General features: G+C 60.8%; 57 protein-coding genes, 1 tRNA gene and 1 riboswitch (2 of these 59 only partly in view). Of the genes, 33 read left to right on the top strand and 25 right to left on the bottom strand.

Going from position 1 to position 56,179, the window contains the following annotated elements:
• From sufD to sufA, 4 genes are all read left to right on the top strand, one after another.
• On the top strand, positions 1-656 hold the 3' portion of the coding sequence (gene sufD / locus AMC88_RS11560; RefSeq protein ID WP_004675590.1) for a Fe-S cluster assembly protein SufD. The gene continues 619 nt to the left of window position 1, outside the view; only the last 656 of its 1,275 coding nucleotides appear in the window; its start codon lies beyond the left edge, outside the window; it ends in the stop codon at positions 654-656.
• Positions 657-668: 12 nt separating this feature from the next.
• The gene (locus tag AMC88_RS11555) at positions 669-1,910 is read left to right on the top strand and encodes a cysteine desulfurase (RefSeq protein WP_004675588.1); all 1,242 of its coding nucleotides are present in this window, start codon (positions 669-671) and stop codon (positions 1,908-1,910) included.
• Between the two features lie 12 nt (positions 1,911-1,922).
• Positions 1,923-2,303: an SUF system Fe-S cluster assembly protein gene (locus AMC88_RS11550; protein ID WP_064825314.1), complete on the top strand. Its 381-nt coding sequence runs from the start codon at positions 1,923-1,925 to the stop codon at positions 2,301-2,303.
• Between the two features lie 93 nt (positions 2,304-2,396).
• Positions 2,397-2,789, top strand: coding sequence for a Fe-S cluster assembly scaffold SufA (sufA, locus tag AMC88_RS11545; RefSeq protein ID WP_004675584.1), 393 nt, complete (start codon positions 2,397-2,399; stop codon positions 2,787-2,789).
• A 76-nt stretch (positions 2,790-2,865) separates the two neighbouring features.
• Here the strand turns inward: sufA and AMC88_RS31980 are convergent, their stop codons facing one another.
• The 6 genes from AMC88_RS31980 to gcvT all read right to left on the bottom strand — a co-directional run bounded on the left by AMC88_RS31980 (position 2,866) and on the right by gcvT (position 9,686).
• Positions 2,866-3,489, bottom strand: coding sequence for a hypothetical protein (locus AMC88_RS31980; RefSeq protein WP_080574753.1), 624 nt, complete (start codon positions 3,487-3,489; stop codon positions 2,866-2,868).
• A 115-nt stretch (positions 3,490-3,604) separates the two neighbouring features.
• On the bottom strand, positions 3,605-3,907 hold the full coding sequence (locus AMC88_RS11540) for a flagellar basal body rod C-terminal domain-containing protein (protein WP_004675582.1): 303 nt from the start codon (positions 3,905-3,907) through the stop codon (positions 3,605-3,607).
• A 139-nt stretch (positions 3,908-4,046) separates the two neighbouring features.
• A complete protein-coding gene (locus AMC88_RS11535) occupies positions 4,047-5,087 on the bottom strand; it encodes a glycoside hydrolase family 25 protein (protein WP_064825313.1) in 1,041 nt (346 codons plus the stop codon).
• A 209-nt stretch (positions 5,088-5,296) separates the two neighbouring features.
• Entirely contained in the window at positions 5,297-8,161 is a 2,865-nt protein-coding gene (gene gcvP / locus AMC88_RS11530; RefSeq protein ID WP_064825312.1) for an aminomethyl-transferring glycine dehydrogenase, read from the bottom strand.
• A complete protein-coding gene (gene gcvH, locus AMC88_RS11525) occupies positions 8,161-8,523 on the bottom strand; it encodes a glycine cleavage system protein GcvH (protein WP_010017992.1) in 363 nt (120 codons plus the stop codon). Before gcvH ends, gcvP begins: the two co-directional genes overlap by 1 nt.
• Positions 8,524-8,549: 26 nt before the next feature.
• Positions 8,550-9,686 (bottom strand): glycine cleavage system aminomethyltransferase GcvT, encoded by a 1,137-nt coding sequence (gene gcvT, locus AMC88_RS11520; protein WP_064825311.1) that lies wholly within the window; start codon positions 9,684-9,686, stop codon positions 8,550-8,552.
• 157 nt (positions 9,687-9,843) lie between these two features.
• Positions 9,844-9,936, bottom strand: a riboswitch (glycine riboswitch).
• Between the two features lie 158 nt (positions 9,937-10,094).
• Here gcvT and AMC88_RS11515 point away from each other — a divergent pair.
• Entirely contained in the window at positions 10,095-10,475 is a 381-nt protein-coding gene (locus AMC88_RS11515; RefSeq protein WP_010018907.1) for a hypothetical protein, read from the top strand.
• A gap of 73 nt (positions 10,476-10,548) precedes the next feature.
• Complete coding sequence (locus tag AMC88_RS11510) at positions 10,549-11,601, top strand: DUF1775 domain-containing protein (protein ID WP_064825310.1); 1,053 nt, start codon at positions 10,549-10,551, stop codon at positions 11,599-11,601.
• 75 nt (positions 11,602-11,676) lie between these two features.
• On the opposite strand, the gene AMC88_RS11505 is transcribed toward AMC88_RS11510, so the two are convergent.
• On the bottom strand, positions 11,677-11,943 hold the full coding sequence (locus AMC88_RS11505; protein WP_010002004.1) for a hypothetical protein: 267 nt from the start codon (positions 11,941-11,943) through the stop codon (positions 11,677-11,679).
• 120 nt (positions 11,944-12,063) lie between these two features.
• Between AMC88_RS11505 and crcB the strand changes: the two genes are divergently transcribed.
• The 7 genes from crcB (at position 12,064) to AMC88_RS11470 (ending at position 17,590) form a co-directional block, all read left to right on the top strand.
• Positions 12,064-12,441, top strand: coding sequence for a fluoride efflux transporter CrcB (gene crcB / locus AMC88_RS11500; RefSeq protein ID WP_004675568.1), 378 nt, complete (start codon positions 12,064-12,066; stop codon positions 12,439-12,441).
• 94 nt (positions 12,442-12,535) lie between these two features.
• Entirely contained in the window at positions 12,536-13,528 is a 993-nt protein-coding gene (locus AMC88_RS11495) for an RluA family pseudouridine synthase (protein ID WP_012483948.1), read from the top strand.
• Positions 13,525-14,178, top strand: coding sequence for an HAD-IA family hydrolase (locus tag AMC88_RS11490; protein WP_004675562.1), 654 nt, complete (start codon positions 13,525-13,527; stop codon positions 14,176-14,178). The genes AMC88_RS11495 and AMC88_RS11490 overlap by 4 nt, the downstream gene beginning before the upstream one ends.
• 9 nt (positions 14,179-14,187) lie before the next feature.
• Positions 14,188-14,973, top strand: coding sequence for an ATP12 family chaperone protein (locus tag AMC88_RS11485; protein ID WP_004675560.1), 786 nt, complete (start codon positions 14,188-14,190; stop codon positions 14,971-14,973).
• Positions 14,974-15,040: 67 nt separating this feature from the next.
• The gene (locus AMC88_RS11480; RefSeq protein ID WP_064825309.1) at positions 15,041-15,499 is read left to right on the top strand and encodes a calponin homology domain-containing protein; all 459 of its coding nucleotides are present in this window, start codon (positions 15,041-15,043) and stop codon (positions 15,497-15,499) included.
• Positions 15,500-15,524: 25 nt separating this feature from the next.
• Positions 15,525-17,057: an acyl-CoA carboxylase subunit beta gene (locus tag AMC88_RS11475; RefSeq protein ID WP_004675556.1), complete on the top strand. Its 1,533-nt coding sequence runs from the start codon at positions 15,525-15,527 to the stop codon at positions 17,055-17,057.
• 140 nt (positions 17,058-17,197) lie between these two features.
• Entirely contained in the window at positions 17,198-17,590 is a 393-nt protein-coding gene (locus tag AMC88_RS11470; protein WP_004675554.1) for a DoxX family protein, read from the top strand.
• A 47-nt stretch (positions 17,591-17,637) separates the two neighbouring features.
• Here AMC88_RS11470 and AMC88_RS11465 read toward each other — a convergent pair whose 3' ends face one another.
• From AMC88_RS11465 to lipB, 8 genes are all read right to left on the bottom strand, one after another.
• Positions 17,638-17,952, bottom strand: a complete 315-nt coding sequence (locus tag AMC88_RS11465) for a DMT family transporter (protein WP_064825308.1) — start codon at positions 17,950-17,952, stop codon at positions 17,638-17,640.
• Positions 17,953-18,107: 155 nt separating this feature from the next.
• A complete protein-coding gene (locus tag AMC88_RS11460) occupies positions 18,108-18,575 on the bottom strand; it encodes a YaiI/YqxD family protein (RefSeq protein WP_004675551.1) in 468 nt (155 codons plus the stop codon).
• Positions 18,572-19,057: a GNAT family N-acetyltransferase gene (locus tag AMC88_RS11455; protein WP_004675550.1), complete on the bottom strand. Its 486-nt coding sequence runs from the start codon at positions 19,055-19,057 to the stop codon at positions 18,572-18,574. The genes AMC88_RS11460 and AMC88_RS11455 overlap by 4 nt, the downstream gene beginning before the upstream one ends.
• On the bottom strand, positions 19,057-20,184 hold the full coding sequence (locus tag AMC88_RS11450; protein ID WP_064825307.1) for an S-(hydroxymethyl)glutathione dehydrogenase/class III alcohol dehydrogenase: 1,128 nt from the start codon (positions 20,182-20,184) through the stop codon (positions 19,057-19,059). Before AMC88_RS11450 ends, AMC88_RS11455 begins: the two co-directional genes overlap by 1 nt.
• Positions 20,185-20,262: 78 nt before the next feature.
• Entirely contained in the window at positions 20,263-22,272 is a 2,010-nt protein-coding gene (locus tag AMC88_RS11445; protein ID WP_064825306.1) for an acetyl-CoA carboxylase biotin carboxylase subunit, read from the bottom strand.
• A 75-nt stretch (positions 22,273-22,347) separates the two neighbouring features.
• Positions 22,348-23,052 carry a hypothetical protein gene (locus AMC88_RS11440; protein WP_064825305.1) on the bottom strand — a complete coding sequence of 235 codons (705 nt, stop codon included), beginning with the start codon at positions 23,050-23,052 and terminating at the stop codon, positions 22,348-22,350.
• A gap of 108 nt (positions 23,053-23,160) precedes the next feature.
• Positions 23,161-24,069 (bottom strand): DMT family transporter, encoded by a 909-nt coding sequence (locus tag AMC88_RS11435; RefSeq protein ID WP_037112970.1) that lies wholly within the window; start codon positions 24,067-24,069, stop codon positions 23,161-23,163.
• Between the two features lie 183 nt (positions 24,070-24,252).
• Positions 24,253-24,972, bottom strand: a complete 720-nt coding sequence (gene lipB / locus AMC88_RS11430; RefSeq protein ID WP_037139526.1) for a lipoyl(octanoyl) transferase LipB — start codon at positions 24,970-24,972, stop codon at positions 24,253-24,255.
• Positions 24,973-25,154: 182 nt separating this feature from the next.
• Between lipB and AMC88_RS11425 the strand changes: the two genes are divergently transcribed.
• Positions 25,155-25,239, top strand: a tRNA-Leu gene (locus AMC88_RS11425).
• Between the two features lie 288 nt (positions 25,240-25,527).
• Positions 25,528-26,169 (top strand): methyltransferase family protein, encoded by a 642-nt coding sequence (locus tag AMC88_RS11420; protein WP_064825304.1) that lies wholly within the window; start codon positions 25,528-25,530, stop codon positions 26,167-26,169.
• 58 nt (positions 26,170-26,227) lie between these two features.
• Here the strand turns inward: AMC88_RS11420 and AMC88_RS11415 are convergent, their stop codons facing one another.
• The 3 genes from AMC88_RS11415 to AMC88_RS11405 all read right to left on the bottom strand — a co-directional run bounded on the left by AMC88_RS11415 (position 26,228) and on the right by AMC88_RS11405 (position 27,977).
• A complete protein-coding gene (locus tag AMC88_RS11415; RefSeq protein ID WP_004668707.1) occupies positions 26,228-26,593 on the bottom strand; it encodes a hypothetical protein in 366 nt (121 codons plus the stop codon).
• Positions 26,594-26,898: 305 nt separating this feature from the next.
• On the bottom strand, positions 26,899-27,411 hold the full coding sequence (locus AMC88_RS11410) for a BON domain-containing protein (RefSeq protein ID WP_037139307.1): 513 nt from the start codon (positions 27,409-27,411) through the stop codon (positions 26,899-26,901).
• A 71-nt stretch (positions 27,412-27,482) separates the two neighbouring features.
• On the bottom strand, positions 27,483-27,977 hold the full coding sequence (locus tag AMC88_RS11405) for a peptide deformylase (protein WP_064825303.1): 495 nt from the start codon (positions 27,975-27,977) through the stop codon (positions 27,483-27,485).
• Positions 27,978-28,217: 240 nt separating this feature from the next.
• Between AMC88_RS11405 and mgtE the strand changes: the two genes are divergently transcribed.
• Both mgtE and AMC88_RS11395 read left to right on the top strand, forming a co-directional pair.
• Positions 28,218-29,630 (top strand): magnesium transporter, encoded by a 1,413-nt coding sequence (gene mgtE / locus AMC88_RS11400; RefSeq protein WP_064825302.1) that lies wholly within the window; start codon positions 28,218-28,220, stop codon positions 29,628-29,630.
• A gap of 65 nt (positions 29,631-29,695) precedes the next feature.
• Positions 29,696-30,088, top strand: coding sequence for a MerR family transcriptional regulator (locus AMC88_RS11395; protein ID WP_011425479.1), 393 nt, complete (start codon positions 29,696-29,698; stop codon positions 30,086-30,088).
• A 26-nt stretch (positions 30,089-30,114) separates the two neighbouring features.
• On the opposite strand, the gene AMC88_RS11390 is transcribed toward AMC88_RS11395, so the two are convergent.
• Together AMC88_RS11390 and AMC88_RS11385 are read right to left on the bottom strand one after the other, a co-directional pair.
• Complete coding sequence (locus tag AMC88_RS11390) at positions 30,115-31,104, bottom strand: heparan-alpha-glucosaminide N-acetyltransferase (RefSeq protein ID WP_064825301.1); 990 nt, start codon at positions 31,102-31,104, stop codon at positions 30,115-30,117.
• Positions 31,104-31,868 (bottom strand): DUF599 domain-containing protein, encoded by a 765-nt coding sequence (locus tag AMC88_RS11385; RefSeq protein ID WP_004668701.1) that lies wholly within the window; start codon positions 31,866-31,868, stop codon positions 31,104-31,106. The genes AMC88_RS11390 and AMC88_RS11385 overlap by 1 nt, the downstream gene beginning before the upstream one ends.
• A 210-nt stretch (positions 31,869-32,078) precedes the next feature.
• On the opposite strand from AMC88_RS11385, the gene AMC88_RS11380 reads away from it, so the two are divergent.
• Positions 32,079-32,852: a fumarylacetoacetate hydrolase family protein gene (locus AMC88_RS11380; protein WP_010021275.1), complete on the top strand. Its 774-nt coding sequence runs from the start codon at positions 32,079-32,081 to the stop codon at positions 32,850-32,852.
• Positions 32,853-33,008: 156 nt separating this feature from the next.
• The gene (locus AMC88_RS11375; protein WP_010021277.1) at positions 33,009-33,542 is read left to right on the top strand and encodes a carboxymuconolactone decarboxylase family protein; all 534 of its coding nucleotides are present in this window, start codon (positions 33,009-33,011) and stop codon (positions 33,540-33,542) included.
• A gap of 195 nt (positions 33,543-33,737) precedes the next feature.
• On the opposite strand, the gene AMC88_RS11370 is transcribed toward AMC88_RS11375, so the two are convergent.
• Positions 33,738-34,739, bottom strand: coding sequence for a LacI family DNA-binding transcriptional regulator (locus AMC88_RS11370; RefSeq protein WP_064825844.1), 1,002 nt, complete (start codon positions 34,737-34,739; stop codon positions 33,738-33,740).
• Positions 34,740-35,106: 367 nt separating this feature from the next.
• Between AMC88_RS11370 and AMC88_RS11365 the strand changes: the two genes are divergently transcribed.
• The 9 genes from AMC88_RS11365 to AMC88_RS11325 all read left to right on the top strand — a co-directional run bounded on the left by AMC88_RS11365 (position 35,107) and on the right by AMC88_RS11325 (position 44,564).
• The gene (locus tag AMC88_RS11365) at positions 35,107-35,952 is read left to right on the top strand and encodes a branched-chain amino acid ABC transporter permease (RefSeq protein WP_012483927.1); all 846 of its coding nucleotides are present in this window, start codon (positions 35,107-35,109) and stop codon (positions 35,950-35,952) included.
• Between the two features lie 2 nt (positions 35,953-35,954).
• A complete protein-coding gene (locus AMC88_RS11360; protein ID WP_012483926.1) occupies positions 35,955-37,697 on the top strand; it encodes a branched-chain amino acid ABC transporter ATP-binding protein/permease in 1,743 nt (580 codons plus the stop codon).
• Positions 37,687-38,394 carry an ABC transporter ATP-binding protein gene (locus AMC88_RS11355; RefSeq protein WP_064825300.1) on the top strand — a complete coding sequence of 236 codons (708 nt, stop codon included), beginning with the start codon at positions 37,687-37,689 and terminating at the stop codon, positions 38,392-38,394. The genes AMC88_RS11360 and AMC88_RS11355 overlap by 11 nt, the downstream gene beginning before the upstream one ends.
• A gap of 22 nt (positions 38,395-38,416) precedes the next feature.
• Positions 38,417-38,977: a cupin domain-containing protein gene (locus tag AMC88_RS11350; protein ID WP_198157442.1), complete on the top strand. Its 561-nt coding sequence runs from the start codon at positions 38,417-38,419 to the stop codon at positions 38,975-38,977.
• A 46-nt stretch (positions 38,978-39,023) separates the two neighbouring features.
• Positions 39,024-40,340: a phosphopyruvate hydratase gene (gene eno, locus AMC88_RS11345; RefSeq protein ID WP_012483923.1), complete on the top strand. Its 1,317-nt coding sequence runs from the start codon at positions 39,024-39,026 to the stop codon at positions 40,338-40,340.
• A gap of 16 nt (positions 40,341-40,356) precedes the next feature.
• Entirely contained in the window at positions 40,357-41,439 is a 1,083-nt protein-coding gene (locus AMC88_RS11340) for a VOC family protein (protein ID WP_225880774.1), read from the top strand.
• A 138-nt stretch (positions 41,440-41,577) separates the two neighbouring features.
• Positions 41,578-42,735: an amino acid ABC transporter substrate-binding protein gene (locus AMC88_RS11335; protein WP_237353142.1), complete on the top strand. Its 1,158-nt coding sequence runs from the start codon at positions 41,578-41,580 to the stop codon at positions 42,733-42,735.
• Positions 42,736-42,840: 105 nt separating this feature from the next.
• A complete protein-coding gene (locus AMC88_RS11330; protein WP_170960087.1) occupies positions 42,841-43,959 on the top strand; it encodes an alcohol dehydrogenase catalytic domain-containing protein in 1,119 nt (372 codons plus the stop codon).
• Between the two features lie 53 nt (positions 43,960-44,012).
• Positions 44,013-44,564 carry an NADPH-dependent FMN reductase gene (locus tag AMC88_RS11325; protein WP_012483919.1) on the top strand — a complete coding sequence of 184 codons (552 nt, stop codon included), beginning with the start codon at positions 44,013-44,015 and terminating at the stop codon, positions 44,562-44,564.
• Between the two features lie 105 nt (positions 44,565-44,669).
• Here the strand turns inward: AMC88_RS11325 and AMC88_RS11320 are convergent, their stop codons facing one another.
• The 4 genes from AMC88_RS11320 to AMC88_RS11305 all read right to left on the bottom strand — a co-directional run bounded on the left by AMC88_RS11320 (position 44,670) and on the right by AMC88_RS11305 (position 50,562).
• Positions 44,670-45,665, bottom strand: a complete 996-nt coding sequence (locus AMC88_RS11320) for a phosphotransferase family protein (protein WP_064825299.1) — start codon at positions 45,663-45,665, stop codon at positions 44,670-44,672.
• 21 nt (positions 45,666-45,686) lie between these two features.
• Positions 45,687-46,649, bottom strand: coding sequence for a C-terminal binding protein (locus AMC88_RS11315; protein WP_012483917.1), 963 nt, complete (start codon positions 46,647-46,649; stop codon positions 45,687-45,689).
• An 88-nt stretch (positions 46,650-46,737) separates the two neighbouring features.
• A complete protein-coding gene (gene ppc, locus AMC88_RS11310) occupies positions 46,738-49,518 on the bottom strand; it encodes a phosphoenolpyruvate carboxylase (protein ID WP_208613667.1) in 2,781 nt (926 codons plus the stop codon).
• Positions 49,519-49,647: 129 nt separating this feature from the next.
• The gene (locus AMC88_RS11305) at positions 49,648-50,562 is read right to left on the bottom strand and encodes a LysR family transcriptional regulator (RefSeq protein WP_012483915.1); all 915 of its coding nucleotides are present in this window, start codon (positions 50,560-50,562) and stop codon (positions 49,648-49,650) included.
• Positions 50,563-50,667: 105 nt separating this feature from the next.
• Here AMC88_RS11305 and AMC88_RS11300 point away from each other — a divergent pair, with 105 nt between their 5' ends.
• From AMC88_RS11300 to AMC88_RS11280, 5 genes are all read left to right on the top strand, one after another.
• Positions 50,668-51,852 carry an acyl-CoA dehydrogenase gene (locus AMC88_RS11300; protein ID WP_064825297.1) on the top strand — a complete coding sequence of 395 codons (1,185 nt, stop codon included), beginning with the start codon at positions 50,668-50,670 and terminating at the stop codon, positions 51,850-51,852.
• A gap of 58 nt (positions 51,853-51,910) precedes the next feature.
• Complete coding sequence (locus AMC88_RS11295) at positions 51,911-52,798, top strand: 3-hydroxybutyryl-CoA dehydrogenase (protein WP_012483913.1); 888 nt, start codon at positions 51,911-51,913, stop codon at positions 52,796-52,798.
• A gap of 40 nt (positions 52,799-52,838) precedes the next feature.
• Positions 52,839-54,503 carry an electron transfer flavoprotein-ubiquinone oxidoreductase gene (locus AMC88_RS11290; RefSeq protein WP_012483912.1) on the top strand — a complete coding sequence of 555 codons (1,665 nt, stop codon included), beginning with the start codon at positions 52,839-52,841 and terminating at the stop codon, positions 54,501-54,503.
• 44 nt (positions 54,504-54,547) lie between these two features.
• Positions 54,548-55,693: a CaiB/BaiF CoA transferase family protein gene (locus AMC88_RS11285; RefSeq protein WP_041683881.1), complete on the top strand. Its 1,146-nt coding sequence runs from the start codon at positions 54,548-54,550 to the stop codon at positions 55,691-55,693.
• A gap of 358 nt (positions 55,694-56,051) precedes the next feature.
• Positions 56,052-56,179, top strand: partial view of an L-serine ammonia-lyase gene (locus AMC88_RS11280; RefSeq protein WP_012483911.1) — the 5' end (the start) only. It continues 1,276 nt past the right edge of the window; 128 of the gene's 1,404 nt are visible here — the first part of the coding sequence; its start codon is at positions 56,052-56,054; its stop codon lies beyond the right edge, outside the window.

Genomic DNA, 56,179 nt, shown 5'->3' with positions numbered 1-56,179 from the left:
TTACCGTCGGCAAAGGCACGGAGCTGACCTGGATCATCCTGCAGCAGCAGGGCGCTGACGATGCGCATCTCGGCCAGATCCGCATCGATCTCGGCGCCGATGCCAAGCTTCGCCTGTTCGTCATCAATGCCGGCGGCAAGCTGGTGCGCCAGGAACTGCACATCAAGGTGACGGGCGAGGGCGCCGATCTGACGCTGCGCGGCATCAACCTGCTCGGGGCAGACAGCCATACCGACGTGACGATGGTGCTCGGCCACGACGTGCCGCATACCGGCTCGACCGAGGTGATCCGCAACGTCGTCTTCGACCGTGCCAAGGGTGTCTTCCAGGGCATGATCCGGGTGGCGCCCGATGCGCAGAAGACCGACGCCAAGATGGCTTGCAATACGCTGCTGATGTCCGACGATGCCGAGTTCTCGGTCAAGCCCGAGCTCGAGATCTTCGCCGACGACGTCCAGTGCGGCCATGGCGCGACCGTGACCGATATCGACGCCAACCATCTCTATTACATGATGGCGCGCGGCATTCCGGAGAACAAGGCGCGGGCGATGCTCGTCAATGCCTTCGTCGCCGAGATTGTCGAGGAACTGGAAGATGAAGCCCTGGTCGAGGCGCTGGAAGGCGTAATCTCGGCCTGGCTCGAGAAGCACGCCTGATCGGATATAATAATGGACAAGATCGTGCCGGCCACGCCATACGATGTCGAAGCCATCCGCCGGGATTTTCCGATCCTGGCGGAGAAGGTGCATGGCAAGCCGCTGGTCTATCTCGACAACGGCGCCTCGGCCCAGAAGCCGCAGGTGGTGATCGACGCCATCTCGCATGCCTACGCCCGCGAATATGCCAATGTGCATCGCGGCCTGCATTATCTCTCCAATGTCGCGACGGATGCCTACGAGGCGGCGCGCGAGAAGGTGCGCCGCTTCCTCAACGCTCCTTCTGTCAACGACATCGTCTTCACCAAGAATTCGACCGAAGCGATCAATACGGTCGCCTACGGCTGGGGCATGCCTCAGATCGGGGAGGGTGACGAGATCGTCCTGACGATCATGGAGCACCACTCCAACATCGTGCCCTGGCACTTCATCCGCGAGCGGCAGGGCGCGAAACTGGTCTGGGTGCCTGTTGACGACGAGGGCGCCTTCCATATCGAGGATTTCGAGAAGAGCCTGACGGAGCGCACCAAGCTCGTCGCCATCACCCATATGTCGAATGCGCTCGGCACGATCGTTCCCGTCAAGGAGGTCTGCCGCATCGCCCATGAGCGCGGCATTCCGGTCTTGATCGACGGCAGCCAGGGCGCCGTGCATCTGCCGGTCGACGTGCAGGATATCGATTGCGACTGGTATGTCATGACCGGCCACAAGCTCTACGGCCCGTCGGGCATCGGCGTGCTCTACGGCAAGAAGGAACGGCTTGCCCAGATGCGCCCATTCCAGGGCGGCGGCGAGATGATCTTCGAGGTGGCCGAGGACGCGGTCACCTATAACGATCCGCCGCATCGCTTCGAAGCCGGCACGCCGCCGATCGTCCAGGCGATCGGGCTCGGTTATGCGCTCGACTATATGGAGAAGGTCGGCCGCGAGGCGATCGCCCGGCACGAGGCCGATCTTGCCGCTTACGCGGTCGAACGGCTGAAATCGGTCAATTCGCTGCGCGTTTTCGGCACGGCGCCCGACAAGGGCAGCATCTTTTCCTTCGAGCTTGCCGGCATCCACGCCCACGACGTCTCGATGGTGATCGACCGGCAGGGCGTTGCGGTGCGGGCCGGCACCCATTGCGCCATGCCGCTCTTGAAACGCTTCGGCGTCACCTCCACATGCCGTGCATCCTTCGGCATGTACAATACCCGCGCCGAGGTCGATGCCCTGGCCGATGCGCTTGAATATGCGCGCAAGTTCTTTGCTTGAGGAGTGTCCGTGATGAGCCTGGACAAAAGCGAACAGAAGATCGATGTGCGCGAAGGCATCGTGCATTCCAGCATCCCGGCCGATGAGTTGGCACGGTTGAGCGACGACGTCATCGGCGCGCTGAAGACGGTGTACGACCCGGAAATTCCCGCCGACATCTTCGAACTCGGTCTGATCTACAAGATCGACATCGAGGACGACAGGATGGTGAAGATCATGATGACGCTCACCGCGCCCGGCTGCCCGGTCGCCGGCGAGATGCCGGGCTGGGTGGAAAACGCCGTCGGCGCCGTCGAAGGCGTGTCCGGCGTCGAGGTCGAAATGACCTTCGATCCGCCATGGACGCCGGATCGTATGTCGGAAGAGGCGCAGGTCGCTGTCGGCTGGTATTAAGCCGGCCGGTATTGATCCGTTTACCCCGGACGACTACATTTTGAATCACGAAGCACCGGATCTTGACCCCGGTTGCGGAAGGAGATGAAGCCGATGGGCTTTGCAGTGATGAGCATGACGGAAGGGGCCGCGGCCCGCGTCAAAGCGATCGTCGAAAATTCCGGTCCGGAAGCCAAGGGCGTTCGCGTCGGCATCAAGAAGGGCGGCTGCGCCGGGATGGAATATACCATCGATCTGGTGACCGAGCCCAATGCCAAGGACGACCTGATCGAGCGCGATGGCGCCAGGGTCTGGGTCGAGCCGTCAGCCGTGCTCTATCTGCTCGGCACCGAAATGGGCTTCGAGCAGACGACGCTACGCTCCGGCTTCACCTTCACCAACCCGAACCAGACATCGGCCTGCGGCTGCGGCGAATCCGTCGAATTGAAGCCCGCCGATCTCGCGGCCCTTGCCGCGCAGCGCCAGAGCGAGCCGGCGCATTCCTAACCCGGCAGGCTGGCTAGAAATTTCCGCCGATCATTCCGGATGAATCCGGTTCGATTCCACTCAAGTCGTTTCATTTTTATGGATGAGTGAAACGAGGTGCCGCACCGCATGCTGCGTCCTGCTCAGCGGAACCTGTCTGAAAAAACGACTGTGAATGGGATCGTGTGTCGATGTCCAGGAAAGAGACCACGCGGCAGCCGTAGGGATTGTTCCCTGCCAGTCGAATACCAAGATTGGTGGAAAATAACGGATCCGGGTTCCAATATTCGTGGCGTCCGGTGCTGAGGAGGTCATTCCGTTCGACGAAGAATGTCGCTCTCAGTAGCTTTTCCTCCTCCGTGGAAATTGGTTCCGCTCCCTGAGCGAGTTCGAGTTTGCACGAACGTCTTGATTTGCCACCATCTGGTGGGTACTCGGCTTCCACGACAACGAAACGAGATCCTGGAACCTCCCAGCGTTGTTCTGCCATTTTGTATCCATGTAGAAGTGGAAAGGGTACCCCCGGAGCAGTTATGGGGGGCACCGTTCTCACGCTACGCCCAAGGTCGCGTAATCCTGTCGCGTCAAAGTCTTTGCCGGTCTCCACGGCGATCCGACAGCGTGTGAACAGATCACGCCAAACACCGGAAAGGTCTTCGTTAGCGCCAGCGCTGGTTATCAGGGCTAAATTCAGAAGGATTGATAGGGTAATGCGGCGCAAGCGGAATTCTTTCCTGAGATGGTGCAGGGCGGCTGATTTCGTGATGGCCGAGTCAGTAGGCAAATGGACAGAGGACCGATCCGAAAATTTATAACAATAACTTCGAGAATCGCGCTCAGTCGCGTTTAATGCTCATCAGCATTTCCCACATGTCGGCGCCGGTCTCGAAGACAGCGGCGTTTGCCTTGTAGGCCTGTTCGGCTTCGATCATCTCGGTCAGTTCGGTGGCCGGATCGACGTCCGACGTCGTCGGTTCGACGATGGCCTGCACGCCCGGTTCAGTGGAGGTGAGGCTGGTGTTCAGCCTGGCGTAACCCGGCGTGCTGCTGTTGGCGACATTGTTGGCGATCGCGCCGATCCGGGTCATCTGCGCCCGCATTCCCGAAAGAGCAATGTTGGTAATGCCCGATATGCTCATCAGCCGTTTCCCCAGAACTGGATGATCGTCTTTTACCTGCAAGGATTTAGGGAATGCTGAAGGCGTTGCGTTAGCGAAGAGCTATAGCCGGCGCGGCCTGCCGCTCCAGCTGTTCCGGATTGGCACGGATCCGGTTTCGCTATCGCGACGCCACCCAATCGTGCCAGTCGCTTTCGCTGCCGTTGAAGACGTTTAGGTCGATCTTGCCGTCGACGCCGTCGGAGAGGCCGGAGCCGGAATATTGCCAGAACAGCCACTTGCGGCCCGGATAGACCTTCGACGGGTGGGCGGCGACCGAGCGCAGCCAGAAGGGATAGTCGAGCATCTGGCCCTTCAAATTGTCGCGGTAGAAATCCGGTGCCGTGTAGATGATCGGGCGCTGGCCATAATAGCGCTCCAGCTTGTCCATGAAGACCTGCATCTTCTCCCGGACGCGGGCCGGGGAAATGCGCCGCTTGCAGCTCGATTCGCCGTTCCATTCGACGTCAATCACCGGCGGAAGCGCGTTTGCTTCTCTCGGCACGTTGCGGATGAACCAGTCGGCCTGTTCACCGGCCGTGCGACACCAGTAGAAGAAATGGTAGGCGCCGTGTTTCAGGCCGGCTTCCTTGGCCCGGCGCCAGTTCTTCCTGAACATCGGATCGAGATGATCGCCGCCGTCGGTCGCCTTGATGTAGACGAAGTTCGCCCCCTGCTGCCGCAGAGTGTCCCAATCGATCTCGCCTTGCCAGCGCGAGACGTCGACGCCATGCACGGCAAGCTTTCGGGGTGAGGTCGAGCCGAAGTTGATCGGCTTGGCGTCGCGGAAACGGTGGCTATAAATTCGCGAGCGTGTCGGTGATTTCGGACCTGCCTCCGGGTCGATCCCCGGATTGGCAGGCATCAACATCGCAACCGGCCTTTCCGTCGGCATCGGCATGCCAACCGGTCTTTCCGCCGGTACCAGCGCTTGAGGTTCCGGAACCGGTCCCGTCCAGCTCAATGCTTCCTGCGGCGGGCTTGCCTGCGGGGCGGCGTCGCCAACGGCGGCGGTCGGTATCGGACCGGTCGGCTTCGCGATGGCATTGGTGGTTTCCTTCGACGGCACAGGGGTGAGCACGTCTTCGGCGCCCGAGCTCGTGGAGCATCCCGACAGGATCACGGCGGCGAGGAGAATTGCTGATACAGCCGATGAGCGCATAAGAACCTGCACGCAAAACCAAGATCGACGGCGACGTTTCCGGTAGGGAAAACTGCCCATTTTGAATTGCTAACAGAGACTTGCTAAGAAAGGTTAAATTTGAATCCAATGCCGTGAAAGGGGGCCGAGTTCATTCCGCCGCTCGCCGCCTATGCAAGGCCCCGCGTGCAAGCCCTCCAGAACGGTGCCGGAGGGCTTGCAGATTGCTGTTACTCCGCTGCCTCGGCGTAGCTTTCGACCGGCGGGCAGGTGCAGATCAGGTTGCGGTCGCCATAGACGTTGTCGACGCGGTTGACCGGCGACCAGTATTTGTCGACCCGGAAGGCGCCGGGCGGGAAGCAGGCCTGTTCCCGGCTGTAGGGCCGATCCCATTCGCCGACAAGATCTTCCACCGTGTGCGGGGCGTTCTTCAGCGGGTTGTTGACCTTGTCCATCCGGCCGTCCTCGATGGCGCGGGCTTCCTCGCGGATCGCCAGCATCGCCTCGCAGAAGCGGTCGAGCTCGGCCTTGGTCTCGCTTTCCGTCGGCTCGATCATCAGCGTGCCTGATACCGGCCAGCTCATGGTCGGCGCATGGAAGCCGCAGTCGATCAGCCGCTTGGCGACGTCGTCGACTGTGACGCCTGAACTGTCGACCAGCGGCCGCGTGTCGATGATGCATTCATGCGCCACACGGCCGGTCTTCGACTTGTAGAGCACGTCATAGGCGCCCTTCAGCCGGGCGGCGATATAGTTGGCGTTGAGGATCGCCACCTTGGTCGACTGCGTCAGGCCTTCGCCGCCCATCATCAGGCAATAGCTCCAGGAGATCGGCAGGATCGAAGCCGAGCCGAAGGCAGCGGCCGACACCGCGCCCGGACGGCCGTCGGTCTCGGGATGGCCGGGCAGGTGGGGCGCCAGATGCGCCTTGACGCCGATCGGACCCATGCCGGGACCGCCGCCGCCGTGCGGGATGCAGAAGGTCTTGTGCAGGTTGAGATGGGACACGTCGGAGCCGATGTCACCAGGGCGGGACAGGCCGACCATGGCGTTCATGTTGGCGCCGTCAAGATAGACCTGGCCGCCGTGCTTGTGCACCAGCTCGCAGATCTCCTTGACCGTCTCCTCGAACACACCGTGCGTCGAAGGGTAGGTGATCATGCAACAGGAAAGATTTGCCGCATGCTCCTCGGCCTTGGCGCGGAAATCCTCCATGTCGATGTCGCCATTCTCGCGCACCTTGACGACGACCACCTTCATGCCGACCATCTGGGCCGAGGCCGGGTTGGTGCCGTGCGCGGAGGTCGGGATCAGGCAGACGTCACGATGGCCCTCGCCATTGGCGATGTGGTAGTTGCGGATCGTCAGCAGGCCGGCATATTCGCCTTGCGCGCCGGAATTCGGCTGCATCGAGAAGGCGTCGTAGCCGGTGACGGCGCAGAGCTTTTCCGTCAGGTCGTCGAGCATCTCGCGATAGCCGAGCGCCTGGTCGGCCGGCACGAAGGGATGGATGTCGGAAAATTCCGGCCAGGTGATCGGCAGCATTTCCGCCGTCGCATTGAGCTTCATCGTGCAGGAGCCGAGCGGGATCATGGCGCGGTCGAGCGCCAGATCCCGGTCGGAGAGCCGCCGGATATAGCGGGTCATCTCGCTCTCGGCCCGATTCATGTGGAAGATCGGATGGGCGAGATAATCGGTCGTCCGGAGCAGGCCCTTCGGCAGCCGATAAGACGGCTCGAAATCGGCGATCGTGAAATTGCCGCCGAAGGCACGCCAGACGGCTTCGAGGGTCGCGGGTCGGGTGCGCTCGTCGAGGCTCATGCCGATCTTCGTCTCGCCGACCTTGCGCAGATTGACGCCCTCGGCGACGGCGGCGCGCAGGATGAGGCCCTGCATGTGGCCGACATCGACGGTGATCGTGTCGAAGAAGCTTTCGGGCTCCACCTTGTAGCCGAGCTTTTCCAGGCCCTTGGCCATCAGCACGGCCTTCTGGTGCACCTGCTGGGCGATCGCCTTGATGCCATCGGGCCCGTGGAAGACCGCATACATCGAGGCCATGACGGCGAGCAGCACCTGGGCGGTGCAGATGTTCGACGTCGCCTTCTCGCGGCGGATATGCTGTTCGCGGGTCTGCAGCGACAGGCGGTAGGCGCGGTTGCCGCGGGCATCGACGGAAACGCCGACAAGGCGACCGGGCATGGAGCGCTTGATGGCATCCTTGACCGCCATGTAGGCCGCATGCGGACCGCCGTAGCCGACTGGAACGCCGAAGCGCTGCGAGGAGCCGACGGCGATGTCGGCGCCCATTTCGCCGGGCGATTTCAGCAGCGTCAGCGCCAGGATATCGGCTGCGACCACTGATATGGCGCCGGCCTGGTGCAGGCGGGCGATCAGGCCGGTGAAATCATGCACGTGGCCATGGGTGCCGGGATACTGGAAGATCGCGCCGAAGACGTCGACGGGATCGAGATCGGTGAACGGATTGCCGACGATGACGCTCCAGCCGAGCGGTTCGGCACGGGTGCGGATCAGGGCAATGGTCTGCGGATGGCAGTCGGCATCGACGAAGAAGGCCTTGGCCTTCGACTTGGAGACCCGCTCGGCCATCGCCATGCCTTCGGCAGCGGCGGTCGCCTCGTCGAGCAGCGAGGCGTTGGCGACATCGAGACCGGTCAAGTCGCAGACCATCGTCTGGTAATTCAGGAGCGCTTCCAGACGGCCCTGGCTGATCTCCGGCTGGTAAGGCGTGTAAGCCGTGTACCAGGCGGGATTCTCCAGGATATTGCGCTGGATGACCGGCGGCGTGATCGTGCCGTAGTAGCCCTGGCCGATCAGCGAGACCAGCACCTTGTTCTTGTTGGCGGTCTCGCGCAGCTTGTCGAGCGCCTCGCGCTCGGTCATCGGCGCGCCCCAGACGAGCGGCGCTTTCTGGCGGATGGTGGGCGGCAGCGTTGCGTCGATCAACCCGTCGAGGCTGTTAAAACCGATCACCTTCAGCATGTCGGTCATCTCGGCCGGCGACGGGCCGATATGGCGGCGATTGGCGAAATCGTAGGGCTGGTAATCGGTGAACTGGAATTCGGTCGGCGTCGTCATTACGCGGTGAGCTCCTTGTAGGCGGCCTCATCGAGCAGGCCGTCGGCATCGGCGCGATTCTTGAGCTTCAGCTTGAAGAACCAGCCGGCGCCTTGCGGATCGGAATTGATGAGCGAGGGATCGGCGACGATCGCGTCGTTGACAGCGGTGATCTCGCCGTCAAGTGGACAATAGACTTCGGAGGCTGCCTTGACGGATTCGACGGTCGCCGCATCGTCGTTCTTCGAAAAGCTCTTGCCGACTTCCGGCAGTTCGACGAAGACGAGATCGCCCAGCTGTTCGACGGCGTAGGTGGTGATGCCGACGGTTGCGACATCGCCGTCGAGTTCAAGCCATTCATGTTCAGCGGTAAATTTCAGCATGGAAAAATCCTTTCGGAAACAGAGTTTCAGCGTTTGTAGGTCGGCGCAACGAAGGGCAGGGCGGAGACGGTGACCGGCAGGAACTTGCCGCGCACCTCGGCATAAACCTGCGTGCCGGCCACGGCATGAGAGACCGGAACGTAGCCCATGGCGACGGGTCCTTCGACGCTGGGGCCGAAGCCGCCCGAGGTGACTTCGCCGATTTCGGTCCGGCCCTCGGCATCGGCATAGAGCCTGGCATGGCCGCGCACCGGCGCCTTGCCTTCCGGCTTCAGGCCGACACGGCGGCGGGCGGCGCCGTTTTCGAGTTCGGAGAGAATGCGGCCGGAGCCGGGAAAACCGCCGGCGCGGGCGCCGCCGGCCCGCCGCGCCTTCTGCATCGCCCATTCGAGCGCTGCCTCGACCGGCGAGGTGGACGCGTCGATATCGTTGCCATAGAGGCAGAGGCCGGCTTCCAGGCGCAGCGAATCGCGGGCGCCGAGGCCGATTGCCTGAACGTCGGGATGTTCGAGCAACCGCATGGTGACATCCTCGGCCTTATCTGATGGAATCGAGATTTCAAAGCCGTCCTCGCCGCTATAGCCCGAGCGCGAGACGAGACAGGAAACGTCGTGCAGGCGGCAGTGGCGCACGTCCATGAACTTCATTGCCGCGACATCGGCCCAGAGTTCGGCGAGAACCTCGACGGCGCGCGGCCCCTGCAGCGCGATCAAAGCGCGGTTCAGCAGCGTGATGTCGCACTGGTCACCGATATGGGCCTGCAGATGGGCGAGGTCGGCCTCCTTGCAGGAAGCGTTGACGACGACGAAAAGGTGGTCGTCGAGATGGGTGATCATCAGATCGTCGAGAATGCCGCCGGTGTCGTCGGTGAAGAAACCGTAGCGCTGGCGACCTTCGGGAAGGCCGAGGATGTCGACAGGCACCAGGCTTTCGAGCGCCAGCGCCGCATCCGCATAGCTGCCCGACTTCGCCTTCACGATGACCTGGCCCATATGGGAGACGTCGAAGAGGCCGGCTTCGGTGCGGGTATGTAGATGTTCCTTCATCACGCCGGCGGGATATTGTACCGGCATGTCGTAACCCGCGAACGGCACCATGCGGGCGCCGAGCGAAAGATGCAGGGCATGCAGCGGGGTTTTCTTCAGGGCAGCAGTATCGTCCAAACGACGCCTCCGGGGTTTGCGCCTTGTTGCGAAGGCGCGGGCTCAAATCTGAAGGCGCGGCTGCGCGCTTCTCTCCTGAGCCCCCTCTGTCCTTGACGCCTGAGATTGTTATCCCTTCGGCGAGCGTTTCGAGAACGCTTCTCTCCAGAGTTCCGTCTGCCCCTTGCTGGTCCTTTGGCCTGAGAGTTTCCGGGGCGGTTGCTCCTTCGGCACCGGTGACGAATGCACCGGATTCTCCCAACAGGGTTGGTCGCAATTATCCGGCGAGCGTGGCGCTTGGCAAGGCCAAATGTCGTGACCGGACAAATTTTTGTCGCCATAGTCAGGTCCGGCCCCCGGCTGCGGCAAATCTGCTTTTGCAATCCAAGAGGAAACCGGCTATCGCGACATGCTGTTGAAGGGGATCCCATGCGGCAGAACGGACTGAAAGCAACGCTCTTTTTGCGCATGTTTTGCGCCTTGAGCCTGCTTTTGCTCGGCTTTGCCCACCAGGCGCCGCAGGCTGTCGCTTCCGACGGTTATGATGCGGCTGCCTATGTGCTGCCCGACGGCAGCTTTGCCTCGCTCTGCGTTACCGTGAGAGACACCGGCGACAAGACTGTTGCCTTCAAGCCGAATTGCGAAGCCTGCCGACTGTCAGCCTCGGTGATCCTGCCGACGCCGGATGCGGGTTCATGGCTCGAGCGCAAGCTCGCCTCGCTCATCAATCCCCCGATCGAGACCTCAGCCGTTGCCGGCGTCAGCGCCGTCAGCCGACCGAACTCCCGCGCCCCTCCGGTCCTCATCTGATCTGCCTTTGCAACCGATGATGAAGCATGCCGGTCCGCCCAACAGAAATTTTCGGCCGGCGAGGAGATATCCGATGAAGACCATCAAGACATTTGGCAAGGCATTCCCGCTTGCCGTCCTTCTTTCTGCAACCGCCTTTGCCGACGCCGAGGCGCATGTGAGCTTCCTCGACAAGGAGGCGAGCCAGGAAAGCACGATTCTCGCCACGCTGCAGGTGCCGCATGGCTGCGACGGCAAGGCGACCACTGAGGTGCGGGTCAAGCTGCCGGAAGGCTTCGTCTTCGCCAAGCCGCAGCCGAAGGCCGGCTGGGAACTCGAAGTGATCAAAGGCGACTACCAGAAGACCTATGACAATCACGGCGACAAGGTGAAGACGGGCGCGGTCGAGATTCGTTGGAAGAACGGCAATCTCTCCGACGACTTCTACGACACCTTCGTCATCCAGGGTAAGGTGTCGGGGGTTGAAGCCGGCACCTCGCTCGCCTTCCCGGTGACCCAGATGTGCGGCGATGCGGTCACCGCCTGGGATCAGGTGGCGAAGGACGGCGGCGACCCACATGGGATGAAAAGCCCGGCGCCGCTCCTGAAAGTCGTCGCGGGGGATAGCCATGGTCACGACCACGACAAGGCCGGCATGGATATGGCCGGTATGGGCATGACCGGCAAAGCCGGCATGGACATGACCGGTAAGCCCGGCATGGACATGACCGGCATGGGCGCTGCGGCGCCGGCCGGCGAAACGGTCAAGGCCGGAGACCTCGAAATCTCCGGCGGCTTCGCCAAGGCGATGCTGCCCGGCCAGCCGGTCGGCGGCGGCTTCTTCACGGTGAAGAACAGCGGCCAGACGGACGATCGCCTGCTGTCGGTAACCTCGCCGGTATCAGGTGAAGTTCAGATCCATGCGATGGAAACGAAGGACAATGTCATGCGGATGCGACAGCTGAAGGATGGCGTCGCCATCGCCGCCGGCGAAACCGTCAAGCTCGAGCCCGGCAACCTGCATCTGATGTTCCAGAAGGTGAAAACGCCGTTCAAGCAGGGCGATACCGTTCCCGTGACCCTTATCTTCGAGAAGGCCGGCAAGGTCGACCTTGTGCTGCAGGTGCTTTCGGCCCAGAGCAAGTGACAGCGCAGTCCATGAGCCCGCGGCCGTGGCTGCGGGCTCATGACAAGGTCTGGCTTCGTTCGGAAAGTGGCTGTGTCAGACGTCCTCGTAGGATTGCAGCGCCTGCCTGAGGCCGGTCTGCGGCTGGCGGTTGCCTTTGGTCATCAGGTCGAGCGCCACTTCCGTCGATTGAATGATGCTGGAGGGCTCCTCGGCTTCATCAAGGTTTTCGGCCTTCAATTGCCGGTCGGCAATGCGCTTTGCATCACGCGCCGCCGTGCTCGTTGCCACACGCTGCGGGATCCTCAGCGATTCGAAGGCAACGGCGGCGGTGTTGGCCGATATGGACAGGAGCTGCGTCATGCCGTCACGGTATCGGCATGATCTTGGCGCTATCGTAAGAAAATCATTGGCATTTTACCGACTGGCAGGATTTCGTGCGACTCGATTGGAGTTGATCCCGAATTGCGGTAAATCCGGTCTATGATTCAGGCTTTCCTTGTCGCCCTCGGCGGCGCGATCGGTTCCGTCCTCAGATATTACGTCGGCCAATGGGCGCTGAGGCTCATGGGGCCCGCCTTTCCCTGGGGCACGCTCGCCGTCAATGTGGTCGGCTGCTTCGTCATCGGCGTCTTCGCCGAGCTGATCGCGCGCAGGTTCAACGCCTCAATGGAGCTGCGCCTCTTGCTGATTACCGGCTTTCTCGGCGGCTTCACCACTTTCTCGGCCTTCTCGCTGGATGCGATCTCCCTGTTCGAGCGCGGCGAGGCCATCACCGGCGGGATCTACATCGCTGCAAGTGTCGGGCTTTCGATGGCGGCGGTCATATCAGGGCTCGCCGTCATGCGCGCTTTGGCCTGATTTCGATTCCGGTTTCCGTTTTGTGTGAAAATGCTCTAAAGGCTGCGGCAAGAACGCCGGCTCGGCCCGTGCGGCAATTTCCGAAAGATCGAGTATGGCTGGCATAGAACATATCAAGGTTGAACCCGACGAAGCCGGCATGCGGCTCGATCGCTGGTTCAAGGTGCATTTTCCGGGGCTCGGCTTCGGTCCGCTGCAGAAGCTGTTGCGCTCCGGCCAGGTGCGCGTCGACGGCGGCCGTGTCAAATCGGATGCGCGCGTGCAGCCCGGCCAGACGGTGCGCGTGCCGCCGCTCGATGTCGATGCGAAGCTGAAATCGGGACCGATCGCCGGCAAGGATCTCAAGCATTCCAGCGATTTCGACCTCCTGTCGCGCATGGTGCTGCATGAGGACGAAAAGGTGATCGTGCTCAACAAGCCGCCCGGTATTGCGGTGCAGGGCGGCTCCGGCGTGGCCCGGCACATCGACCAGATGCTCGAAGCCTGGACCAGCCCGAAGGGCGAAAAGCCGCGGCTCGTTCACCGCCTCGACCGCGACACCTCGGGCGTTCTCGTCATCGCTCGCACCCGCGGCGCCGCACAGAAGCTGACCGCCGCCTTCCGCGAGCGCGACACCAAGAAAACCTATTGGGCGTTGGTCAAGGGCGTGCCGCGCAAGCACGAGGATAAGATCTCGACCTGGCTCGTCAAGGAAGCGACGGCCGATGGCGACCGCATGCGCATCGCTAAACACGGCGAAGACGGCGCCGACCATGCGATTTCCTTCTACCGCGTGCTGGAGACGGCGGCGCAGAATCTCGCATGGCTTGAAATGGAGCCGTATACCGGCCGTACCCACCAGCTGCGTGTGCATGCCCTGCATATCGGTCATCCGATCATCGGCGATCCGAAATATTTCGACGACGATCCGAATTGGGATTTTCCGGGCGGGATCCAGAAGAAGCTGCACCTGCACGCGCGCCACATTGACATCCCGCATCCATCCGGCGGCCGCCTGCGCGTCAGCGCGCCGCTGCCGCCGCATATGGTGCAGACCTGGAACCTGCTCGGTCTCGACCTTGCCGGCGCTGAAAGGGACAGCGAATGAAACTCGCTCTTTTCGATTGCGACGGCACGCTGGTCGACAGCGCCGGGCTGATCCATGAAACCATGCGACGGACTTTCGACAAATTCGGCAAGCCGGAACCTCGGTTCGAGGACACCAAGGCCATTATCGGCCTGTCGCTCGATATAGCGATCGCCCGGATGCAAGGCAGACCACATGTCGAGCAGCAGGACATCGACATGACGGCGCATTACAAATCGCTGTTTACCGTCGTGCGCCAGGATCTCGACTACAGAGAGCCGCTGTTTCCCGGCATTCGCGAGATGATCGATGCGATCAGCGGCCGCGAGGACCTGCTGATCGGAGCGGTGACGGGAAAATCCCGGCGCGGACTGAATCTGGTGATGGAGACGCACGGTTTCGACCAGCATTTTGTCGTTGCCCGCACCGCCGACGATTGCCCGTCGAAACCGCACCCGGCCATGGTGACGGAATGCTGCGACGAAACCGGCATGAATGCGCGCGACGCCATTGTCATTGGCGACGCGGTTTACGATATGCAGATGGCAAAGGCTGCCGGCGCCAAGGCGATCGGCGTTGCCTGGGGCTATGCCAGCGTGGATGAACTGATCGCCAATGGCGCCGATGCGATCGCCTATCATCCAAACGAGATATTGCGCCATTTTTCCTGAGGTGATGCCATGCGCGATCTGCTGAACGATCTTTCCGAAGGCCTGAGCCATCCTGATCCCATCCGCCGCGCGCAGATCCAGATGAAGAAGCCGCTGCCTAAGCGCTTCTATGCCGAGGTCGCCGTCGCCGAACACGAGGGTGGTTTTGCGATCACCCTCGACGGCAAGATGGTCCGCACGCCGGCGCGGCAGGTCCTCGCCGTGCCGACCGAGGCGCTCGCGCAGCTTGTCGCCGCCGAATGGCGGGCCCAGGGTGAGGAGATCGATCCCGTCACCATGCCGGCGACGCGGCTGGTCAATACCGCGCTCGACGGGGTGGCGACCAATGCGCAGGCGATCTTCGAAGACATTCTGCGTTTTTCCTCGAGCGACCTTCTCTGCTACCGCGCAGACGGGCCCGAACTGCTGGTCGAGCGCCAGCGGCAGCGCTGGGATCCGGTGATCGACTGGGCGGCAAATGATCTGGGCGCCCGCTTCATCCTCATTGAAGGGGTGATGCACCATGAGCAGCCGCGCGAGGCGACTGCAGCCTTTGCCGTTACGCTGGCGCGGCATCAGAGCCCGATGGCGCTCGCTGCTCTCCACACCATCACCACGCTGACCGGCTCGGCAATCCTGGCGCTCGCCTTCGCCGAGGGCCGGCTGACCGTCGAAGAGGTGTGGTCGCTTGCCCATCTCGACGAGGACTGGACGATCGAGCACTGGGGACGCGACGAGGAGGCTGAGGAGCGCCGCGCCAAGCGCTTTGTCGAGTTCAAGGCGGCAGCGGATGTTTTTTTCGCCCTAAGCGACTGAAACATATTGCCTTCCCGGACATTATGACGAAATCTGCGACTCCAACGGGGTGGTGCGGGATTTTGCGATGAATTGGCTGAGGTCGTGTTTTTGCCGGGCCGCACTCGTCTGTATTACGCTCACGGCCTGCGCCAGCCTTTTTGGCCCGAAGCCTGCGACGCCGCTCTACGATGTGCGCAGCGCCGTCGTTCTCTCCGGCCCGAACATGCCGGCCGAGCTGCTCTCCGGCATCAACGACCGCGTCAATGCCGCCATCAATGCCACCGTGCGTGATACCGTGCTGCCGCGGGTTGTGCTGACGATCCGCGTGATATCAATCCAGAAAGGCCTCGGCTTCCAGAAGGATCGCAACGTCGCCAAGATCAGCGTCGACGCGGCTTCGGTGGAGGATGGGTCGGTGATCGCCGTCAGCGCCTTCGACGTGACCAGCATGGCCGCCGATCCCAAGCTTGCCGACGAAATCATCGCCGAAGACGTGGCAGCCAGGATTCGATCGGTTTTCTCGCTCAGCGGACGTAGCCGCTAGCCTACGCAGCGGCAAAGGAGATCGCATGAAGGAAATTCTTGAAGAACTGGAACGCCGCCGCGGCGTCGCCCGCCTTGGCGGCGGCAAGGCGCGTATCGAGGCCCAGCACAAGCGCGGCAAGCTGACCGCGCGCGAGCGCATCGACCTCTTCCTCGACGAAGGCTCCTTCGAGGAGTTCGACATGTTCGTCGAACATCGCTCGACCGATTTCGGCATGGACAAGAGCCGAATCGCCGGCGACGGCGTCGTCACCGGCTGGGGCACGGTCAACGGCCGCACCGTCTTCGTCTTCGCCAAGGACTTCACCGTCTTCGGCGGCTCGCTTTCGGAAGCGCATGCCGAGAAGATCATGAAGGTGCAGGACATGGCGCTGAAGAACCGCGCGCCGATCGTCGGCATCTATGATGCCGGCGGCGCCCGCATCCAGGAAGGTGTGGCGGCCCTCGGCGGTTACGCCGAGGTGTTCCAGCGCAACGTGCTCGCTTCCGGCGTCATCCCGCAGATTTCGGTGATCATGGGTCCTTGCGCCGGCGGCGACGTCTATTCGCCTGCCATGACCGATTTCATCTTCATGGTGCGCGATACCTCCTACATGTTCGTCACCGGGCCCGACGTGGTGAAAACGGTGACCAACGAGACGGTAACCGCTGAGGAGCTCGGCGGCGCGAAGGTGCATACGACGCGCTCGTCGATTGCTGACGGCGCTTATGACAATGATGTCGAAACGCTGCTGCAGGTGCGCCGGCTGATCGATTTCCTGCCGCTGTCGAACACCGCGCCGCTGCCCGAGATCGAATGTTACCAGTCGGTGACGGAGACCGACGCCTCGCTCGATACGCTGGTGCCGGCGAGCGCCAACAAACCTTACGACATCAAGGAACTGATCCGGAAGGTGGCGGACGAGGGGGATTTCTTCGAGATCCAGGCGAGTTTTGCCGGAAACATCGTCTGCGGCTTTGGCCGCGTCGAAGGTTCCACCGTCGGTTTCGTCGCCAACCAGCCGATGGTGCTGGCCGGCGTGCTCGACAGCGACGCCTCGCGCAAGGCCGCCCGCTTCGTGCGCTTCTGCGACTGCTTCAACATCCCGATCGTCACCTTCGTCGACGTGCCGGGCTTCCTGCCGGGTACCGCACAGGAATATGGCGGGCTCATCAAGCATGGCGCCAAGCTGCTCTTTGCCTATGCGGAGGCGACGGTGCCGAAGCTCACCGTTATCACCCGCAAGGCTTTCGGCGGCGCTTATGACGTGATGGCGTCGAAGCATCTGCGCGGCGACTTGAACTATGCCTGGCCGACGGCGCAGATCGCCGTGATGGGCGCCAAGGGCGCGGTCGAGATCATCTTCCGCAAGGATATCGCCGATCCAGAAAAGATCGCCGAACATACGAAAATGTACGAGGACCGGTTTCTTTCACCCTTTGTCGCCGCCGAGCGCGGTTATGTCGATGAGGTGATCATGCCGCATTCGACCCGGCGGCGGCTGGCGCGCGGCCTGAAGATGCTGCGCAACAAGGACCTCGCCAACCCCTGGAAGAAACACGACAACATCCCGCTCTAAGATTTTTTTATCGAATAAAGTCGCGCGGCCGGGTGTTTATCCGCTGTCGAAAAAGTGAACGGCCGTCAGCGATCCGTGTGTTCAATCCTTGCCGGGGACAAGCTAACGCTCGGCTGCATTGTTTTAAATGGAGAGGTTTAATGTCAACTTTCGAGCGTCTTTCCGCCTATCGCCCCTATGGGCTGGCCGCTCTCAGAATTATAACCGCGCTGCTGTTCATCGAACACGGCACGATGAAGCTTTTCGGCTTTCCCGCTTCGCAGATGTCCGGCTCGCTGCCGCCGCTGATGCTGTTTGCGGCTCTTCTCGAGCTTGTCGGCGGCATCCTCATTCTCGTCGGCCTGCTGACCCGCCCCGTCGCCTTCCTGCTCGCCGGCGAAATGGCGGTCGCCTATTTCATGGCGCATGCCCCGAACAGCTTCTTCCCGGCCGTCAACCAGGGCGACGCTGCAATCCTGTTCTGCTTCGTCTTCCTCTACCTGTTCTTCTCCGGTCCCGGCGCCTTTGCCGTCGATAACCGCAAGACGGCCTGAGCAGACATAGCTGCGGGGCGTTCTAATGCCCCGCAGCAATTTCCTGGTCAGGCGGTCAGCTTGAGACCGGCGATGCCGCCGACGATCAGGAGGATACAGGCAAGACGGGAGACACTTGCCTCATCGCCGAGCAACCAGACGCCGAGCAGCACGGTGCCGACCGTGCCGATGCCGGTCCAGACCGCATAGGCGGTGCCGATCGGCAGATATTTCACCGCCAAGCCGAGCAGCACGACGCTGACCACCATGAATATGACAGTCAGCGCCGTCGGCAACGGCCGCGTGAAACCGTCGGTATATTTAAGGCCGATTGCCCAACCACATTCGAAAAGACCGGCAAGAAAAAGCAGAAACCAGGCCATGCGACTCTCCTGTTCAAGAGCGAGGCCGTCCCCGCGACGTTGCATCCTCAGGACGCCGCAGTCGTCTGCGATCGTGTCTATATGCGTGAGGGGACGGCCGTGTTCAAGGTAGGAATCAGCATGGCCGCCATGCCACCCGTTTCATGCGAGCGTGATCAGGGCTTCCCGCCAGCCTCGGCCGAAAGGCTCTTGGCGCGGCGGCAGAGCCGGTCGAAGGTTTCGAGGAAACGTGAACGGTCTTTCGGGCTGAAGGCGGCGTTATAGCCCTTGCTCTCGCCAGTTTCGCGCAGATGCGCGCCGAGATCGCGCATGGCGCTGGCCATGCCGATATTGGTTTCGTCGAAGACACGGCCCGTCGGGCCGCTGACGTAAGCGCCGGTGGCGACGCAGCGCACGGCGAGAGGCACGTCGGCAGTGACGACGACATCGCCCGGACCGGCGTGCTCGGCGATCCAGTTGTCGGCGGCATCGAAGGCGTTGGAGACGATGACGTTATGAATCATCGGATCGCGGGAAGGGCGCAGGCCGGAATTGGCGACGAAGGTAACTTCGAGGCCGTGGCGTTCGGCGACCTTCAATATTTCCGGCTTCACCGGGCAGGCGTCGGCATCGACATAGATCATGACAATATCCTTGCCGGCTGGACGGCGGGCTGGCGGACCATATCGATATGGGGAATGCCGTCTTCCAGATATTCCTGCGATGCCACGATGAAACCGAAGGCTTCGTAGAATCGGCGCAGGTGGGCCTGCGCCGACAAGGCGATGGGGTTTGCCGGGTAAAGCCGTTCGCAGGCAGAGATCGCCTCGCTCATCAATGCATCGCCCAGCCGCTTGCCGCGATGGGCGGGCGAGACGACGACGCGACCGATCTTTGACGGATCCTGTGGCTCATGCGGTTTCAAAATCCGCGCCGAAGCCAGGAGTTCGCCGCCCTCCATCAGCCGTAGATGCAGGGCATCGATATCCTTGCCGTCGAGTTCCGGATAGGGGCAGTTCTGCTCGACGACGAAGACATCAACGCGCATTTTCAAGAGGTCGTAGAGCTCGCGCGCGGGGAGCTCATCGACACTCTTGAGGTCGGCGGTGTAGGGCGTCGCAACCATCAATATACGACCACGCCGCGGATGCTCTCACCCTTGTGCATCATGTCGAAGCCCTTGTTGATGTCTTCGAGCGGCATCGTGTGGGTGATCATCGGGTCGATCTGGATCTTGCCCTGCATGTACCAGTCGACGATCTTCGGCACATCGGTGCGGCCGCGGGCGCCGCCGAAGGCGGTGCCCATCCAGTTGCGGCCGGTCACCAGCTGGAACGGCCGGGTGGAGATCTCCTGGCCGGCGCCGGCCACGCCGATGATGACTGACTTGCCCCAACCGCGGTGGGAGGCCTCCAGCGCCTGGCGCATCACCTTGGTGTTGCCGGTGCAGTCGAAGGTGTAGTCTGCGCCGCCGATCAGGTCGCCGTTGCGCTTCGTCATGTTGACGAGATAGGGCACGATGTCGTCGCCGACCTCCTTCGGATTGACGAAATGCGTCATGCCGAATTTCTCGCCCCAGGCCTTGCGGTCAGGATTGATGTCGACGCCGATGATCATGTCGGCGCCGGCAAGCCGCAGGCCCTGCAGCACGTTGAGGCCGATGCCGCCGAGACCGAAGACGATCGCCGTCGAACCGATCTCGACCTTGGCGGTGTTGATCACCGCGCCGATGCCGGTGGTCACCCCGCAGCCGATGTAGCAGATCTTGTCGAAGGGAGCGTCGGGATTGACCTTGGCCAGCGCAATCTCCGGCAGCACGGTGTAATTGGCGAAGGTCGAGCAGCCCATATAATGATGGATCTTGTCCTTGCCGATCGAAAAGCGGGAGGTGCCGTCCGGCATCACGCCTTGGCCCTGGGTCGAACGGATGGCGGTGCAGAGATTGGTCTTGCGGCTGAGGCAGGAATAACATTCGCGGCATTCCGGCGTGTAGAGTGGAATGACGTGGTCGCCCTTCTTCACCGAGGTCACACCCGGGCCGACATCGACGACGATGCCGGCACCCTCATGGCCGAGAATCGCAGGAAACAGGCCTTCCGGATCGGCGCCGGAGAGCGTGAAATCGTCGGTGTGGCAGATGCCGGTCGCCTTGACCTCGACCAGCACCTCGCCGGTCCGCGGCCCCTCCAGCTGCACGGTCATCACTTCGAGCGGTTTTCCGGCCTGAACGGCTACGGCGGCGCGAACGTCCATCTTTAGATCTCCCTGATGATTTTGTCGGTTTCCGACTGCTTATATCGGACGAAGCTTGGCATGGCCGGTGAGCCCGGCTCAAGCGAATTCCATGATCACCGCATCGACGGCAAGGCTTTCGCCAGCTGCGGCATTGATCTTCGAGACCACGAGATCGCGGTCGGCGCGCAGGACATTCTCCATCTTCATCGCCTCGACGATCGCAAGCGTCTCACCGGCCTTGACCTCCTGGCCCTCGGCGACCGCGATCGACACGACGAGGCCGGGCATCGGGCAAAGCAGAAGCTTGGACGTATCGGGCGGCAGCTTTACCGGCATCAGCCTGTCGAGTTCGGCATGGCGCGGCGAAAAGACCTTGGCGGTGACGGACAGCCCCTGCCAGTCGATGCGCAAGCCGTTGAGAACGGGACGGATCTGGGCAGTAATATCCCGGCCGCCAACCTTGCCGCTCCAGACCGGATCTCCTGGTCTCCAATCGGTGACAACGCTCCGGTTTTCGCCTTCTATCGCCATGTCCATATCGAAGGGGATGGTGACAAGGCCGTCGCGCAATCTGACATCGACGTAGTTTTCGCCAGTTTTGACCATCCAATGCTCACGCAGCGCGCCAGACGCGGCGCGCAGGCGATCGGCAAAACCTTCGCGGCGGTTCGCTTCGATAAGTGAAGCCGACAGCGCGATGGCGGCAAGCGTGGCTTCCTCCTGCCCATCCGGCTTCATCGGGGCGAAGCCTTCAGGATATTCCTCGGCGATGAAACCGGTGGAAAGCCGGCCCTCGCGCCAGCGTGGATGTTTCATCAGCGCCGACAGGAAGGGGACATTGTGTTCGATGCCGTCGACGACGAATCCATCGAGCGCCCGGCCCATGGCGTCGATCGCCTCGCCGCGCGTCGGCGCCCAGGTGCAGAGCTTGGCGATCATCGGGTCGTAATACATCGAGATCTCCGCACCCTCGAAAACGCCGGTATCGTTGCGGATGACGACGTTGCCGCTGCGGCCTTCCGCCGGCGGGCGGTAGCGCGTCAGCCGGCCGATCGAAGGCAGGAAGTTGCGGTAGGGATCCTCGGCATAGAGCCGGCTTTCGATCGCCCAGCCGTCGAGGCTGACATCCTCCTGGCCGAAGCTCAGCGGTTCTCCGGCTGCGACGCGGATCATTTGTTCGACGAGATCGATGCCGGTGACGAGCTCGGTGACGGGGTGCTCGACCTGAAGACGGGTGTTCATTTCGAGGAAATAGAAGTTGCGGTCGCGGTCGACGATGAATTCGACGGTGCCGGCGCTCTGATATTCGACGGCTCTCGCCAGCGCCACCGATTGTTCGCCCATGGCCTTGCGGGTGTTTTCGTCGAGGAAAGGCGAAGGCGCCTCTTCGGCCACTTTCTGGTTGCGCCGCTGGATCGAGCATTCCCGCTCGCCGAGATAAACGACATTGCCATGGGAATCGGCCAGCACCTGGATCTCGATATGGCGCGGCTCGACGACGAACTTCTCGATGAAGACGCGGTCGTCGCCGAAGGAGCTCTTCGCCTCAGAGCGGGCGCGCTCGAAACCGTCGCGGACCTCAGCCTGGCTCCAGGCGATGCGCATGCCCTTGCCGCCGCCGCCGGCCGAGGCCTTGATCATGACGGGATAGCCGATGCCACCAGCGATCGTTTCCGCATGGGCGGCATCCTCGATGACGCCGAGATGGCCGGGCACGGTGGAGACGCCGGCGGCATTGGCAAATTTCTTCGATTCGATCTTGTCGCCCATCGCCATGATCGCCTTCGGCTTCGGGCCGATGAAGACGATGCCCTGCTTTTCCAGCTCGGCGCAAAAGGCGGCACGCTCGGAAAGAAAGCCGTAACCGGGATGAACCGCTTCGGCGCCCGTCGCCTTGCAGGCGGCGATGATCTTTTCGGCGACCAGATAACTTTCCGAGGCCGCAGCGGGGCCGATATGCACGGCCTCATCGGCCATCTCGACATGCAGCGCATCCCGATCCGCATCCGAATAGACCGCAACGGTCGAAATGCCCATGCGGCGCGCGGTCTTGATCACGCGGCAGGCAATCTCGCCGCGATTCGCGATCAGGATTTTCTTGAACATCGAGACTCCACCCAGAAATGCGTTCCGGAGTTTTACGCACAAAACACCGGAACGCACAATCGGGCTTGAGAAGGCTCAGGCGACGGCGGCTTCGGCGACCGGCTCTTCGTCGACGATGCGAAGCCAGCGGCTGCGGCGCGGCTCGGCACGATCGCGCAGTTCGACGGCAGCCATGATGCCGGCCCAGTGCGGATGGTTGGCAGCCGGCAGGGTTGCCTGCTCGATCTGCTGGAAGACGCCGTATTCGGCCGGAGATACGGCGATGACGCCGCCCGCGGCGGTGCTTCTGAAGATGCGCATCGTAAAGTCGACGTCCTGGCGGGTGATGCTCCTGCGGTCGGCGGCGCGCGACAGCTTGTAGCCGCCGATGCCGTCTGTGATCGCCAGGCGCAACTGGTCGAGGGCAAGTGCGCGCAGTTCACCCGGAACATCGGCCGAAATCTCCATGACGTGGAGAATGAGCTCGAGCTCCAGCGCCGAGTTGACGACGCCATCGGTCGTGAACATGCGCATGATCCAGGCAACGTTCATTTCATCCAACGAGCCCTGCGGATAGGTGTGATTGACGATGAAACCGGCGAGCTGCTCCACGAAGAAAGCGTTCCACTCGGCACATTTTTCAGGACAGGAATTGTTGAGCGCCAACATCGCCGCGACATCCTGGGATGTCCGGATTCCCTCGGGAAAGGCATGTTTGCGCAGCAATACGATATCTTCGGCCGCCAGCCGATGCTTGCCGGCCACCACGCAGACCGGAAAAGCGAGACGAAATTCGCTCATGTTTTAACTCCAGGCTTCATCATGAAGCCGGGGACAGTTTTACCGCCTGCGAATTGACGATCCCTCAAGAAGGGGCGTTAACCCGATATTCCCGAAATCAAGGGGATTTTAGCGATTGTGCTGCTGCCGCTCGCGCCAGATGATGAAAAGGCCCGATGCAACGATGATGAAGATGCCGATCCACTTGGAAAAACTCGGGAAATCGTTGAACAACGCATAGCCGAGGACCGTGGCTGAGATGATCTCGAAATATTGGAAAGGCGCAAGCAGCGACAGCGGCGCCAGCCGGAAAGCCCGGACCACCAGCATATGCGCATATCCGGAGATCGAGCCGAGGGCGAGAAGCAGCCCGAGACCGAGACCGGAGGCGGGCAGGGAGATGGCGAAATCCGCGCTGCCGGCGTCGCTGCCGACGAGCAGGGCGGCGGCCATGAAAACCGTCCCGCCAATGCCGGCCATCGTCTGCATGGTGAGCGGCGAATCGGCCTCGCCGATTGCGCGGTTGAGGAAAAGATAGAGCGAGAACAGAAAGGCGCAGGCGACCGGCAGCAGCGCCTTGAGGCCGAAAATCTCGTAACTGGGCTGAATTACGATCATCGCGCCGCCGAAACCGACTGCGATCGCCATCCAGCGCCGCCAGCCGACCTTCTCTCCAAGGAACACAGCCGACATGGCGGTCAGCATGAAGGGCTCGACGAAATAGATGGCGAAGACGTCGGCAAGCGGCATGTATTTGACGGCGACGAAGAACAGCAGGCTTGCAGCCCCGTGCAGCACGCCGCGCAGAATATTCATCCAGGGTCGCTTGGCCGAAAACGCCTTGAACCCGAAAAGCGCGACGAGGATCGGCAGGGTGCAGGCGATCTGGAAAAAGAATCGGTAGAAAGTCACCTGGCCCGGCGACATCGCCTCGAAGGTCGCCATGTATTTGGCGATGGCGTCCATGATCGGCAGGATGAACATGGCGCCGGACATGATGGCCATGCCCTGCAGGGAGTTTTGATGGGGCTCTGACATGGCTGCCGATTCTTGCGGGGAACGGCGCCCATCAATCACGGGAAAGCCGGGCAAATCAAGCTGTCAAACCTCTCCAAAGCATGTCGCGAAAAAGTGTGCAGCGGTTTTGCGGCAACGACATGCGGAAAAACATAGACCTAAAGCGCAAGAAGCGATCTGAAGGATCGCGAGGCGCTTTAGCGGTCAAGGCTCGCTCACCGTCTCGCCAAAAACCGACTCAAAAGCGGCGCGCAGCCTGATGTCGACATCCGCCATCATGACAGGCAGGCCGAGGTCGACGAGGCTGGTCACGCCATAGGCCGATATCCCGCAGGGCACGATCCCGCTGAAATGATCGAGATCCGGATCGACGTTGAGCGACAGGCCGTGGAAGGTCACCCATTTGCGCAAGCGGATGCCGAGGGCGGCGATCTTGTCTTCAGCCATGGTTCCGTCGGCCAGCATTGGTTTTTCCGGCCGGCGCACCCAGACGCCGACGCGATCCTCGCGCCGCTCGCCGCGCACGTTCATCATGTCGAGCGTGCGGATGACGACCTCCTCGAGGGCGGCGACGAAGGCGCGCACGTCCTGTCGCCGGCGCTTCAGGTCGAGCATGACGTAGGCGACACGCTGACCGGGTCCGTGATAGGTATATTCGCCGCCGCGTCCCGTCGCAAAGACCGGGAAGCGATCCGGCTGGACGAGGTCACCCGCATTGGCGCTGGTGCCGGCAGTATAGAGCGGTGGATGCTCGACGAGCCAGACGAGCTCGTCGCCGCCCTCTGCGATCGCCGCCACCTCCCGCTCCATCGCTACCACCGCTTCCTCATAGTCGACGAGCCCATCGGCGATGCGCCAGCGCACGGGGCGGCTATCGAGTTTGGGGAGCATGGAGAATTCGAGATCGGTGCGAAGCATGGCCATTCCTTGCCGCTTGCCCCGAAATGCCTGAGAAATAGGGGCGGCAGGCAACCTATATGGACCCGTTTTTCAGCCAATTCAAATGCTGTGAAAGGTTTTCAAAAAAACTGTCATATCGCCCTTGTGCACCCCAAATGCTTTTGCTACATGCTGCCCCGCCGACGCAAATCGGCACCTACCACGATGCGGTCGTGGCGGAATTGGTAGACGCGCAGCGTTGAGGTCGCTGTGGGGCAACCCGTGGAAGTTCGAGTCTTCTCGACCGCACCATCCCTTTCAGGGAACGCTCGCCGGGCGATGAATTCGGCATAGCTTAATAACTTTATTTGTCTGACACGGCGGGCTGGCCGTCGCTGCCGTTGCGTCGGACATGGGCATCGACGACAGTGATACACGTCGCACCGATCTGAACCGCGACTCAAGCGATCAGCGATTCTCGAACATCGCGATCTCATTTCGAGACGCTATGCGAGATTTCCCGTAAACGGCTTAACCCGTCATTAGCTGCAGCCAGGATATATGTCGGTCCGGTGTATATCTGCGGAAGCATTGGGAATTATGAAGATAAACGCGACAGGCGGGTCGTTCCTCGACATCTATTTGGTCCTCGACATCATCGAGAAGGTTCTGGTCGTCTATCTCTTTGTGGCGATTGTACTACGCATTCTGCCGCAGGCGCACGGTGACAGAGCGATTATCGATTGCCTGCTGCTGGTCTCGGAAGGCGCTGCCGCCTTTCTGATCCTGACCCGCCGACCGACGAGGAATGCGTCGCTACGGGTCTATGACTGGACTGTTACCGCCATAGGAACGCTCTTCCCGCTGCTCGTCTCGCCAACGACAACGGAGCCGCTTGCGCCGCTCTGGCTCTGTGGAATGGTGATGTGCCTCGGCTTTATCCTGCAAATCTCGGCAAAGCTGGTATTGCGGAGAAGCTTCGGCCTGGTGCCCGCCAATCGTGGCGTCAAGATCGGCGGCCCCTACAGGCTTGTCCGCCACCCGATGTATGCGGGCTATTTGATGACGCATGTCAGTTTCTTCCTGGCCAATCCGTCGCTCTTGAATTTCGCCATTTATGCGACCGCGCTGGCCGCGCAATGTCTGCGCCTTCTGGCGGAGGAACGGCTGCTCAAGGAGGATCCGGCCTATACCACCTTCATGGCCACGACGCGTTACCGGCTCGTTCCATTCGTGTTCTGAGGCGGGTTCGAAGCGGATTGGAAGGAAGGGGCCGGATTTCCGGCCCCTTGCTGTTGGATCAATGGGTTGCGCGGCAGGCTTCAGTGCGCGAGGCGCCGCTGTCGGCACCCTTGGTATGGGAGCCGCTCGGACCGACCATGCTGTGGCACGGGGGCAGGGGCTTGATGCTTGCGGTCGCCGTCTTGTCGACGGCGGGGGCGGCCATGGCGGACGGGGCGAAGCCGTCGCTGTCATTGGTGTAATCGCTGGAATAGGCAGGAGCCTTGCGGTTGCTGTAGTGAACCGGAGCGGGCTTGGCCATCGGGCTCGGCGCGAAGCCATCACTGTCATTGGTATAATCGTCCGAATATGTCGGCTGAGCGAAGGCAGCGCCTGCGAGGCTGACGGCGAACAGGGATGCGGCGAGGGCAAATTTGATGCGCATGGTTTCTTCTCCTCAATCTGTTGTTGAATTCAACAACATAAACCATCCCCGGCGAGTTCAAGTTCGCGCCGCAATTGAGGCGAAAGTGTGAACGGAAAACGGTGGGTCGGAAACCTTTTGTTCAAATGAAATCACGCTCTTGTCAATGAATTTGACGTTGCCGTGACGTCAGCCGCTAACAAAAAAGGGCAACAGATTGCCCGCGCTCGCTACAATCGAAAATTGTTAACTTTCGGTAATATTGCACAGAGCCAAACGGGAGGCGGCAGCCCGCCTTCCGTTATGATCATCATCGGGCGGGACGTTCAGTCTTCGTTGGGGATATGGGCGTCGACGCCGGTCAGCTGCAGCCTGTTGCGGACGTGATGAACGCCGTCGACTGCAAGCGCGCCGAGCTCGACCTTGCGGGCAATGCCGATCGTCTCCACCGAGCCTTCCAGGGTGATGACGTGACCGTCGGCATGGACCTCGATGCTGTTGATATCGACTTCGGGAATGTTTTCGAGATTGTCGGTTACCCGCGCCTCGAGCTCGTCGCTGTCGTCGCGATCGATCGCGCCGGCGCGCAGCGAATCCTTCAGGCGGTTCTCGTTGCCGTCCCTATCCGTGCCATCGATGCGAAAGCCCTGGTTGGGATCGCTGTCGAAATTGGCCTTGGGCTCGCCGTAGGGGCGGTTGGCTGGATCGCTGGCAGCGGTGCCGTCGGCATAGGGCCAGCCATCATCGATATTGCGTTCTTCGAGGTCGCGATAATCCTCCTCGCGGGAAAGCTCCGGGGCCTCGCGTGAAATCGGGGTCTTGTCACCGATCCTTGCCATTATAGTCGCTCCTTGTTTCTCTGCGGGAGAACGTCGACAAGGGCGAATGGTTCGGTGCGCCGGGCGATTTGTCAGCCTTGCGCCTTCTCCCATTTTTTGACCAGGCGATCGCGCTTCAGCCGCGAAAGCCGCTGCAGCCAGAAGATTCCGTCGAGCTGGTCGACCTCGTGCTGGATGCAAACGGCGAGGAAATCTTCGGCGGCCTCGTCATGCATCCTGCCGTCGACATCCTGGTAGCGAAAGCGGATCGCCTGCGGGCGCGTGACGTCGTCGGTCACGCCGGGCATGGAGACGCTGCCCTCGGCATGGATCATCGTCTCCTGCGACCGCCAGATGATCGCAGGATTAACATAGAGGCGCACGCCGTCGGCGCTGTCCAGCTCGAGCACCATCACACGCAGGAAGACGCCGATATGGGCGGCGGTGATGCCGACGCCGGGGGCCGCGCGCATTGTCGCCAGCAGATCGTCGGCCAGCGCGGCGAGCGAGGCATCGAAGGCCGTCACCGGCGCGCAGACGGTCTTCAAGCCCGGATGTGGATAGCGCAGGATCGGACGGATAGACATGAAGCGGCTTCCTCTGGTTGAGCGGGTGGGGAAACTATAGCCGGCCGCAGGCATTGTCATCAGGAAGCGCGGTTTGACGCTTTACGGCAGGGACGCTTTGAGCTAGCAGGAGCAGGAATTCCGACTGCGGGAGCCTTGCGCGGGATTCGCTTATCCGCTTGTTGACAATGTGTTTTCGGCCGACATTTGCGAATGCGGCGCGGCCGTCGTTGAAATTCGAACCAGGTGCGAGGGCGGCAGATGACGACGACCGACACGGAAGACCGCATTCGCCGGCGCGATGACGAGGAAGCGGATATTTACGACGAGGACGGCAATGTTCGCGGCGATTTCCTGGCCCTCCTCGGCGCCGCGATCGCCGATCGCGATACGCTGTTCCTGCGCCAGAATGTCGCCCGCCTGCATGAATCCGAAATAGGCGATCTGCTGGAATCGATCCAGCCGGATCAGCGCCTGGCGCTGGTGCGCCTGCTCGGCGAAGATTTCGACATGACGGCGCTGACCGAGGTCGACGAGGCGATCCGCCGCGAGATCGTTGACCAGATGCCGAATGAGCAAATTGCCGCGGCGATCGGCGATCTCGATTCGGACGATGCCGTCTACATTCTCGAAGATCTCGACAAGGAAGACCGGGAAGAGATCCTTGCGCAGCTGCCGTTTACCGAACGGGTGCGGCTGCGCCGGGCGCTCGACTACCCAGAAAGTTCGGCCGGGCGCCGCATGCAGACGGAATTCGTCGCCGTGCCGCCGTTCTGGACGGTCGGCCAGACGATCGACTACATGCGCGACGAGGAGAATCTACCCTATTCCTTCTCGCAGATCTTCGTCATCGATCCGACCTTCAAGCTGCTCGGCGCCGTCGATCTCGATCAGATCCTGCGCACCAAGCGGCAGACGAAGATCGAGCAGATCATGCGCGAAACCAACCATCCGGTTCCGGCCGAGATGGACCAGGAAGAGGCCGCCCAACTCTTCGAACAGTACGACCTTCTGTCAGCTGCCGTCGTTGACGAAAACGACCGACTGGTCGGCGTGCTGACCATCGACGACGTCGTTGACGTCATCCATGAAGAGGCGGACGAGGACATCAAGCGCCTCGGCGGCGTCGGCGACGAAGAACTGTCGGATAATGTGCTGTCGACGGCGCGCTCGCGTTTCCTCTGGCTGCTGATCAACCTTGCCACGGCGATGCTGTCGGCCAGCGTCATCGGACTGTTCGACGCCTCGATCGAGAAGATGATCGCGCTCGCGGTGCTGATGCCGATCGTCGCCTCGATGGGCGGCAATGCCGGCACGCAGACGATGACGGTGACGGTGCGCGCGCTCGCCACCCGCGATCTCGACATCTACAATGCCGGCCGCATCATCCGCAGGGAGGCGGGCGTCGGCATTCTCAACGGCGCCGTCTTCGCGACGATCATGGGCGCGATCGCAGCAGTCTGGTTTAACGACTACCAGCTCGGCGGGGTTATCGCGGCGGCGATGATCATCAATCTGATGGCGGCCGCCCTTGCCGGGATCCTGCTGCCGCTGCTGCTCGACAAGATGGGGGCTGACCCGGCCATCGCGTCCTCGGTCTTCGTCACGACGGTGACAGATTGTACCGGCTTCTTCGCCTTTCTCGGCATCGCGACCTGGTGGTTCGGCATCTGAATGGGCGCCGAAATTGACTATTACGTAAAAGTCAATATTATTGCCAGTTCGACGACGGGGAACACATGCCGGTGAACAAATATTACAGCATAACGGAGCTCACGCGCGAATTCGGTGTCTCGACGCGCACGCTGCGGTTCTATGAAGACGAGGGACTGATCCATCCCGAGCGGCGGGGGCGTACCCGTCTCTTCCGTCCGGCGGACCGACGGCTGATCGGCGAAATCCTGCGCGGGCGGCGAATCGGTTTCACCATCGCGGAAATCCGCGAGATCATCCAGGTCTACAAGGAGCCGCCCGGCGAGCTCGGCCAGCTGAAGCTTCTGATGAAGCGCGTCGACGAGAAGCGTGAGGACCTGCGCCAGAAGCGCAAGGATATAGACGACACGCTGACGGAACTCGACAATATCGAAGAGGCCTGCCTCGGCCGCCTCGCCGAAATCGGCGTCACCACCTGAGAACGGGCAGGGCCTTTGCTCGCCCCTTATTCAGCCTCGGCGCTGCATTCGGTGACGAGCGTCTGGACCCGTTCATCCTTCTGGACGTTGATCTCGTTTGCCTGCAGTGGGATCAGCAGGCTTTGGGCCTGCAATTTTCCGAGCGTACATTGGCAGAAGCTGTGGCAGAGCGCTTCGCCCTGTTGCATCACGCAGGTGGAGTTGCATTGCCTTAGGTAAGTTTCCGCCGGATCCGGCATCGGCGGCGGGACAAGCAGGGAAATCCCGTAGGCGATGGCGATCAGCACCGGTTGGTGGATGAGGTAGAAGGCAAGGCTGTGGCGGCCAAGCCGCGCCGGCCACCAGGAGCCGGTGCCAAGGGCGGCAAGCCGGTGCGGCAGCCTGGTTCTGATGGCGATCAAGGCGAAGCTCAGTCCGGCAAAGAACGGCGTTGCCCAGGGAAACAGCGGCACGTAGTCGTTCGACCGTTCCGGCATGGCGGCAAGGCCGATCCAGGCAAGATATCGCGGATCGAAAAAGGACGAGCGCAACAGGTCCGGCGTGCCGAAATTGTCGATGATCCAGGCGGTGAGCAGCGCCAGCGTGACGATGAGCGTGACGGCGAGCGGCAGCCGGATGAAAACGATGCCGATGAGCGTCAGCACCGCGATGCAATGCAGGATGCCGAAATAGATCCAGCCGTCCGGCATGGCGATACGGGTAGCGATCGAAATGGCCGCGGCCGCCGCGGCAATCATGCCGAAACGCTTCCAGAAGGATGGCCAGCGAATCGCCGGCGTGCTGGAGAGCACCAGACTGACGCCGACGATGAAGAGAAAGGTCGTGGCGATCGCCCGGGCATAGATCTTCAGCCAGCCGGTCTCGGCCGTGCCCGGCGCGAGATATCCCATGAACTCCATGTCCCAGGTGAAATGGTAGCTCGCCATGGCGATCAGCGCGATGCCGCGGGCCGTGTCCAATAGTCCGATGCGCGGCGGCCTCGCTGCCGCATCGGCCTGCAGTGCCGGCATTGTCATCAAAGTCCCTCGGGCAAATCGCTTCCGCCGCTCGACGGAATGTCGCGGCGAACGGGAGAAAGGTGGAGATTGGACGGCGGGCCGGCATCCATGATCGCCAGCCGCGCCTGCGAGAAAAATTGCCGCCGTGTCAGCACGAAGATGACGATCGCCGTCGTCATCATGAAGACATAAGGGTTGATGAACCAGCCGAGGTAGCCGATCGACAGGAAGATCGCCCTGAGGCCTTCGTTGAAATTGCTGCCGGCAATGACGTTCATGCGGATGACGCGCTCGGCGGCCCGCTCGGCGGCGATGACATCACTCTCGGCGTCGCGCAGCATCGGGATCGAGCCGAAGAGAATGGTGCAGTAGTTGAACAGCCGATAGGACCAGCCGAACTTGAAGAAGGCATAACCGAAAAGCGCCGCCAGTCCGCCGACCTTCATCTCGAAGGCGGCATGGCCGCCATGGAAGACGAAGGGCAGGTCGGCAAAGACCGCGTCGACCTTCTCGGTGGCGCCGAGCAACGCGAAGCAGCTGCCAATTGCGAAGATCGAGGTCGAGGCGAAAAAGGCCGTGCCGTTCTGCAGGCCGGCCATGATCTGCGTGTCGATCATCTTCAGGTCGCGGCGCAGCGAATTGTAGATCCATTCGCGGCGCCGTTCGGTCATCGCATGGGTCAGACTGGTGCGGCCGAAGAAGGTGCGGCCCTTCAGCAGCCAGGAATAGCCCATCCAGACGCAGGCAAAGAAGGCCAGAGCAATGTAGTCCGCCGTCGTCATCAGTGATTCAGTCTCCGCATGAAGTGCGGCCACCTTACATATGCATCGAAATGCTGCAATGACCGGAAACCGGCGCCCCGCGGTTTCAGCGCATTACTCTGACATCGAATTGGATTTTCCGAACGGATGATCGTCAAACCGATGGGAGGGACCGGGTGCGTTGACGCGCTCATGCAGTTGCGCTAACGTTAGCAATAAAAGGAGATTGATATGAAGATTGTGCGCTACCGGTCCGTCGATGGAATGTACTATGGAGTCGAAAGTGAGGGCAGGATCGATCGCTTAGCCGGCGAACCGTTCGAGGGTGTCGAGCGGACGGGGAAGGAGGATCAGCTTTCCGACGTCCGTCTGTTGTGCCCAGTGGAACGGCCCCGGATATTTGGAGTCGCTTACAATTACCGACAGCACACTGACGAGTCCGGAAAGGAGCAGCCGACCCTTCCGGTGTTGTTCATGAAACCCAGCACGGCGGCGAGCGGCAACGGAGATGCCATCGAATATCCGAGCGATGGCGAAATCGTCCACTACGAAGCTGAACTGGTCGCCATTATAGGCAAAGGCGGACGCCACATCAGCAAGGAAGATGCGTTGCGGCATGTGCTTGGCTACACGTGCGGAAACGATATCAGCGACCGCATCATACAGCGGCAGGAAAGCAAGTTTGGCTGCCTGCTGGCAGGCAAGGGTTACGACTCTTTTGCACCGATGGGGCCGGCCATCGTTACGGATATCGATCCGACGAATCTTGACGTCATCCTTCGTCAGAACGGCGCCGTCAAACAGGCTGGAAATACGCGAGACCTCGTCTATCCCGTTGCTGACATCGTTGCTTATTTGAGCCGCTTCATGACGCTGTTGCCCGGTGATGTAATCATGACCGGGACGCCGGCGGGCGTCGGGCCGATCGTTCCCGGCGACGAACTCGAGGTGGAAATTCCCGGTATCGGTGTTCTGAAAAATCCGGTGGTTGCGGCACTGCACTAGCTGAAGCTCCTGCGGGGGGGGCGCTGCGGCGCGAAAATTCTGATTGACCTCAGAATCACACGCTATTAATGCTAACGTTAGCACCTGCAGAGACTGGTTCCGCATCGGACCACGTTGAACAGGGAGATTTGTCAGGGCAAGGTTGAGGGTAGAGAAATGGCACGAGTAAAATATGTCTCGAATACCGAGTTGGCCGAGACGCAACCTGCGCTCAATGAGCGCCTGCTGAAGGAGAGGAAGGTTCCGACCGGAAACATCTTTCTGGCGCTCGCCAACGCTCCCGCGATCCTCGGCGATTTCCTCACTTATGCCAATGCGGTGCGGGCGGCTGACCTCAGCCCGAAGCTGCGGGAGATGGCCATCCTAACGGTCGGGTACTGCACAAACTCCGAGTACGAGGTGAAGCATCATCATTCTCATGGGCTCAAGGCGGGCCTGACGGAGGCGCAGTTCCATGCAATCGCGCACTTCGAGACCTCGGATCTCTTTGACGAGCAGGAGAAGGCTGTGATGGCCTTCGCCAAGGAGTCCACGCTGAACGTCGATGTTTCCGACGACGTTTGGAACGGGGTCGCGAAGTTCCTGTCGGAAAAACAGCTTGTCGAGCTCTCGATCAATGTCGCCTGGTACAATTCCGGTGTTCGCCTCATGGGCGCGCTGAAGATCGATCTTGAAGAGGGATATCGCTGAGCAGGCCGGCGCCCAAGCTGCGCCGCCTCGGCTTGCCGCATGTTTTGGCGGCGCTCATCAAGATAATTCCAGAGCTTTCAGCGTCCGGCCCTGGATGCGGGATGAATCGCAGCCGATCGAAGAGAGGTGCGTGTCACGGGACGGGCGCCTCTCTCTGATTCCGCTTGCTGCGGGAGATCGACCACTGCCGGCGTTTCACGGTGTGCCCGTGCTGCCGCGGATGACCAGTTGGGGCGGAGAGATGAAGCTGTAGGGCTTGCTCAGGTCACCCTTGTTCTGAAGGTGGTGCAGGAACCAAAGCCCGCAGGCGGTCGCCAATTCCGAAACGGGCAGCTGGACCGTCGTCAGTCCCGGACCCCACCACCGATACCCCAGCTCATCGCCAAATCCGACGACCGAAATATCTCGGGGAACGCTTAGGGCCTGGTCCTGGATTTCGTCAATGACTCCGGAGGTGTTTTGCACCGCGCCGATCACAAGCGCCGTCGGTCGATCCTTTAGGGAAAGAAGGCGACGCACGGCCTCCCGTCCGAATTCCGGCGAGGAGGGCGCGCCAAGCTCCTCATGCACGGTGATCGCCTGACCGGAGCTTTTCACCGCGTCCCGGAAACCCTGCACGCGAGCCGCGCCGGTGGGCAGTTCTTCCGTGCCGCCGATATAGGCGATCCGTTTATGACCTGCGTTGATGATGTGTTCCGTGCTCTCGTAAAGCGCCCGTCTGTCATCAATCCCAAACCATTGGTCGCCGAGCAGCGGCGCCCTTCGCAGCAATTGGATGTGAGGTGTCATCTTCAGGATTCGCGCGGAATCAGGATGAGGTTTTGCGCTCGGGACCAGAATGATCCCGGCGACGTTGACGCTCGTCAGTTCCCTGATGTGGCGAAGCTCGTGCATTCTGTCGTCATCGGTTTCGCACAAGGTCAGCTGATAATTCGCCGAAAGAAGGCACTGCGAGAGGGCGTGGGCAATCGTCGAATAAAAGCTGTTCCGGATATCTGGAACGATCAGCCCGACGAGATTACTCTGCACCCCGCGCATCATGCGAGCAGCACGATTGGCAACGTACCCCGCTTGCGCTGCGGCTTCATTCACCTTTCGCTTCATCTCAGCGCTGATGCGGCGATCGTCGGCAAGAGCGCGGCCCACGGTCGAGGGGGAAACTTGAAGGATCGCCGCGATGTCTTTAATTGTTACCATGGTGCTTGGCTCGGAATGATTATTTTGGCCAACGATAGCACTGACATCGCAGTTGTCAAACCTCTCATACCGTTTAAGTAGCAATCATTTTAATTTTCGCCCCCGACGCCTGGGCGCGGCGACCAATCGGCATGTAAAATAAAAACCTTTCAGATGCTTATCATCTCGGGCGGGCTTGCCGCACCGGTGGTGCTGCGCTCGCAGAGACGCCTGGCAATCAATTAACTTCTTCAAGGCCGTTGACATCAGGGCCGTGCTGTGGGACGAATGTTTGTGCAAACGTTAGCGCAAACGGGAGGAGGCATAACGTGGATATTCTGGTGTTCCCGGCGTTGATCATCATGTCCGCAGAGGGACGTAGATCCTCATGACCGTCGCTCTTTTCCTGCAATCCGCTGTCGGCGGCGTCTTGTTGGGCGGAATCTATGGGCTGCTGGCGATGGGTCTCAGCCTGAGCTGGGGCCTGTTGAAGCTTGTGAATCTCAGCCACTTCGCGCTGGCATTCCTTGGCGCCTACCTGACCTACCAGCTCGGCACCGTCCATGGCGTTCCGGCATATTTGAGCGCTCTTCTGATCGCTCCGCTGTTCTTCGCGCTCGGCATTGCGCTGCACAGCGTGTTCGTGCGCTTCAAGGTGAAGGAATTCGCCTCTCTCCTGGTGACCTTCGGCGTCACAATCCTGATCGAGTCGTTGATCCAATGGATCTGGTCGCCCGATTTCCTTCGCTATGAAACGCCCTATGCGCAGACTACCATACGGCTCGGCCCGATCTTCGTGCCTGTATTGGAGCTTTCTGCGTTTGCCTGCGCCGGGGTGCTTGCCGGAGCGGCCTGGTACGCATTGAACAAGACAATGCTCGGCAAGGCACTGCGCGCCGCCGCCCATGACGCTCCCGTAGCGTCGGCTTTCGGAATCAATTCGACGCGCGTGTCATACATTCTGGCTGGCTTCTGCTCGGCGACGGCGGGGATCGCCGGGGTCTTTATCGCCCTGATCGGAACTCTGGCGCCATCTCAAATCGAGGCTTGGATCGGGGTCGTCTTTGCCGTCGCCATCATTGGAGGATTAGGCAGCCCCATCGGCGCGCTGGGCGCCGGAATGCTGATCGGTGTGGCCGAGAACCTTACCATGTCCGTCGTGAACCCCGCTTGGGCGCCGCTCGTGGCATTCAGCGTGCTCATCGTCATCCTCCTGCGCAAACCGGTGATTTGACCATGAAAAAGCTCCTGATTACTGCGCCTGTCGTGGCGATCCTCGCCTCGCTGCCTTACCTGGGAATGGCGGATTACTACCTTTCCTATCTGTACATCATTTTCTTCTGGATCGTGCTGGCAACGAGCTGGGGCATCCTGAGCGGTTACACCGGCTACTGGAGTTTTGGTCATGCCGCATTTTTCGGTATCGGCGTCTATACGACGGCCACGCTGACGACGCAGCTGTCGTGGCCCTTCGTTGCGACGATACCTGCCGCGGCCCTGCTTGCGGCCGTGGTCGCCGTTCTGATTGGCCTGGTTGTCTTTCGCTCGGGCGCGCTGCGCGGCGAGTTCTTCGCGCTGCTGACGCTGTCAGTGACGTTTGTCGTCGCGGCCATTGTGTCGAACACCGCGCTCGATTCGGGCACAGGCGTATTCCTCTCAGGGATCGAAATCCCGATGATCGGAGCGACGGCGTCCGGCTCCCTCTACATGTTCGGGTTCATTGCGGCCCTTGTTGCGCTGGCGACATCCTATTTCATCTTTCACAGCAAATTCGGTCAGGGCCTGCTGGCAATCCACGACGATGAAGACGTCGCAGAAGTGAAAGGCGTTCCGACGTTTCGCTATAAGCTGATTTCGTTTGCGGTCTCGTCGGCGCTTGCCGGTGCAATGGGGGCGATCCACGCCGTATATGTCGGCTACGTCACCGTTGGCGAAACGTTTGCGGTGACCGTTCCTCTCTATGTCGTGCTCATGAGCATTCTTGGCGGAGCCCGCCATTGGGCTGGACCTGCGATCGGCGCGGTGATCATCACCGTGATGCAGAGCGCTATCGTCAGCGGCGCTCATGCGGAATTCGGCCGTGCGGGTGTGGCTCTTGCGCTGATCGTCGTCATCCTGGTGCTGCCGTCCGGCATCGTTCCCAGTCTTGTTCGCAGGTTTGCCGACAGGCGCAGCGGAGCTGGCGCACCGATGGGGTTTGCTCAGGTCGTCACGCAGTTCGCGCCTTCAGGCCAAGCAAGTTCCGGTCCGGTGCTTCTCAAATGCGAGGATGTCACCAAATCCTTTGGCGGCATCCGTGCCTTGACCGGCGTGACTTTGGAGGTCCGGCGGGGCGAAATCCTGGCTCTGGTGGGGCCAAATGGGTCCGGCAAGTCCACCCTGATCAACATGATCAGTGGTCACTACTCCATGACCTCAGGTAAAATCACACTGGAAGGCGAGGAGATTTCCGGTCGATCGCCGCATCTGATCGCCCAGCAGGGCGTGGCGCGCACCTATCAGATCCCGCGCCTGTTCGACAATCTGACGGTCCTCGAAAACGTTCGGCTCTGCGCGAAATTCGGCAGCGCAGACGGCATGGGCGCGGCTGCTGTCGATGCAGCCACCGCGGAGGCGCTCGCCTTCACCGGGCTGGCTGACAAAGCCGACGTGCTTCCGGAAGCCTTGAACCTGCATGACCGAAAATTTGTCGAATTCGCCAGAGCGCTGGCCGCAAAACCACGTCTGCTCCTGCTCGATGAGGTGCTTTGCGGCTTGAATCCGGCCGAGGTCGACCATGCGGTCGAAATGATCAAGCGGATCAAATCCGGCGGTACGACGATCATCTTCGTCGAACACCTCATGCGCGCGGTTGTCGCACTGGCGGACCGTGTCGCGGTGCTGGATCAAGGGAAGGTTCTGGCGCTCGGGCATCCCGGCGAAACGATGCGGGATCCGGCTGTGGTCAGCGTATATCTGGGAGGTAGTCATGCTGCTTGAGGTCGATAAGATCGAGGTCGGCTACGGAGATGCGATCGCTCTGTGGGACCTGTCCATCAGCGTAAGGCCGGGCGAGATCGTTTCGGTCGTCGGACCGAACGGTGCGGGCAAGAGCACGCTGGTAAACGCCATCGCCGGCATTCTTCGCCCGCACAAAGGCAAGATCGTGATCGAGGGCAACGACGTTTCCAAAGTGCCCAGCCACCGGGTCTGCGACTATGGCATCGCGGTGGTCCCGGAAGGGCGGCGTCTCTTCACGGCGATGACGGTCCTGGACAACCTGTTGCTCGGTGCCTACCGCGCACTCGCGCGTGCGGAGCGCGATGCCACGCTCGCCGAGGTGTTTCAGCTTTTCCCTGTTTTGAAAGAGCGCCAGGATTCGTTGGCGGGCTCCTTGTCGGGCGGGCAGCAGCAAATGGTTGCGATCGGCCGCGGCTTGATGGCCAAGCCGCGCGTGCTGCTGATGGACGAGCCGTCGCTCGGGCTGTCGCCTTTGATCGTCGGGGAAATGTTCAAAATCATCCAGATGATCAACGAGCGGGGCGTAGCCGTGCTGCTCGTCGAGCAGAATGTGAACAAGGCGCTTGAAATTGCCCATCAGGCCTACGTGATCGAGCAAGGTCGCGTGACGGCCTCCGGAGCGCCTGAGGTTCTGATCAATGATCCAAGCATCAGGGAGGCGTATCTTGGTATCTGAAAATTCGAGCGGGAGAGTTCCCGTGCATATCAGACGCGTCGTGACGGAACACAGCAGCCGGGGTATTGCCAGGTTTGCTGAGGACCGCGCCGTTCCGCGCACCGACATATTCAGGACCGTCCCAGGTCTGGTGTCGCGGATGGTTTGGGCGACTTCGGCTTCCACGACGGTTCCATTCGACGGAACCGATCCAACTCCGTTGCTGACGAGCTTCGTTCCCGAGCCGGGCGAAACGCGCTTTTTAGTGCTAACGTTCCCACCAGACTCCGTTTTTATGTCTCCGGATTTCGATGGTCCGGCGGCTATGGCGGAGAACCTTGCGGTCAGCCCCGGCTTGGCCGAACGCTTCGAGCCGGATGGCAAACATCAAACGCCTACTGTCGACTATGGAATCGTTCTCGACGGCGAGATCTGGATGGAGCTCGACGATGGCAATGAGACCCGGCTGGGCCAGTTCGACGCCTTCGTACAGAACGGCACCCGTCACGCCTGGCGAAACAAAAGCGACAGACCGGCAACCATCGCCGTGGTGCTGGTTGGCGCACGGACCCCCGATACGACGGATTACGATGACGGCCTGTGAGCCTCAATGATCCAAATCTCAATCTGACCTTGTGGACCAACTGAACATGAGCAACACCGAAATCCGAAAAGTGCAGGGCCGTCGCGTCTGGGATTCCCGTGGCCGGCCCACTGTTGAGGTAGAGATCGAGCTGGCCTCCGGCGCGATCGGCCGGGCGATCGCGCCGGCCGGTGCATCGACCGGCACCGGCGAAGCTCTCGATCTTCGAGACGGCGGCAGCGCCCTTGCTGGCTTGGGGATCAACAAGGCCCTGGCTGCCGTCAACGGCGAAATCGCCAGGTTGCTGGTTGGCCGGGACGCCAGGCTTCAAGCCGAGCTGGACCGAGCCATCATCGAGCTGGATGGCACCCAGAACCGGAGCAGGCTGGGCGGGAATGCATCGGTCGCAACGTCGATGGCCCTGCTTCACGCCGCCGCGGCCGCGGCCGATCAACCGATCTGGCGGTATCTCGCGGGCTCCGCCAAGGGAATTACCATGCCGCTGCCGGAGATCCAGATCTTCGGTGGCGGAGCGCACGCGGCGCGCCGGGTAGACGTCCAGGATTTCATGATCATGTGTCCCGCCGCCTCGACGTTTTCCGAAGCCTTGGAATGGACTGCCGAGGTCTATCGCGCTGCGGGCGACATCATGAAACGCGCCGGCAAACTTCAGGGCGTGGCGGACGAGGGGGGCTACTGGCCAGCCTTCACCAGCAATGAAGAGGCTCTCGATGCCCTTGTGCGTTCGATTGAGGCTGCCGGTCTGAGGCCCGGCGGCGAGGTCGCGATATCGCTTGACATAGCGGCTTCCGAATTCGGCCGCGAGGGCAGATACGCGCTGGCACTGGAGGGTCGGCAGCTCGATACGGCCAAGATGATCGACATGCTCGGCGGCTGGTTGAACGCCTACCCGATCGTCTCTATCGAGGATCCGCTCGCCGAGGACGATGCGGACGGTTTCAAGGAATTCACCGCCCGTTACGGCTCCAGATGCCAGATCATCGGCGACGACTTCTTCGTGACGAACGCGGCGCGGGTAAGCGAAGCGATCAGGGATAAGAGCGCCAATGCTGTTCTGATCAAACCGAACCAGGCGGGCACGATCACCGAGACCTTCGAGGCGCTCGCCGTTGCCAAGCAGGCGGGTTTTCGGACAATCGTTTCGGCGCGATCCGGCGAGACGGAAGATGTGACGATCGCCCATCTGTCGGTCGGCTGGAATGCCAAGCAGCTCAAGGTAGGATCGTTCTCCCGCTCCGAGCGAATGGCCAAGTGGAACGAGGTTCTCCGGATTGAGGAGGCGCTTGGAAAAGAGGCATCGTTCGCCGGATGGTCGGCGCTGGACCTGGCTGAAAAGCCAGCCGCTGTTGCCGCTGTAAGTTAGGATTTGGATGGGGCGGATGCGGGTCCTGCGCAAAACAGGCATTGACAAAATACCCGGCCGTTTTATGCTAACGTTAGCAAAACCAAGCGAGGATAACATGCTTCCGGCTGTTAATTTGAAGCCTCCCTTCAACATCACGCGCTTCAGCCATGTCGTGCTTGAGGTCAATGATGTGGGATGTAGCCGAGACTTCTATGTCAATGTCGGCGGCCTCGTTGAAACAGAATTCACGGATGGTGTTTCCTACCTTCGCGGACTGTCCGAGGCCTGCCACCACAGTCTGGTGCTCGCACCCGCCGGCGGCAAGCCGGCGTGCAGGCGGATAGGTTACCGGGTATTCCTGGAGGAGGATCTGGACAAGGCCAAGGTCTTCTTCGAGGAGAAGGGCCTTCCGGCGGAATGGATCGAGGTTCGAAACCAAGGGCGGACCCTGCTTGTCAGCGATCCGTCGGGCGCTCGCATCGAGCTTTGCTCCAGCATGAGCGTCCATCCCCGCAAGTTTCTCGCAGTGCATGAACATCGTGGCGCCCGAGCCCAGGGCCTTGACCATTGCCAGATCATGGTTGCGGATCCGCTGGGTCTCAGCGCGTTCTACGGCGAACTCGGCTTCCGGACTTCGGAATATATAGCAGCGGGCGACACTCTCATTGCGAACTTCATGTATCGCAAAGGTGTCTGTCTCGACCTGGCCTTGGTGCCCGGCATCGGCCCGCAGCTGCATCATTTTGCTTATACGGTTCCCGAAAGCAGCGACATCTTCGCCGTATGTGACTTTGCCAGCCGTTACGGATATGGAGACAGCGTTGAGCGCGGGCCCGGACGTCATGGTCCTTCGGGAGTCCTGTTCGTCTATCTGCGCGATCCGGATGGCCACCGGGTGGAGTTCTTTAACAATCACTACACCACGATAGATGCGGAATTGGAGCCCATTCGCTGGGACGCGGCATCCCTTAGCACCAATGTCCATTGGGGAATGCCAGCCGTCTCGAAGTGGTTCTTCGAGGCCAGCGAATTTGCGGGGGTACCGCTGGAGCACCCCGAGAAAATGCCGAATCCGATGACGCTCGAACGATACGCAGAAGGGCTCGCGAAGAGCTGACACCTGCCGCCGGCGGGCAGGAGGCCGACGCGCTGCGAGATCCGTGGGCGCGATGACATGCCGGAACCTTGGGAGGATGAGATGAGTGTGAAATCCATTAGACTGAATAGACGTGCATTTCTCGGGTCTGCGGCCGCCGTGGCAGCTTTCAGCTCGATGCCGCGGGTTTTCGCCCAGGAGGGACCGATCCGCGTCGGCGGAACGCTGCCGTTGACAGGCCCGCTTGCGGGCGTCGGCGCAATCCATAGGCTCGCGGCAGAGGTGTTCGTCGAGCAGATCAACGCCAAAGGCGGTATTCTCGGAAGGAAGGTGGAGTTCGTCCTTCTCGACGACCAATCGCTTCCCGCCAATGCGCGAACCCTTTACGAGCGCCTGGTGACGGCCGACAAGGTCGATCTCCTGATGGGGCCTTACGGCACGTCCTCGATTATCGCAGCAATGGGTGTTGCCGCTCGGTTCAAGAAAATGCTCGTTCAGAGCAGCCTCGGCGACCCGAGCCTCGCGCCCTATCCGCTACAGTTCCCCTCTCTTCCGATCGGAGCCGAGCCGCAATTGACCGACACCGAGATCGTTCTCGATGCATATGCGAGCCTGCCGGCTCCTCCCAAGACGATCGCCTTCGTCACCAGCAAATTCCCGTCGGCTCTGACGATCGCCAAGGGCGGTCAGCAGGTCGCCGAGAAACGTGGCATCAAAAGCCTGCTGGACCTCGAATACGAATTCGGCACGAAGGACTTCGGCGCAATCGCGAACCGCATCAAAGCGGCTGATCCGGATCTGCTGTGGTCCGGTGCGATCGGCATGGAGGCAGTGCAGCTTCTCGATGCGATGAGCCGGATCGATTACCAGCCACGGAACCAGTTCTACCTGTTCCCGGCACCCGGCCCGACCGCAGCCCACCCCAAAGCGAATGGCTTGACCTCGCTGACCTGGTTCGAAGAGCACGAACCATTCCTCAAGAATCACGGCGCCCCGGAGTTCGTAAGTGCTTATGGCAGCAAGGCGAAGGCGGCAGGCTTCCCCTATCCGCGCACCGAGTATCAGGCCGCCGTCGAATATGCTGCGTGGCAAATCCTTGCGGCAGCAGCCGAAGGGGCAGGGAAGCTGGACGACGCCGCGATGGCTGCATGGTTGCGCTCGAATGCGGTCGAGACCGTCGTCGGGCCAAGGACTTTCGACGGCAAGTTCAATGCCGGGAAGCCATCGACAAAGCTCAAGCAAGTTCAGGGAAAGGACTGGGTGACTGTCTGGCCGGCGGACTTCCGACCGGCTGGAAAGGAGTTCCTGGTCCCCTGACGAATGCCGCTCGGCACTGCAGCGCCTTTGTCTGAAACTGAAAAAATGCATTCGGCCGGACACGGTCCGACCGATGTCCCTATGGAGGAGTAAATGGTTAAAACTATGATCGCCGCCCGGCTGCATGCTCTGCATCAGCCGATGTCGTTGGATGAGATTCCGGTTCCCGCGCCCCGGCCCAACGACGTCCTGGTGCAGGTCAGGGCTTGCGGTATCGTGCCCAACATGGCCAACGTCATCAATAACTGGCCAACCTGGTTTCCCCACCAGCCGCTGCCGAAGTTTCCGGCGGTGTTCGGCCTGGATCCGGCCGGGCTCGTCGCCGAAGTTGGCGAGGCGGTCACCAATGTCAAGATTGGCGATCGTGTCTATGTCAGCCCTCTCAGATCCTGTGGTTCCTGCAAGGCGTGCCGGTCGGGCAACCGCAGCCAGTGTCGCTACTACACCTTGAATGGCTACTTCAGCACCAGCCGTGATGGTCAGCGGATCTTCGATCTTTATCCGTACGGCGGCTTCAGCCAATACATGACCGCCCCGGAATATTCACTCGTATGCCTGCCGGATAATCTCAGCTTCGAACAGGCCGGCCGCTTCGGCTATCTCGGCACATCCTACGGCGCCCTGAAGAATGCACAGGCCGGACCCGGCCAGGTCTGCCTCATCGACGGGATTACCGGCACGCTCGGCATCGCGGCCACCAAGCTCGCTCTTGCAATGGGTCTCTCCAAAATTCTGGGCACCGGCAGAAACAAGGAGCTGATGGACCGCATAAAGGCCATCGCTCCCGACCGCATCGACACGATTATGCTCGGTGAAGGCTCGACCGGAGAATGGGCGAAGGCTCAAACCGGCGGCGAGGGAGTGGATTTCGTTATCAGCGCACTGGGCGCGAGAGCCCCTGCGGCGACCGTGGTCGACTCCATGCGCGGCGTTCGTCGAGGTGGCCGTGTGGTTGTCGTTGGCGGCGTGGCGGAAGATGTTCCGGTCGACGTGAAGTGGCTGATGGACGAGCAGGTTCAACTCATCGGCTCCAACTGGTTCAGCGCTGCCCAGGGACAGGAGATGGCCGACATGGTCCGCACCGGCGCGCTCGACCTCTCCTATCTTGAGCACAAGATCTATCCGCTCGAGCGGGTGAATGAAGCTATCTCCGGCATCGGCGAACGCGATGGCGGCTTCAGCAACTACGTGGTCATTCCTCCGGTTCCTGCCGCCTATCAATGACAATCACCGGCGCCGGCTGCGGCCGGCGCCGCCCTCACGCGAGAAGAGAGAACATGTCCAAGAAAGATATCGCGGTCCTGGTCGGAAGCCTTCGTCAGGCTTCGATCAACCTGAAGCTTGCCCGTGCAATGCAGAAAGTAGCGCCCGATGGCCTGAACCTGGAAATCGTCCCGATCGGCGATCTTCCGCTCTATAACCAGGACCTCGAGACCGAAACGCCGCCCACGGAATGGACGTCCTTCCGCGAGCGCATCAACGCTTGCGATGGGGCAATCTTCGTGACGCCGGAATACAATAGATCCGTACCGGCGGCATTGAAGAATGCGATCGAAGTCGGCTCTCGACCATTCGGGAAAAGCGTATGGGATCATAAGCCCGGTGCCGTGACCGGGGCTTCTCCCGGTCTGATCGGCGGCGCTGCCGCAGCACTTCAGCTCCGGGTTATCCTGACCAACATCAACGTGCCGACCATGCCCCAGCCTGAGGTTTACCTCAGCACGGCAGACAAATTGGTGGGCGACCATGGGGTATTCCTCAATGAAGGAACCCAGAAGTTCATCGAGAGCTTCCTGGTTGCGTTCGAAGGCTGGGTCGCCCGGTTCTGAGCCGGAGCAGAGCAAGGATTTCATCCGCCATCGCGAACACAGCGCGGTGGCTTTTTCTTTTTCATTTGAAGTGCAGAGCGTACCGTTCCGAAGAGGCCTGGGTCCTTACGGAAACCAAGCCTGCGCCACGTCAGCGAGCTTTTGCGGAGGCGATGCGATCAGCGGGATGGCGGCTTTGCGGACCGCTTCGCGCTGACATTCTTCGGTGATGTATTCGACTGGCGATTTGCCGTCGACTCGGGCGAGGAAGAGGGCGGGCAGCAGGCTTGCGGCCCGGGCCTCGAGCGCGTCCCGATCTTCCCAGTCGACCTGATCCATGTAGGCTGCCGTCAAGGCCGCGAATGACGATGCAAGCTCGGATGCCGCCTTTCCGGCAACGATCTTCTTCAGCAACAGATGGTTCAGGCAGAAGGCCAGGTCGAAAGCCGGATCGCCGAACCAGGCGCATTCGGCATCCAGGAACACAGGACCGTTTCTGCCCAACAGGATGTTCTTCGGGCTGACATCGCCGTGGACCAGCGCCAGCTTTGTTGCGGCGGTGCGCTCAACCAGCTCGGCGAGACGATCGCCGACGAAAGGATGTTTGGCGGCAGCGGCCACCAGGTAGGGCTCTAGCCGAAGAGCATAAAAGTTCGATCCGGAGTCAAATTTTTCCGGCAACCCCGGTGTGCGGGCACTGACGGAATGGATCTGTCCAATCCGCTGACCAATGACCGCTGCCGCCTTCCGGTCGACGCTCCCGTGAAGCAGATTGGTCTTCCAGAGCGGGTAGTCGTCGCTCGGAAGAAACTCCATTGCGAAAACACCAGACGGCGCGTCGTGCGCGAGAGGCTTCGGAACGGCGGAAGGGAAATGCTCCGCCACGAAGGAAATCCAGTTCCATTCATATACATTTCTCGACACCGGCGCTTGCCAATCAGCAGATACTTTAAGCTTGGCAAGCGCGCGTTTCACGCAGATGAGCCGGCCGGGGAGCTCCACGCGATAGATATCTGAAGAAACACCACCCGTCAGGGGCTTGTAGATCGCTTCCTCGGAAGCGCTCTTCAGGCCGCTCTTCAGCAAGAAATCGTCGAAAATCGTCGTCTCATCTACAGACATAAAACCAGTGTCCTTAAGGCATTAGCGGCGGGGGCTGTTGCGGGGTTGTTCAGGCATCTCTCCGGAAAGAACCCTGACGACTTCCTCCGCTGCACGGCGGCGCAGCTCGATCAGCGAAGCATCCGAGGAGAAGGCGACATGCGGCGTAATCATCGCCCCCGCGTGAGCGAGAAGCTCCTGAGGTACGCGGGGTTCATCCTCAAGCACATCAAGACCGACGCCGCTCAGAATGCCGGAAGCCAAGCCCTCGATCACGGCAGCAGTATCCACGACGCCGCCCCGGCTGACGTTGATAAGCAGGCTTCCGCGACGCATCTTCGAGATGGCGTCTTTGTTGATCAGATGACGCGTCGCCGGCGAAAGCGGCGCATGGACAATGACGATATCGCTCCTGGCCAGAAGCATATCGAAGTCGGCAAGCTCCACATCAGCGGGGACATTGGAGGCATGGGGATCGTGCGCCACCACACGGCATCCGAGCGCCTGCATCTTTGCTGCCGTCGCACGGCCGATGCGGCCGAAGCCAATGATGCCGCAGGTCAGCTCCGAAAGCCTGCGGAGATTTGCCGAAGCCGGGTCCCAGCGGCCTTCGCGAACTTCGCGATCGAAGTGGATCAGGCCGCGGGCCCAGGCAATTGCAAAACCGATTGCGTGGTCGGACACTTCTGCGACGCAGTAGTCGGGAACGTTCGTGACCCAAATTCCCCGCTCCGTCGCCTCATCGACTGCAATATTGTCCAGGCCTACTCCGAGGCGAGCGACGATCTTGAGATTGGGAGATGCAGCGATGGCCCTCTCGGTGACCTGAGCCCAGCAGGTCAGGATCGCGTGCGGCCGATGCTCTGCAGCCAAAGCGTCGATCTCGGCAGAGGGCAATGGCTCGGCGGGGCCGCTGATGAGGACAAATCCAGCCCTCTCGATCACCTCGCGCTCGACCTTGTCATCCGGCCAGGCGTAGTCCGTCAACAGCACGGTCCGTGTCATGATTTCCTCCCAGTTTGTGCAAACGTTAGCGCAATAATTTCGCCGAGGTCAAGAAAAATAGGCTTGCGCCGCCTGTTTCGGCGGCGAGCTATCCGCTGTTTCGCAGCCCGGCGGCGATTCCATTGATTGTCAGATGCAGCGCCTCTTCCGTCTCCTGATCTCGTTCTCCTGCATAATGGCGGCGAAGAAGATCGATCTGCATGTGGTTCAGCGGATCGAGGCATGGAAAGCGATGATGGATCGACTGCTTCAGCGCCGGATTATTCTCCAGGAGCGAGGCCTGATCCGTTATGCCGAATAGTGCGGCCGTCGTCGCTTCCCACTCGTCTTTGATGCGTGCGAAGATTTTCTCGTGGGTGGATGTGTCAGGGGCGAGGTCCACGTACCGCGCCGCGATCGCCATATTGGTTTTGGCCAGCACCATCTCCATATTCGCGATCAGCGTCTGGAAGAAAGGCCAGTCCCGATGCATCCTTTGAAGGGTTCGCAACCCGTCCGGTTGTCCGGCCAGCCATTGTCTAACGGCCGAGCCAAATCCAAACCAGCCCGGCAGCATGATACGGCTCTGCGACCAGCCGAACACCCAGGGTATCGCGCGAAGATCTTCGATGCGGCGGGACGAGCTGCGTGAGGCCGGGCGGCTGCCAATGTTCAGTTTTGCGATTTCGCCGATGATCGTGGTTTCCCAGAAGAACTTTTCAAATCCCTCGGTTTCGTAGACCAACGAGCGATAGACACCAAAAGCCAGGTCGGACAGCTCCTCCATGGCGCCGAGATAGTCGGGATCCGGTTCTTGTGCGTCGGAAGGCAGCAAAGACGCTTCCAGCGTCGCGGCGATGAGCAGTTCGAGATTTCGGCGACCGAGTGCCGGATTGGAATATTTCGCTGCAATGACTTCGCCTTGCTCGGTGAGCCGGATCGAGCCGGCAACGGCGCCGGCGGGCTGGGCGGTGATCGCCTCATAGCTTGGGCCGCCGCCGCGGCCGACGGAACCACCGCGGCCGTGAAACAGGCTGAGGCGGATCCCTTCACGTTCGAAGAGCTGAATGAAGGCCATTTCTGCCTTATAGAGCTCCCATCCCGACGTCAGATAACCGCCATCCTTGTTGCTGTCGGAATAGCCGAGCATGATCTCCTGTTTGCCTCCGAGTGCGCCCAGGTACGCCCTATAGGCTTCGATGGCCAAAACTGTCTGCATCACCTCATGCGACCGTCGAAGGTCCGAGATCGTCTCGAAAAGCGGTATGATGTTGACGGAGGCTGCTTCGGGTTCATCGGGCCGGAACAGTTCCACCTCCCGGAACAGAACCATGACCTCCAGAAGGTCGGAAGGGCTTCCGGCCTTCGAGATGATGTAATTCGGGATACTGGCGCGGCCATAGCGCTTATGGGCTTCGGCGGCTTCACGCAGAACGGAAAGTTCCGACATCGTCTCGGCCGAATAGGTCTTAAGCGGTGTAACCAACAGCTGGGACGAACGAAGTTCCTCGGTGAGCAAGCGGATCTTGTCGCTCTCGGCGAGCGCCTCGTAGCCTGTGCCTGGGCGCACCTTCTCGAAAAGCTCATGAACTACCCGCTGGTGAACCTCCGAATTCTGTCTCAAATCGAGGCTGACAAGGTGAAAGCCGAAGACTTCTATGGCGCGTCGGAGGCCGCGCAGTTTTCCAGCGGCGATCTTTTCAGCGCCATTGGCGATCAGGGATTTGCTGATCGTTGCCAGATCTTCGGCGAATTCGGCGGGGTTCCTGTAGGAGGGAGCGGCGGCTACAGGCTCACGAACCAATTCCGTGCTGCCGAATTTGCGGGCCGTGGCCGCCAGGCGAGCGTAGATGCCTGAGATTGCCAGGCGATATGGCTCGTGCCGGCGCTGCTCCGATCTATCGGGAGAGTCGGTGGCGAGGCGCTGAAGGTCCCGCGAGACCTTTACATACCGATCATCCAAAGAAAGTTCGGCGCCAAGGCTGTGCAACTCGCCGAGATAGAAGGAAAATACCCTCTCGCTCTGCAGCCGGAGCGCCTCCTTCAGGGTCTCGCCATTGACATAGGGGTTTCCATCCCGGTCGCCGCCGATCCAGGAACCCATGCGCAGGAATGGCGGCAACGCGTCCTGGCCAAACTTCCAAGGTGAGCCTCGAAGTTGATTTTCGAGATCCTCATAAACTTCCGGGATAGCATGGAAAATCGTGCTGTCATAATAGGACAGGCCGTTGAGGATTTCATCAACGACCTGCAGTTTCCGTCCTCGCAAGCTGTTCGTTTGCCAAAGCGTCGTCGTCGCTCTTTCCAAATCGTCCTGATATCGGTCCACCTCCTGCGCAGTCAGGCCGGCCTGGTCAAGCCGGCTCAAGCATCGTGCAAGCTCCTGCTCGATGTCGATAACGCTCTTGCGCCGAACCTCGGTCGGGTGCGCTGTAAATACAGGCGAGACCACAGCTTCCAAAAGCAGCTTGCGAATATTTTCCGCCTCTATCCCGGCGGCAGCCAGAACGGAAAGCGATCTCGCAATCGTCCCCGGCATGGCAGGTTCGCCCTCGACGATGCTGAGGCGCTGCGCTCTGGCGTGATGAGCGTCTTCTGCGATGTTCACGAGCTGAGAGAACTGGCTGAACGCGCGGACCACGCGCTTCAGAGTGCGCGGAGGTATGTCAGCGCAGAAGGGAGCAAGCTTGTCGTTCAGACGCGGGCTAGTCTTTCTGCCGCCCGTCACCGAAAGACTGCGGACCTGTTCCACAATCTCACGAGCCTCCTTGCCGTCGCTGGCTTCAATGGCTTCGCACAACAGGCGGCCGAGCAGCCGAACATCCTTCACCAGGGCCCTTGCCGCGAGGCGCCTTCCCTGCATCCCTGCTTTTCTCAGTTGAAAATCCATATGCACATCCCTTGTGCTAACGTTAGCATAGGCTGGCAGGATTTAGCGGAAGAGTCAAGAACGCTTGTAGTCGAGTAGGAGCGAAGAGTGGACCGGGCGTGATACGGCTGCCGTTGCAACCGAGCTGCATCAGCCGGCAGCATTCTTCCGATAAAGCGCGACCTCTTCCAGCAGCCATGCTCGGAACGCCACAACCGGACGGAAGTCCTTCCTGCTGAGGGGCGCGACCGCATAATAGGCGCTGGGGCTTTTGACCTGATGCGGAAGGGCTTGAACGAGCTGGCCATTCGCAAGCTCAGAGTCGATGAGGAAAACTGGCATCAACGCGAGCCCCAGCCCGGCGATGCAGGCTTGGGCCACGCTGCTGAACTGTTCGAACCGCATGGCCTGCGATGGGGTGCCGTCGACTTGGAGGCTCTCGAAGAAGTGGCTCCAGGCTGCCGGACGGGATGCCATCTGCAGCAGCGGAAGGCGAAGCAGATCTTCAGCCGTCAAGATGGGATGTGAACTGAGAAAAGACGGGGAGGCGACCGGCGCCACCATCTCCTCCATAAGAAATGTGCTTTCCGCACCCGGCCAGTCGGGCTGGCCGATATGGATCGCCATATCGATGTCGTCGCGGTCGAAATCGAACAGCCCTATGCGCGTCGCGAAGTTCAGTGTGATCTCCGGATGTCTGGCGACAAACCGGGGAATACGCGGCATCAGCCAGCGCGTGCCGAATGTTGGCAAGATGGCGAGATTGAGTTGATCGTTATGCTGTTTGGTCATGGCCTGCAGTGAAGCGGAGCGGATTTCCGCCAAAGCGCCAGCAATAGCCCGCGCATAATCGGTACCGGCCTCGGTGAGAATGACGCCGCGGCTGGTACGCTCGAACAGCAAAACGCCCAGTTGCTCCTCCAGCGCGGCGATCTGTCGGCTGATGGCTCCTTGCGTGAGGGAAAGCTCCTCAGCCGCGGCAGAAAAAGTGCTCAGCCGCGCGACGGAATCGAAAGCCGCGAGAGCGGAGGTCGAGGGAAGGAGTCTTCGCGAGAGGTTTGCCATACGCTATTACTATAGCTCATAGGCCGATGAGTAAACCTCGCTTTCCCACTCGCGGAAAAGCGGTTCTAATTCCATCAAATCGAAAGCGAAAACCTCAAAGGGAGGATGACGATCTTGGCCTTTTCTTGGAATGACCCCTTTCTGCTCGATGACCAGCTGACCGAAGATGAGCGGATGATCCGCGAATCCGCCGCTGCTTTCGCAGAATCCGAACTCTTGCCGCGCATCCACGACGCCTATCTCGAAGAAGCAACCGACCCGGAGCTGTTTAAGTTGATGGGGCAGACCGGCCTTCTCGGTGTCACGCTGCCGGAAGAGTATGGGGCCGCGAACGCGTCCTACGTCGCTTACGGACTGATCGCTCGCGAGGTCGAGCGTATCGACTCCGGATATCGCTCGATGATGAGCGTGCAGTCCTCGCTGGTTATTTACCCGATCTTCGCCTACGGCTCTGACGAGCAGAAGAAGAAATATCTGCCGGGCCTCGTCTCGGGTGATCTGATCGGCTGCTTCGGCTTGACAGAGCCCGACGCCGGCTCCGATCCCGGCGGCATGAAGACCCGCGCCGAGAAAATTTCGGGCGGCTACCGATTGCGCGGCTCGAAGATGTGGATTTCGAACTCGCCAATTGCCGATGTCTTCGTCGTCTGGGCAAAGTCGGAGGCCCACAACAACGAAATACGCGGCTTCGTTCTCGAAAAGGGTATGAAGGGCCTTTCGGCCCCGAAGATCGGCGGCAAGCTTTCGCTGCGTGCCTCGATCACAGGTGAAATCGTGATGGACGGCGTTGAAGTCACCGAAGATGCGCTTTTGCCCGGCGTTTCCGGTCTTAAGGAACCCTTCGGCTGTCTCAACCGGGCCCGTTACGGCATCTCCTGGGGTGTCATGGGCGCGGCCGAGGACTGCTGGTTCCGCGCTCGTCAATACGGTCTGGACCGCAAGCAGTTCGGCAAACCGCTTGCAGGGATGCAGCTTTATCAGAAGAAGCTCGCCGACATGATGACGGAGATCACGCTCGGACTGCAGGGCTCGCTTCGCGTCGGCCGCCTGATGGACGAGCACAAGATGGCCCCGGAAATGGTCTCGCTCGTCAAGCGCAACAACTGCGGCAAGGCGCTTGATATAGCGCGGCAGGCCCGGGACATGCATGGCGGCAACGGCATTCAGATCGAATACCATGTCATGCGCCACGCGCAGAACCTGGAAACGGTCAACACATATGAGGGCACCCACGACGTCCACGCCCTGATCCTTGGGCGGGCCCAGACGGGTCTCCAGGCGTTCTTCTAAAGCCCCGTCATCTGTTCGGCAGAGATCGTCCTTCAACTTCCGGTCAACGAGAGGCAGCATGCCTAAAGCGAATAAGATTTCTACCGTCGCCGTCATTGGCGCCGGCCAGATGGGGACTGGGATTTCGGAAGTCGTGGCGAAACATGGTCACGCGGCCTTGGTTTACGATCTCGATAAAAGCCGGATCCGCGCGAGCATCGAAGCGAGCGCCGGATACTTTCGACGCCAGGTCGAGACCGGCAAAATGCCGGGCGAGGCGGCTGAAGAGGCGATCTCCCGAATAAAGGGAGCGTTCTCTCTCCAGGATCTGGCGAGCGCCGATTTGGTCGTCGAAGCGGTAAGCGAGAATGAAGGCATCAAAAGGAAAGTCTTTACGGACGTGTGCACCGTTTTGAAGCCCGACGCGATCCTGGCGACGAACACCTCGTCGCTCTCCATAACGCGGCTTGCCGCGTCAACCGACAGACCCAATCGTTTTATAGGGATACACTTCATGAATCCCGTACCGGTTATGAAGCTGGTCGAGCTGGTCCGCGGCATCGGAACGGATCAGGAGACCTTCGCCACCGCCAAGGATTTCGCGCAATCCATCGGCAAGACCGTCACCGTTTCCGAGGATTTTCCGGCTTTCATCGTAAACCGCGTTCTCATCCCGATGATCAATGAAGCGATCTACACCCTGTATGAAGGTGTCGGAAACGTCGAAGCCATAGATACCGGCATGAAGCTCGGCGCCAATCATCCGATGGGGCCGCTCGAGCTGGCCGATTTCATCGGTTTGGACACATGCCTTTCCATCATGCAGGTCCTTCATGAGGGGCTGGCTGACAGCAAATACCGGCCGTGCCCGCTGCTGGTCAAATATGTCGAAGCCGGCTGGCTCGGCCGCAAGGCGCAGCGCGGATTCTACGACTATCGCTACGTTCCGGCTCGGCCAACCCGCTGATCCCATCGCATTCCAACATCGAGATTGTCAGGCATCTATCATGACCGAAGAACACGCAGGCGAGAGTCGCGAGAGCATGGAATTCGACGTGGTGATCGTCGGCGCCGGTCCGGCCGGTCTTGCCGCGGCGATCCGGCTGAAGCAGGTCAATCCGGAGCTGTCGGTCGTTGTCCTGGAGAAGGGCGCCGAGGTCGGCGCCCATATCCTCTCGGGCGCCGTGGTCGATCCGATCGGCATCGACCGGCTGCTGCCCGGCTGGCGCGAGGATGCCGATCATCCGTTCAAGACCGAAGTGACCGACGACCAGTTTCTGTTGCTCGGGCCGGCCGGCTCGATCCGCCTGCCGAATGTCATGATGCCGCCGCTGATGAACAATCATGGCAATTACATCGTCTCGCTCGGCAATGTCTGTCGCTGGCTGGCCGGCAAGGCGGAGGAACTCGGCGTCGAGATCTATCCGGGCTTTGCCGCCACCGAAGTGCTCTATGACGACAAGGGTGCGGTCATCGGTGTCGCCACCGGCGACATGGGCATTGAGAAGAACGGCGAGCCCGGCCCGAACTATACCCGCGGCATGGAGCTGCGCGGCAAATATACGCTGATCGGCGAAGGCGTGCGCGGCTCGCTTGCCAAGCAGCTGATCGCCAAGTTCGATCTGCAGAAGGATCGCGAGCCGCAGAAATTCGGCATCGGCATCAAGGAACTCTGGCAGGTCAAGCCCGAGAACCACAAGCAGGGCTTGGTGCAGCACTCCTTCGGCTGGCCGCTCGGCATGAAGACCGGCGGCGGCTCCTTCCTCTATCACCTCGAAGACAATCTGGTGGCGGTCGGCTTCGTCGTCCACCTCAATTACAAGAACCCCTATCTCTACCCGTTCGAGGAGTTCCAGCGCTTCAAGACGCATCCGGCGATCCGTGGCACCTTCGAGGGCGGCAAGCGGCTGTCCTATGGGGCGCGCGCCATCACCGAGGGCGGTTATCAGTCGGTGCCGAAGCTCACCTTCCCCGGCGGCGCGCTGATCGGTTGTTCGGCCGGCCTCGTCAACGTGCCGCGCATCAAGGGCAGCCACAATGCCGCGCTGTCGGGCATGCTGGCGGCCGAGAAGCTGGCGGCGGCCATCGCAGCCGGCCGCAGCCATGACGAGGTCGTCGAGATCGAGACCGACTGGCGCAAGGGCGACATCGGCCGCGATCTCAAACGTGTCCGTAACGTCAAGCCGCTGTGGTCGAAGTTCGGCACCGCGCTCGGCGTGGCGCTCGGCGGCCTCGACATGTGGACCAACACGCTGTTCGGCTTCTCCTTCTTCGGTACGCTGAAGCATGGCAAGACCGATGCGCAGTCGCTGGAGCCGGCTTCGCAGCACAAGCCGATCGCCTATCCGAAACCGGATGGCGTTTTGACCTTCGACCGTCTGTCCTCGGTGTTCCTGTCGAACACCAATCACGAGGAAGACCAGCCGGTGCATCTGCAGGTCAAGGACATGGGCCTGCAGAAGAGCTCCGAGCTCGGCATCTATGCCGGCCCGTCGACGCGCTACTGTCCGGCCGGCGTCTATGAATGGGTGGAGAAGGACGGCGACAAGACCTTCGTCATCAACGCCCAGAACTGCGTGCACTGCAAGACCTGCGACATCAAGGATCCCAACCAGAACATCAACTGGGTGCCGCCGCAGGGCGGCGAGGGGCCGGTCTATCCCAATATGTAGCGAAACGATGATCCGCCAACTTATGAATGATCAGGGAGTTATCGATGCAGTCTCCGCTTGAAGGCGTTCGGGTCTTGGAACTGGCGCGAATCCTGGCAGGTCCTTGGGCCGGACAAACACTTGCCGACCTGGGTGCGACGGTCATCAAGGTGGAAAGCCCGGAGGGCGACGATACGCGTCGCTGGGGGCCTCCCTTCATCACGGATGGCGATGATGTCGCTGCAGCCTATTTCCATAGCTGCAATCGCGGAAAACTGAGCTTAACGGCGGATTTTAACTCGATGGACGACATCGACAAGATTCGGACACTGGTCGCGAGCGCGGACGTCGTCATCGAGAACTTCAAGGTCGGCGGGTTGAAGAAGTTCGGTCTTGATTATGAGAGCCTGAAGGCGATCAACCCAAGACTGATCTATTGCTCGATTACCGGCTTTGGCCAAACCGGTCCTTATGCCGGGCGCGCAGGATACGATTTTATCGTCCAGGGCATGGCGGGCATCATGGATTTGACCGGTGAACCTGATCGGGAGCCGCAGAAAATCGGTGTCGCGTTCGCCGATATCTTCACGGGTCTCTATTCAGTCATCGCTATCCAAGCCGCTCTGATCCTCAGAAATACGACAAGTGAGGGACAGTTCATCGATATGGCACTTCTGGACAGTGCGGTGGGTGTTTTGGCCAATCAGGCAATGAATTTCCTGGCCTCGGGAAAGGCGCCGACGAGACTCGGCAATGCGCATCCCAACATCGCGCCATACCAAGTATTCCCGGTGTCTGACGGCAATATCATTATCGCCTGCGGGAACGACGCTCAGTTTGCACGGCTATGCGATATCCTCCGGCTATCCGCTGTGGCAGACGACGTCCGTTTCAAGTCGAATGCAGAAAGAGTTCGCCATCGAGAGGAGCTGACATCGGTCATGGAAGCACAGACGAAGCTTTTCAAGCGGACGGATCTGCTAGCCGACCTGGCGCGCGTGGGCATTCCCGCCGGCCCCATCAATACCGTCGAAGACGTGTTTGCCGACCCGCAAGTCGCGCATCGAGAGATGGCGGTGGACAACGAAGGGATAGCGGGCATCCGTACACCAATCATTTTCTCAGGGCACGCGCTCTCTTCGCACCGCAAGTCGCCCAGACTTGGTGAGCACAATGGCAAGGTACAGGCAGACTGGACCTTACTGGACTGACGTTTTAAGCCGGCATTTTTGACATCGACGGCAATGAGAGGCCGGGCCGAAACTGCGCGTTTGAAAAGCGATCGCAGAAGGCTCTTCTGATCCTGGCCGAAAACCGCGCCGCTTCTGCCGAGCTTTCGTCTGAGCCTTTGCTCAAGCGACATCTTCGTGCCACGATGATCGTCTCTTGCAGTGAGGCGACGATGTTCGTAACAATCGGTTGCCGCATCGCTGCGTTGCGCGGGTTTTGTCTGTGTCATCCCAGTGTGCAGCCGGAATGTCGCACCGACTCTATGCGATGTCGGTTTGCCGCTTGGATCAGAAACCGGTGGCGTCTAAATTTGTATTCCAGTGTTCAGAAGGCGCATCCATGTTTCTCTCGGTATTCGACGTGTTCAAGATCGGTGTCGGGCCGTCGAGTTCGCACACGATGGGTCCGATGTCGGCTGCCAACCGGTTTCTCGATCTGATCCTGTCGAATGAATGGCCACGTCCGTC

It is taken from the genome of Rhizobium phaseoli (genome assembly GCF_001664385.1).
GTDB lineage: Bacteria > Pseudomonadota > Alphaproteobacteria > Rhizobiales > Rhizobiaceae > Rhizobium > Rhizobium phaseoli.
Note: the sequence above shows the minus strand (reverse complement) of the source record. Positions and strands in the feature narration are given on the sequence as shown.

Coding starts and splice junctions, on each gene's coding strand:
- AMC88_RS11555 (WP_004675588.1), top strand. CDS start 669: ATGGACAAGATCGTGCCGGCCACGCCATACGATGTCGAAGCCATCCGC.
- AMC88_RS11550 (WP_064825314.1), top strand. CDS start 1,923: ATGAGCCTGGACAAAAGCGAACAGAAGATCGATGTGCGCGAAGGCATC.
- sufA (WP_004675584.1), top strand. CDS start 2,397: ATGGGCTTTGCAGTGATGAGCATGACGGAAGGGGCCGCGGCCCGCGTC.
- AMC88_RS11540 (WP_004675582.1), bottom strand. CDS start 3,907: ATGAGCATATCGGGCATTACCAACATTGCTCTTTCGGGAATGCGGGCG.
- AMC88_RS11535 (WP_064825313.1), bottom strand. CDS start 5,087: ATGCGCTCATCGGCTGTATCAGCAATTCTCCTCGCCGCCGTGATCCTG.
- gcvP (WP_064825312.1), bottom strand. CDS start 8,161: ATGACGACGCCGACCGAATTCCAGTTCACCGATTACCAGCCCTACGAT.
- gcvH (WP_010017992.1), bottom strand. CDS start 8,523: ATGCTGAAATTTACCGCTGAACATGAATGGCTTGAACTCGACGGCGAT.
- AMC88_RS11515 (WP_010018907.1), top strand. CDS start 10,095: ATGCGGCAGAACGGACTGAAAGCAACGCTCTTTTTGCGCATGTTTTGC.
- AMC88_RS11510 (WP_064825310.1), top strand. CDS start 10,549: ATGAAGACCATCAAGACATTTGGCAAGGCATTCCCGCTTGCCGTCCTT.
- AMC88_RS11505 (WP_010002004.1), bottom strand. CDS start 11,943: ATGACGCAGCTCCTGTCCATATCGGCCAACACCGCCGCCGTTGCCTTC.
- crcB (WP_004675568.1), top strand. CDS start 12,064: ATGATTCAGGCTTTCCTTGTCGCCCTCGGCGGCGCGATCGGTTCCGTC.
- AMC88_RS11495 (WP_012483948.1), top strand. CDS start 12,536: ATGGCTGGCATAGAACATATCAAGGTTGAACCCGACGAAGCCGGCATG.
- AMC88_RS11490 (WP_004675562.1), top strand. CDS start 13,525: ATGAAACTCGCTCTTTTCGATTGCGACGGCACGCTGGTCGACAGCGCC.
- AMC88_RS11485 (WP_004675560.1), top strand. CDS start 14,188: ATGCGCGATCTGCTGAACGATCTTTCCGAAGGCCTGAGCCATCCTGAT.
- AMC88_RS11480 (WP_064825309.1), top strand. CDS start 15,041: ATGAATTGGCTGAGGTCGTGTTTTTGCCGGGCCGCACTCGTCTGTATT.
- AMC88_RS11475 (WP_004675556.1), top strand. CDS start 15,525: ATGAAGGAAATTCTTGAAGAACTGGAACGCCGCCGCGGCGTCGCCCGC.
- AMC88_RS11470 (WP_004675554.1), top strand. CDS start 17,198: ATGTCAACTTTCGAGCGTCTTTCCGCCTATCGCCCCTATGGGCTGGCC.
- AMC88_RS11465 (WP_064825308.1), bottom strand. CDS start 17,952: ATGGCCTGGTTTCTGCTTTTTCTTGCCGGTCTTTTCGAATGTGGTTGG.
- AMC88_RS11460 (WP_004675551.1), bottom strand. CDS start 18,575: ATGATCTATGTCGATGCCGACGCCTGCCCGGTGAAGCCGGAAATATTG.
- AMC88_RS11455 (WP_004675550.1), bottom strand. CDS start 19,057: ATGGTTGCGACGCCCTACACCGCCGACCTCAAGAGTGTCGATGAGCTC.
- AMC88_RS11450 (WP_064825307.1), bottom strand. CDS start 20,184: ATGGACGTTCGCGCCGCCGTAGCCGTTCAGGCCGGAAAACCGCTCGAA.
- AMC88_RS11445 (WP_064825306.1), bottom strand. CDS start 22,272: ATGTTCAAGAAAATCCTGATCGCGAATCGCGGCGAGATTGCCTGCCGC.
- AMC88_RS11440 (WP_064825305.1), bottom strand. CDS start 23,052: ATGAGCGAATTTCGTCTCGCTTTTCCGGTCTGCGTGGTGGCCGGCAAG.
- AMC88_RS11435 (WP_037112970.1), bottom strand. CDS start 24,069: ATGTCAGAGCCCCATCAAAACTCCCTGCAGGGCATGGCCATCATGTCC.
- lipB (WP_037139526.1), bottom strand. CDS start 24,972: ATGGCCATGCTTCGCACCGATCTCGAATTCTCCATGCTCCCCAAACTC.
- AMC88_RS11420 (WP_064825304.1), top strand. CDS start 25,528: ATGAAGATAAACGCGACAGGCGGGTCGTTCCTCGACATCTATTTGGTC.
- AMC88_RS11415 (WP_004668707.1), bottom strand. CDS start 26,593: ATGCGCATCAAATTTGCCCTCGCCGCATCCCTGTTCGCCGTCAGCCTC.
- AMC88_RS11410 (WP_037139307.1), bottom strand. CDS start 27,411: ATGGCAAGGATCGGTGACAAGACCCCGATTTCACGCGAGGCCCCGGAG.
- AMC88_RS11405 (WP_064825303.1), bottom strand. CDS start 27,977: ATGTCTATCCGTCCGATCCTGCGCTATCCACATCCGGGCTTGAAGACC.
- mgtE (WP_064825302.1), top strand. CDS start 28,218: ATGACGACGACCGACACGGAAGACCGCATTCGCCGGCGCGATGACGAG.
- AMC88_RS11395 (WP_011425479.1), top strand. CDS start 29,696: ATGCCGGTGAACAAATATTACAGCATAACGGAGCTCACGCGCGAATTC.
- AMC88_RS11390 (WP_064825301.1), bottom strand. CDS start 31,104: ATGACAATGCCGGCACTGCAGGCCGATGCGGCAGCGAGGCCGCCGCGC.
- AMC88_RS11385 (WP_004668701.1), bottom strand. CDS start 31,868: ATGACGACGGCGGACTACATTGCTCTGGCCTTCTTTGCCTGCGTCTGG.
- AMC88_RS11380 (WP_010021275.1), top strand. CDS start 32,079: ATGAAGATTGTGCGCTACCGGTCCGTCGATGGAATGTACTATGGAGTC.
- AMC88_RS11375 (WP_010021277.1), top strand. CDS start 33,009: ATGGCACGAGTAAAATATGTCTCGAATACCGAGTTGGCCGAGACGCAA.
- AMC88_RS11370 (WP_064825844.1), bottom strand. CDS start 34,739: ATGGTAACAATTAAAGACATCGCGGCGATCCTTCAAGTTTCCCCCTCG.
- AMC88_RS11365 (WP_012483927.1), top strand. CDS start 35,107: ATGACCGTCGCTCTTTTCCTGCAATCCGCTGTCGGCGGCGTCTTGTTG.
- AMC88_RS11360 (WP_012483926.1), top strand. CDS start 35,955: ATGAAAAAGCTCCTGATTACTGCGCCTGTCGTGGCGATCCTCGCCTCG.
- AMC88_RS11355 (WP_064825300.1), top strand. CDS start 37,687: ATGCTGCTTGAGGTCGATAAGATCGAGGTCGGCTACGGAGATGCGATC.
- eno (WP_012483923.1), top strand. CDS start 39,024: ATGAGCAACACCGAAATCCGAAAAGTGCAGGGCCGTCGCGTCTGGGAT.
- AMC88_RS11340 (WP_225880774.1), top strand. CDS start 40,357: ATGCGGGTCCTGCGCAAAACAGGCATTGACAAAATACCCGGCCGTTTT.
- AMC88_RS11330 (WP_170960087.1), top strand. CDS start 42,841: ATGATCGCCGCCCGGCTGCATGCTCTGCATCAGCCGATGTCGTTGGAT.
- AMC88_RS11325 (WP_012483919.1), top strand. CDS start 44,013: ATGTCCAAGAAAGATATCGCGGTCCTGGTCGGAAGCCTTCGTCAGGCT.
- AMC88_RS11320 (WP_064825299.1), bottom strand. CDS start 45,665: ATGTCTGTAGATGAGACGACGATTTTCGACGATTTCTTGCTGAAGAGC.
- AMC88_RS11315 (WP_012483917.1), bottom strand. CDS start 46,649: ATGACACGGACCGTGCTGTTGACGGACTACGCCTGGCCGGATGACAAG.
- ppc (WP_208613667.1), bottom strand. CDS start 49,518: ATGGATTTTCAACTGAGAAAAGCAGGGATGCAGGGAAGGCGCCTCGCG.
- AMC88_RS11305 (WP_012483915.1), bottom strand. CDS start 50,562: ATGGCAAACCTCTCGCGAAGACTCCTTCCCTCGACCTCCGCTCTCGCG.
- AMC88_RS11300 (WP_064825297.1), top strand. CDS start 50,668: ATGACGATCTTGGCCTTTTCTTGGAATGACCCCTTTCTGCTCGATGAC.
- AMC88_RS11295 (WP_012483913.1), top strand. CDS start 51,911: ATGCCTAAAGCGAATAAGATTTCTACCGTCGCCGTCATTGGCGCCGGC.
- AMC88_RS11290 (WP_012483912.1), top strand. CDS start 52,839: ATGACCGAAGAACACGCAGGCGAGAGTCGCGAGAGCATGGAATTCGAC.
- AMC88_RS11285 (WP_041683881.1), top strand. CDS start 54,548: ATGCAGTCTCCGCTTGAAGGCGTTCGGGTCTTGGAACTGGCGCGAATC.